59 protein-coding genes (1 of these 59 running past the window's edge) are annotated in these 57,671 nt (G+C 38.9%); 24 read left to right on the forward strand and 35 right to left on the reverse strand.

Features of this window, described 5'->3' with window-relative positions:
- Window positions 1-501, forward strand: a 501-nt coding sequence (locus IQ283_RS09600; protein ID WP_276511824.1) for a glycine betaine ABC transporter substrate-binding protein, incomplete at its 5' end; no start/stop codon positions are given.
- Window positions 502-548: 47 nt separating this feature from the next.
- Here the strand turns inward: IQ283_RS09600 and IQ283_RS09605 are convergent.
- The 10 genes from IQ283_RS09605 to IQ283_RS09650 form a co-directional block, all read right to left on the reverse strand.
- On the reverse strand, window positions 549-1,448 hold the full coding sequence (locus IQ283_RS09605) for a glycine betaine ABC transporter substrate-binding protein (RefSeq protein WP_242057315.1): 900 nt from the start codon (window positions 1,446-1,448) through the stop codon (window positions 549-551).
- 14 nt (window positions 1,449-1,462) lie between these two features.
- The gene (locus IQ283_RS09610) at window positions 1,463-2,125 is read right to left on the reverse strand and encodes an ABC transporter permease (protein ID WP_194219978.1); all 663 of its coding nucleotides are present in this window, start codon (window positions 2,123-2,125) and stop codon (window positions 1,463-1,465) included.
- Window positions 2,118-3,257, reverse strand: a complete 1,140-nt coding sequence (locus IQ283_RS09615; RefSeq protein WP_194219979.1) for an ABC transporter ATP-binding protein — start codon at window positions 3,255-3,257, stop codon at window positions 2,118-2,120. The genes IQ283_RS09610 and IQ283_RS09615 overlap by 8 nt, the downstream gene beginning before the upstream one ends.
- A 187-nt stretch (window positions 3,258-3,444) precedes the next feature.
- The gene (locus IQ283_RS09620) at window positions 3,445-5,772 is read right to left on the reverse strand and encodes a YhgE/Pip domain-containing protein (RefSeq protein WP_194219980.1); all 2,328 of its coding nucleotides are present in this window, start codon (window positions 5,770-5,772) and stop codon (window positions 3,445-3,447) included.
- Window positions 5,773-5,960: 188 nt separating this feature from the next.
- Entirely contained in the window at window positions 5,961-6,536 is a 576-nt protein-coding gene (locus IQ283_RS09625; protein ID WP_194219981.1) for a TetR/AcrR family transcriptional regulator, read from the reverse strand.
- A gap of 10 nt (window positions 6,537-6,546) precedes the next feature.
- Window positions 6,547-7,797, reverse strand: coding sequence for an ATP-binding protein (locus IQ283_RS09630; protein ID WP_194219982.1), 1,251 nt, complete (start codon window positions 7,795-7,797; stop codon window positions 6,547-6,549).
- A 187-nt stretch (window positions 7,798-7,984) separates the two neighbouring features.
- On the reverse strand, window positions 7,985-9,397 hold the full coding sequence (gene hemY / locus IQ283_RS09635; protein WP_194219983.1) for a protoporphyrinogen oxidase: 1,413 nt from the start codon (window positions 9,395-9,397) through the stop codon (window positions 7,985-7,987).
- Window positions 9,390-10,343: a ferrochelatase gene (gene hemH / locus IQ283_RS09640; RefSeq protein ID WP_194219984.1), complete on the reverse strand. Its 954-nt coding sequence runs from the start codon at window positions 10,341-10,343 to the stop codon at window positions 9,390-9,392. The genes hemY and hemH overlap by 8 nt, the downstream gene beginning before the upstream one ends.
- A gap of 21 nt (window positions 10,344-10,364) precedes the next feature.
- A complete protein-coding gene (gene hemE / locus IQ283_RS09645; RefSeq protein ID WP_194219985.1) occupies window positions 10,365-11,408 on the reverse strand; it encodes a uroporphyrinogen decarboxylase in 1,044 nt (347 codons plus the stop codon).
- A gap of 172 nt (window positions 11,409-11,580) precedes the next feature.
- Window positions 11,581-13,779, reverse strand: coding sequence for a transglycosylase domain-containing protein (locus IQ283_RS09650; RefSeq protein ID WP_194219986.1), 2,199 nt, complete (start codon window positions 13,777-13,779; stop codon window positions 11,581-11,583).
- A 159-nt stretch (window positions 13,780-13,938) separates the two neighbouring features.
- Here IQ283_RS09650 and IQ283_RS09655 point away from each other — a divergent pair, with 159 nt between their 5' ends.
- From IQ283_RS09655 to IQ283_RS09665, 3 genes are all read left to right on the forward strand, one after another.
- The gene (locus IQ283_RS09655) at window positions 13,939-14,448 is read left to right on the forward strand and encodes an antibiotic biosynthesis monooxygenase family protein (RefSeq protein WP_194219987.1); all 510 of its coding nucleotides are present in this window, start codon (window positions 13,939-13,941) and stop codon (window positions 14,446-14,448) included.
- 60 nt (window positions 14,449-14,508) lie between these two features.
- On the forward strand, window positions 14,509-15,267 hold the full coding sequence (locus IQ283_RS09660; RefSeq protein WP_194219988.1) for a PRC-barrel domain-containing protein: 759 nt from the start codon (window positions 14,509-14,511) through the stop codon (window positions 15,265-15,267).
- 188 nt (window positions 15,268-15,455) lie between these two features.
- Window positions 15,456-16,319 carry a formate/nitrite transporter family protein gene (locus IQ283_RS09665; protein WP_322098214.1) on the forward strand — a complete coding sequence of 288 codons (864 nt, stop codon included), beginning with the start codon at window positions 15,456-15,458 and terminating at the stop codon, window positions 16,317-16,319.
- Window positions 16,320-16,368: 49 nt separating this feature from the next.
- On the opposite strand, the gene IQ283_RS09670 is transcribed toward IQ283_RS09665, so the two are convergent.
- Window positions 16,369-18,600: a YhgE/Pip domain-containing protein gene (locus IQ283_RS09670; protein WP_194219989.1), complete on the reverse strand. Its 2,232-nt coding sequence runs from the start codon at window positions 18,598-18,600 to the stop codon at window positions 16,369-16,371.
- Between the two features lie 245 nt (window positions 18,601-18,845).
- Here IQ283_RS09670 and IQ283_RS09675 point away from each other — a divergent pair, with 245 nt between their 5' ends.
- Complete coding sequence (locus tag IQ283_RS09675; RefSeq protein ID WP_194219990.1) at window positions 18,846-19,739, forward strand: diacylglycerol/lipid kinase family protein; 894 nt, start codon at window positions 18,846-18,848, stop codon at window positions 19,737-19,739.
- On the opposite strand, the gene IQ283_RS09680 is transcribed toward IQ283_RS09675, so the two are convergent.
- From IQ283_RS09680 to IQ283_RS09690, 3 genes are all read right to left on the reverse strand, one after another.
- Complete coding sequence (locus IQ283_RS09680; RefSeq protein ID WP_194219991.1) at window positions 19,704-20,450, reverse strand: phosphatase PAP2 family protein; 747 nt, start codon at window positions 20,448-20,450, stop codon at window positions 19,704-19,706. The two genes, IQ283_RS09675 and IQ283_RS09680, sit on opposite strands and share 36 nt — an antisense overlap.
- A gap of 103 nt (window positions 20,451-20,553) precedes the next feature.
- Complete coding sequence (locus tag IQ283_RS09685) at window positions 20,554-20,901, reverse strand: DUF3243 domain-containing protein (RefSeq protein WP_194219992.1); 348 nt, start codon at window positions 20,899-20,901, stop codon at window positions 20,554-20,556.
- A gap of 18 nt (window positions 20,902-20,919) precedes the next feature.
- Window positions 20,920-21,435 carry a type 1 glutamine amidotransferase domain-containing protein gene (locus IQ283_RS09690; RefSeq protein ID WP_276511826.1) on the reverse strand — a complete coding sequence of 172 codons (516 nt, stop codon included), beginning with the start codon at window positions 21,433-21,435 and terminating at the stop codon, window positions 20,920-20,922.
- Between the two features lie 182 nt (window positions 21,436-21,617).
- Between IQ283_RS09690 and IQ283_RS09695 the strand changes: the two genes are divergently transcribed.
- Window positions 21,618-22,052: a ferritin-like domain-containing protein gene (locus tag IQ283_RS09695; RefSeq protein ID WP_098446445.1), complete on the forward strand. Its 435-nt coding sequence runs from the start codon at window positions 21,618-21,620 to the stop codon at window positions 22,050-22,052.
- A 52-nt stretch (window positions 22,053-22,104) separates the two neighbouring features.
- On the opposite strand, the gene IQ283_RS09700 is transcribed toward IQ283_RS09695, so the two are convergent.
- From IQ283_RS09700 to IQ283_RS09710, 3 genes are read right to left on the reverse strand one after another with little or no spacing between them, the layout of a single operon-like run.
- Complete coding sequence (locus IQ283_RS09700) at window positions 22,105-22,845, reverse strand: EcsC family protein (protein WP_194219993.1); 741 nt, start codon at window positions 22,843-22,845, stop codon at window positions 22,105-22,107.
- A 47-nt stretch (window positions 22,846-22,892) separates the two neighbouring features.
- The gene (locus tag IQ283_RS09705; protein WP_206759455.1) at window positions 22,893-24,107 is read right to left on the reverse strand and encodes an ABC transporter permease; all 1,215 of its coding nucleotides are present in this window, start codon (window positions 24,105-24,107) and stop codon (window positions 22,893-22,895) included.
- Window positions 24,104-24,844, reverse strand: a complete 741-nt coding sequence (locus tag IQ283_RS09710) for an ABC transporter ATP-binding protein (protein ID WP_194219995.1) — start codon at window positions 24,842-24,844, stop codon at window positions 24,104-24,106. Before IQ283_RS09710 ends, IQ283_RS09705 begins: the two co-directional genes overlap by 4 nt.
- A gap of 531 nt (window positions 24,845-25,375) precedes the next feature.
- Here IQ283_RS09710 and IQ283_RS09715 point away from each other — a divergent pair.
- Window positions 25,376-25,813: an HIT family protein gene (locus tag IQ283_RS09715; RefSeq protein ID WP_194219996.1), complete on the forward strand. Its 438-nt coding sequence runs from the start codon at window positions 25,376-25,378 to the stop codon at window positions 25,811-25,813.
- A gap of 29 nt (window positions 25,814-25,842) precedes the next feature.
- Here IQ283_RS09715 and IQ283_RS09720 read toward each other — a convergent pair whose 3' ends face one another.
- Window positions 25,843-26,742 (reverse strand): hypothetical protein, encoded by a 900-nt coding sequence (locus IQ283_RS09720; RefSeq protein ID WP_194219997.1) that lies wholly within the window; start codon window positions 26,740-26,742, stop codon window positions 25,843-25,845.
- A 197-nt stretch (window positions 26,743-26,939) separates the two neighbouring features.
- Between IQ283_RS09720 and serC the strand changes: the two genes are divergently transcribed.
- Both serC and IQ283_RS09730 read left to right on the forward strand, forming a co-directional pair.
- Window positions 26,940-28,028, forward strand: coding sequence for a 3-phosphoserine/phosphohydroxythreonine transaminase (gene serC, locus IQ283_RS09725; protein WP_194219998.1), 1,089 nt, complete (start codon window positions 26,940-26,942; stop codon window positions 28,026-28,028).
- 130 nt (window positions 28,029-28,158) lie between these two features.
- Window positions 28,159-28,677, forward strand: coding sequence for a tryptophan transporter (locus IQ283_RS09730; RefSeq protein WP_194219999.1), 519 nt, complete (start codon window positions 28,159-28,161; stop codon window positions 28,675-28,677).
- A gap of 35 nt (window positions 28,678-28,712) precedes the next feature.
- Here the strand turns inward: IQ283_RS09730 and IQ283_RS09735 are convergent, their stop codons facing one another.
- Together IQ283_RS09735 and IQ283_RS09740 are read right to left on the reverse strand one after the other, a co-directional pair.
- Window positions 28,713-29,111, reverse strand: coding sequence for a YkvA family protein (locus IQ283_RS09735; RefSeq protein WP_194220000.1), 399 nt, complete (start codon window positions 29,109-29,111; stop codon window positions 28,713-28,715).
- A 120-nt stretch (window positions 29,112-29,231) separates the two neighbouring features.
- The gene (locus IQ283_RS09740) at window positions 29,232-29,429 is read right to left on the reverse strand and encodes a hypothetical protein (protein WP_194220001.1); all 198 of its coding nucleotides are present in this window, start codon (window positions 29,427-29,429) and stop codon (window positions 29,232-29,234) included.
- 169 nt (window positions 29,430-29,598) lie between these two features.
- Here IQ283_RS09740 and IQ283_RS09745 point away from each other — a divergent pair, with 169 nt between their 5' ends.
- Both IQ283_RS09745 and IQ283_RS09750 read left to right on the forward strand, forming a co-directional pair.
- Complete coding sequence (locus IQ283_RS09745) at window positions 29,599-29,967, forward strand: YtxH domain-containing protein (RefSeq protein WP_194220002.1); 369 nt, start codon at window positions 29,599-29,601, stop codon at window positions 29,965-29,967.
- Window positions 29,968-30,038: 71 nt separating this feature from the next.
- Window positions 30,039-30,611, forward strand: a complete 573-nt coding sequence (locus IQ283_RS09750; protein WP_194220003.1) for an HTH-type transcriptional regulator Hpr — start codon at window positions 30,039-30,041, stop codon at window positions 30,609-30,611.
- On the opposite strand, the gene IQ283_RS09755 is transcribed toward IQ283_RS09750, so the two are convergent.
- The gene (locus IQ283_RS09755) at window positions 30,608-30,949 is read right to left on the reverse strand and encodes a DUF1878 family protein (protein WP_194220004.1); all 342 of its coding nucleotides are present in this window, start codon (window positions 30,947-30,949) and stop codon (window positions 30,608-30,610) included. The two genes, IQ283_RS09750 and IQ283_RS09755, sit on opposite strands and share 4 nt — an antisense overlap.
- Window positions 30,950-31,184: 235 nt before the next feature.
- Between IQ283_RS09755 and IQ283_RS09760 the strand changes: the two genes are divergently transcribed.
- Window positions 31,185-31,730: a DUF3267 domain-containing protein gene (locus tag IQ283_RS09760; protein WP_194220005.1), complete on the forward strand. Its 546-nt coding sequence runs from the start codon at window positions 31,185-31,187 to the stop codon at window positions 31,728-31,730.
- A gap of 233 nt (window positions 31,731-31,963) precedes the next feature.
- Here IQ283_RS09760 and IQ283_RS09765 read toward each other — a convergent pair whose 3' ends face one another.
- Window positions 31,964-32,560, reverse strand: coding sequence for a YpmS family protein (locus tag IQ283_RS09765; protein ID WP_194220006.1), 597 nt, complete (start codon window positions 32,558-32,560; stop codon window positions 31,964-31,966).
- A 123-nt stretch (window positions 32,561-32,683) separates the two neighbouring features.
- On the opposite strand from IQ283_RS09765, the gene IQ283_RS09770 reads away from it, so the two are divergent.
- Both IQ283_RS09770 and IQ283_RS09780 read left to right on the forward strand, forming a co-directional pair.
- Window positions 32,684-32,866 (forward strand): hypothetical protein, encoded by a 183-nt coding sequence (locus tag IQ283_RS09770; RefSeq protein ID WP_194220063.1) that lies wholly within the window; start codon window positions 32,684-32,686, stop codon window positions 32,864-32,866.
- A 262-nt stretch (window positions 32,867-33,128) separates the two neighbouring features.
- Window positions 33,129-34,055, forward strand: a complete 927-nt coding sequence (locus IQ283_RS09780) for a peptidylprolyl isomerase (protein ID WP_194220008.1) — start codon at window positions 33,129-33,131, stop codon at window positions 34,053-34,055.
- A 43-nt stretch (window positions 34,056-34,098) separates the two neighbouring features.
- Here IQ283_RS09780 and IQ283_RS09785 read toward each other — a convergent pair whose 3' ends face one another.
- The 9 genes from IQ283_RS09785 to IQ283_RS09825 all read right to left on the reverse strand — a co-directional run bounded on the left by IQ283_RS09785 (window position 34,099) and on the right by IQ283_RS09825 (window position 45,302).
- On the reverse strand, window positions 34,099-34,377 hold the full coding sequence (locus IQ283_RS09785) for a sporulation YhaL family protein (protein WP_322098223.1): 279 nt from the start codon (window positions 34,375-34,377) through the stop codon (window positions 34,099-34,101).
- Between the two features lie 89 nt (window positions 34,378-34,466).
- Window positions 34,467-35,744: an MDR family MFS transporter gene (locus IQ283_RS09790; RefSeq protein WP_194220009.1), complete on the reverse strand. Its 1,278-nt coding sequence runs from the start codon at window positions 35,742-35,744 to the stop codon at window positions 34,467-34,469.
- 146 nt (window positions 35,745-35,890) lie between these two features.
- Window positions 35,891-36,859, reverse strand: a complete 969-nt coding sequence (gene yhaM / locus IQ283_RS09795; protein WP_194220010.1) for a 3'-5' exoribonuclease YhaM — start codon at window positions 36,857-36,859, stop codon at window positions 35,891-35,893.
- A 57-nt stretch (window positions 36,860-36,916) separates the two neighbouring features.
- Complete coding sequence (locus tag IQ283_RS09800) at window positions 36,917-38,284, reverse strand: sensor histidine kinase (RefSeq protein WP_194220011.1); 1,368 nt, start codon at window positions 38,282-38,284, stop codon at window positions 36,917-36,919.
- Window positions 38,281-38,946, reverse strand: a complete 666-nt coding sequence (locus tag IQ283_RS09805; RefSeq protein ID WP_194220012.1) for a response regulator transcription factor — start codon at window positions 38,944-38,946, stop codon at window positions 38,281-38,283. Before IQ283_RS09805 ends, IQ283_RS09800 begins: the two co-directional genes overlap by 4 nt.
- A gap of 12 nt (window positions 38,947-38,958) precedes the next feature.
- A complete protein-coding gene (locus tag IQ283_RS09810) occupies window positions 38,959-41,742 on the reverse strand; it encodes an ATP-binding protein (protein WP_194220013.1) in 2,784 nt (927 codons plus the stop codon).
- Complete coding sequence (locus IQ283_RS09815) at window positions 41,742-42,983, reverse strand: metallophosphoesterase family protein (protein WP_194220014.1); 1,242 nt, start codon at window positions 42,981-42,983, stop codon at window positions 41,742-41,744. The genes IQ283_RS09810 and IQ283_RS09815 overlap by 1 nt, the downstream gene beginning before the upstream one ends.
- A gap of 179 nt (window positions 42,984-43,162) precedes the next feature.
- Window positions 43,163-44,413 (reverse strand): ABC transporter permease, encoded by a 1,251-nt coding sequence (locus IQ283_RS09820; RefSeq protein ID WP_194220015.1) that lies wholly within the window; start codon window positions 44,411-44,413, stop codon window positions 43,163-43,165.
- Window positions 44,406-45,302 carry an ABC transporter ATP-binding protein gene (locus IQ283_RS09825; RefSeq protein ID WP_194220016.1) on the reverse strand — a complete coding sequence of 299 codons (897 nt, stop codon included), beginning with the start codon at window positions 45,300-45,302 and terminating at the stop codon, window positions 44,406-44,408. The genes IQ283_RS09820 and IQ283_RS09825 overlap by 8 nt, the downstream gene beginning before the upstream one ends.
- 146 nt (window positions 45,303-45,448) lie before the next feature.
- Here IQ283_RS09825 and IQ283_RS09830 point away from each other — a divergent pair, with 146 nt between their 5' ends.
- Entirely contained in the window at window positions 45,449-45,634 is a 186-nt protein-coding gene (locus IQ283_RS09830; RefSeq protein ID WP_194220017.1) for a YhzD family protein, read from the forward strand.
- Window positions 45,635-45,756: 122 nt separating this feature from the next.
- Here IQ283_RS09830 and IQ283_RS09835 read toward each other — a convergent pair whose 3' ends face one another.
- Both IQ283_RS09835 and IQ283_RS09840 read right to left on the reverse strand, forming a co-directional pair.
- Window positions 45,757-47,238: an aldehyde dehydrogenase family protein gene (locus tag IQ283_RS09835; protein ID WP_194220018.1), complete on the reverse strand. Its 1,482-nt coding sequence runs from the start codon at window positions 47,236-47,238 to the stop codon at window positions 45,757-45,759.
- Between the two features lie 164 nt (window positions 47,239-47,402).
- Window positions 47,403-48,254, reverse strand: a complete 852-nt coding sequence (locus tag IQ283_RS09840) for a Cof-type HAD-IIB family hydrolase (protein WP_194220019.1) — start codon at window positions 48,252-48,254, stop codon at window positions 47,403-47,405.
- 196 nt (window positions 48,255-48,450) lie between these two features.
- On the opposite strand from IQ283_RS09840, the gene IQ283_RS09845 reads away from it, so the two are divergent.
- Window positions 48,451-48,672 (forward strand): hypothetical protein, encoded by a 222-nt coding sequence (locus tag IQ283_RS09845; RefSeq protein ID WP_194220020.1) that lies wholly within the window; start codon window positions 48,451-48,453, stop codon window positions 48,670-48,672.
- Between the two features lie 189 nt (window positions 48,673-48,861).
- Here IQ283_RS09845 and IQ283_RS09850 read toward each other — a convergent pair whose 3' ends face one another.
- A complete protein-coding gene (locus tag IQ283_RS09850) occupies window positions 48,862-49,230 on the reverse strand; it encodes a YlbF family regulator (protein ID WP_194220021.1) in 369 nt (122 codons plus the stop codon).
- An 83-nt stretch (window positions 49,231-49,313) separates the two neighbouring features.
- On the reverse strand, window positions 49,314-50,456 hold the full coding sequence (locus IQ283_RS09855) for a DUF445 domain-containing protein (RefSeq protein WP_194220022.1): 1,143 nt from the start codon (window positions 50,454-50,456) through the stop codon (window positions 49,314-49,316).
- 127 nt (window positions 50,457-50,583) lie between these two features.
- Between IQ283_RS09855 and IQ283_RS09860 the strand changes: the two genes are divergently transcribed.
- From IQ283_RS09860 to IQ283_RS09895, 8 genes are all read left to right on the forward strand, one after another.
- Window positions 50,584-51,942: a YheC/YheD family protein gene (locus tag IQ283_RS09860; RefSeq protein ID WP_194220023.1), complete on the forward strand. Its 1,359-nt coding sequence runs from the start codon at window positions 50,584-50,586 to the stop codon at window positions 51,940-51,942.
- Window positions 51,943-51,954: 12 nt separating this feature from the next.
- A complete protein-coding gene (locus IQ283_RS09865; RefSeq protein WP_194220024.1) occupies window positions 51,955-53,016 on the forward strand; it encodes a YheC/YheD family protein in 1,062 nt (353 codons plus the stop codon).
- Window positions 53,013-54,386 carry a YheC/YheD family protein gene (locus IQ283_RS09870; protein ID WP_194220025.1) on the forward strand — a complete coding sequence of 458 codons (1,374 nt, stop codon included), beginning with the start codon at window positions 53,013-53,015 and terminating at the stop codon, window positions 54,384-54,386. The genes IQ283_RS09865 and IQ283_RS09870 overlap by 4 nt, the downstream gene beginning before the upstream one ends.
- On the forward strand, window positions 54,383-55,546 hold the full coding sequence (locus IQ283_RS09875) for a YheC/YheD family protein (RefSeq protein WP_194220026.1): 1,164 nt from the start codon (window positions 54,383-54,385) through the stop codon (window positions 55,544-55,546). The genes IQ283_RS09870 and IQ283_RS09875 overlap by 4 nt, the downstream gene beginning before the upstream one ends.
- Before the next feature lie 44 nt (window positions 55,547-55,590).
- Window positions 55,591-55,812, forward strand: coding sequence for a DUF5342 family protein (locus tag IQ283_RS09880; RefSeq protein ID WP_194220027.1), 222 nt, complete (start codon window positions 55,591-55,593; stop codon window positions 55,810-55,812).
- A 57-nt stretch (window positions 55,813-55,869) separates the two neighbouring features.
- The gene (locus IQ283_RS09885; RefSeq protein ID WP_194220028.1) at window positions 55,870-56,085 is read left to right on the forward strand and encodes a hypothetical protein; all 216 of its coding nucleotides are present in this window, start codon (window positions 55,870-55,872) and stop codon (window positions 56,083-56,085) included.
- A 172-nt stretch (window positions 56,086-56,257) separates the two neighbouring features.
- Window positions 56,258-57,148 carry a PucR family transcriptional regulator gene (locus tag IQ283_RS09890; protein ID WP_194220029.1) on the forward strand — a complete coding sequence of 297 codons (891 nt, stop codon included), beginning with the start codon at window positions 56,258-56,260 and terminating at the stop codon, window positions 57,146-57,148.
- 170 nt (window positions 57,149-57,318) lie between these two features.
- Window positions 57,319-57,671, forward strand: the beginning of a protein-coding gene (locus IQ283_RS09895; protein ID WP_194220030.1) for an ABC transporter ATP-binding protein. Its footprint extends 745 nt past the window's final position; the window shows 353 of its 1,098 coding nt (coding positions 1-353); its start codon is at window positions 57,319-57,321; its stop codon lies off the right edge, out of view.

Consider the following 57,671-nt stretch of genomic DNA (forward strand, 5'->3'; position numbering starts at 1 on the left):
AAAGAAGATCAGCCTTCTGCTCATACAATTCTTGATCAGTTCAACTGGACTCCAGAAGACATGGGCGATGTTATGGTCGAAGTACAGGAAGGTGCTAAGCCTGAAGAAGCAGCACAAAACTGGGTAGACGAACATTCCGACATGGTAAAAGAATGGACTAAAGGTGCTGATGAAGTAGACGGTGAAGAAATCTCACTTGCATATGTAGCATGGGATTCTGAAATCGCAAGTACGAACGTAGTAGCTAAAGTTCTTGAGAGCGTAGGCTATGAGGTTAAATTAACTCAACTTGATGCAGCTTCTATGTTCATCGCTGTTTCTGAAGGTGATGCTGACGCAATGGTAGCTGGATGGCTTCCAATTACACACGCTGACCTTCTAGATGAATATGGTGACAACATGGACCGTCTTGGAGTAAACCTTGAAGGTGCGAAAACAGGACTTGTTGTTCCATCATACGTTAAAGCTGATTCTATTGAAGATTTAAAACCAGCTGAATAACATAAATGAAAAAGCGAGATGAGGAATTCCTCATCTCGCTTTTTTTATTAATCAATCAATCCTTTTTCTTTCAAGAATTCCATTGCAACATCCTCAGGCTCTTCTCCATCCATATCCACTTTTGCATTCATTTCAGACATTTCTTCTTCTGAAATACTTCCAGCAAATTCGTTCACAACCTTCTCAAGATCAGGATGTGAATCAAGAACTTCCTGTCGAACAATTGGCGCAGCATAATATGGTGGGAAGAATTGCTTATCGTCTTCAGTTGTTGCAAGATCAAAACGAGCAATTCGTCCATCAGTTGTAAAGGCAGGAATCACATCGACTTCACCTTCATTTAAAGCATCGTACATGATATTCGGATCAAGACTCACTTCGTCTTTGAAATTAAAACCATAAGCTTCTACTAGGGCATCGTAACCATCTTCTCTTTCGTAGAACGTGTGTGGTCCACCAAATACCATATCATCTGAAGCTGGGATAATGTCCGAGAACGTTTTTGCATTTACCTCTTTATTTGTGTCTTGAGTCATAGCAAGCGTGTAGCCATTCTCAAATCCAAGTGGTTCAAGCCAAACAAGATTATATTCATCTTTGTATCCTTTTTTCACGCGTTTAAAAATCTCATCAGCTGACTCATCTGATTCAGCACTTTCCTTAAGTACCGCTTCAAGACCTGTACCTGTATATTCCACGTACATGTCAATATCACCATCGATAAGCGCCTGTTGTAGAATATTTACTTCACCAACACCTGCATCAACCTCTACTTCATAATCACTGTTAGCCTTTATGTACTCCGCAAGAAGGTGTGGTAAGATATATTGCTCAGTCCAGGGCTTACCGGAAATAACGATCGGATCACTTTCTTCACTTCCGCTATCTCCTCCACATGCAGCAAGAACCATTACAACTCCTAGTAAAAGTAAGGTAATTCTCTTCAAACGAATCTCTCCCTTTATTTTTTTGCTTTAACTCCTTTAGGAGTTGCCGCATTTTCTAATAATTTTAGAATTAAATCAAATCCAAGAGCCAGAATAGTTGCAGGAAGTGCACCAGCTAATACGAGCTCATCTTTATTCGAGGTAAGACCACGATATATAATATCGCCAAGTCCTCCTGCACCTACAAAAGTAGCGAGAGTTGCAACTCCGATTGTTAGGACAGTAGCTGTTCTGACACCAGCCATAATAACCGGTAGAGAAAGAGGCACTTCAATCTTCATCAAAATTTGCATATTCGTCATACCCATCCCTCTTCCAGCTTCAATAGAAGATTGATCTACGGAAGTGATGCCAGTGTACGTATTTCTGAGGATTGGAAGAAGCGCGTAAACCGTTAAAGCAATAATAGCAGTTATGTTTCCAATCCCTAGAAATGGAATAAGAAACCCGAACAGGGCTAAACTTGGTACTGTTTGAAAGATAGCTGCAACCGCAATGAATGGCTCCGCTAGCTTCTTTCTCCGTGAAATAAAAATACCAAGTGGAACAGATATTAATATGGCAATCACAATAGAGATGAACGAAAGGAATAGGTGCTCCTGAAGTGCTACTAGTATATCATCCCAACGATTCTGCATCGTCTCAATAAATAGAATGAAAAAATTCTCGTCATTCATTCAGGCTTCCCTCCTCTCTTTGATCATATTGTTCAAGTCCTGCTAACCCTCGCATCATACTACTTCTTGTAACTAATCCTGTAAGCTTATTATCTTCAACTACAGGGATACTGATCGGCTGATTTTTAGCAAATCGTTTCGCTATTTCAGGGTAGAGCGTGCTCTCATTAATGGACTCGATCACTTCAATCACATCCACAATTCGTTTCCCATCATCACCATAATGGTTTTGAACCTGTTCTAGCGTAACGACACCGATATATTCCTGCTCTGGCCCTGTTACAACCAGGCTATCGACTCGCTCTGATTTCATTAGACGGAACGCTTCTGCAAGACCTCTACTTTCTTTCACAGTTGCTACTTTTCTAATCATTAAATCGACAGCTGTTGGAGCTTGCCCTTTAGCCATTCGTTCATCACCTATGAAATTGCGGACAAATTCATTCTTAGGGTGGCGTAGCAAGCGATCCGGCGTATCTAGCTGAAGTATTTCGCCATCTTTCATAATGGCAATGCGATCGGCGATTTTCATAGCTTCATCCATGTCGTGCGTAACGAAAACAATTGTTTTCTGAATTTCTTTCTGTAGCTTTACAAGCTCGTCCTGAAGCTGTTCTCGACTAATAGGATCTAATGCGCTAAATGGCTCGTCCATCAAAATAATTGGTGGTTCTGCTGCAAGTGCACGAATGACACCAACTCTTTGCTGTTGACCGCCACTCAATTCTAGTGGATAGCGAGACCGAAAAATAGAAGGTTCTAACCCTACAAGATTAAGCATTTCATCGACGCGCTTATCTATTTTATCTTTGTCCCATTTTTTCAGTTTGGGAATTAAGGCAATATTTTCAGCAATTGTCATATGTGGCAAAAGTCCAATTTGTTGAATGACATATCCAATGCTTCTTCTTAGTTCAACCGGGTCCTGATCCGATATTGGTTTTCCATCAATATAAATTTGTCCACCACTTGGCTCTATTAATCGATTAATCATCTTCATTGTAGTCGTTTTTCCACAGCCGCTTGGACCAATGAGCGTTAATAACTCGCCCTTTTCAATATGTAAATTAATATCCTTTAGTGCTTCAGTACCATCAGCAAATTTCTTACTAATATGCTCGAAAGTAATCATTCTATCGCCTCTCCTGCCTCCCGAAAAATCCATAACTTCATAATACTTACCCTTCCATAACCTAATATGAAACCCTCAATGGCGCTTCATCACAACTTTCTTACTATTACTGTATCGTTTTTCCATTCATTTATCAAAAGAAAAGAGGCCGTCTCTATCAAATGATAGAGACAGCCTCCTTGTTTCATTATTCATTCATAGCTGGTTCCAAGCCATGCTTTTTACGCTTTTTCAATTCTACAAAGAAGAAGGTAATGGTTCCAATAGCAAAGATCGCAATAAATCCTAAGAGAACATATACATTTTGCCACATGAAATCAAAATCACCACTTGAAATGACGGCTTTCAAACCAGAAACTGTATACGTCATTGGCAACCATGTGTTAAAGATTTGTAGTCCTTCTGGAATTAACTCAAGCGGGAATGTACCTGCACTTGTTGTTAATTGTAAGATCAAAACAATGATCGCTACAAATCGCCCTGGATCTCCTAACGTTGTAACAAAGAACTGAATCAACGCCATATAAGCGAGACTGGATACAATAGAGAAGAGTAGGAATAATGGAATACTCTGTACTTCTATTTGCAATCCGTATAATAGAAGCGCATCCGACACAAGCGCCTGAATCACTCCAACAGATAGTAGAATGCCATATTTGCTCATAAACCATCCAATTGCTGTACGTGGGCTTCCAGCCGGATCACGAAGTGGGAACACAATGGACATAAGTAGCGCTCCTACAAATAGACCAAGTGAAAGGAAGTATGGCGCAAAACCTGTTCCATAGTTTGGTACAGATGAGACGGCTTCTGTATCTACATTTACTGGATCAGCAAACATATTGTACGTTTCATCATCAGCATTTGTATTAGAAGTTTCCTCAGCCGCTTCGCCAAGTTTATCACGAAGCTCTGTTGTACCATCTGTGAGTTTCTGTGCCCCGCTGTCAAGATCTTTAGATCCATCCGCTAATTGACCTGCACCGGATGATAAATCAGACGAACCACCTTCTAGTTCTGATAGCCCACTCACAAGCTCTTGTGAACCACTAGATAGTCCATTCATTCCTGAGTTAATTGTGCCAACATTATCAATCATGCTGTTCCAACCAGTCGCTACAGTATCGTTACCATCTGCAACCCGCATTGCTCCATCTTGAAGCTGAGCAATTCCAGACTCTGCTTGATTAATGCCATCACCAAGATCACTGAGTCCATCTTCTAGTTTTCCTTGTCCTTCATAAAGACCACTAGCACCTTGAGCAAGTTTCCTTTGTCCTTCTAATAGAGCATTCATCTTAGAAGATACACCTGAAAGTTTATCTGAAGCGTTAGCAAATGTCGTTGCTACTTCTCCAACTGACTTCGCCGCTGAACCAGATTTCTCAGCAATCGGTTGAAGCTGGCTAATTAGCGCCTGCTTCTGCTCATCCGTATATTGATCACTTGCTTGAATTGATTCAATTACGCCTTGCAGTTCTTTAGGTACCGCAGTTGCATTCGTTACTCCACTCGTTAGTGACTGTTTTAATCCTTCTGTATCAACTTCTGGTAATGAACTATTTTCTAATTCTGCAACAGATTGATCTAATCCAGCCATTAACTGCTTCGTTCCAGCGCGGCTTTCTTTAACACCAGATAGAAGTTCTTCTTGGCCAACTTTAAATTCACCCATTTTAGTACTAAGTTCTCCAAGCCCATTACTTACTCTTGAAGCTCCATCAGCTAGCTCACTAACTTCTGGTTGTTTTTCTTTTAAACCGTTTAATAAATCGGTTGTACCTTTATTTACCTTACTAATGCCATTTGCAAGATCAATGGACCCGCTTTCTGCACTACTAATGCCGTTGGTTAACTCAATTGACCCTTCATTGAGAGAGGCTAAGTTGTCTTTCAACTGCTGTGTACCGTCTTTTAATTCGGAAGAGCCATCAGCAAGCTCACCTGCACCATCTGTTGCTTCCGATAAACCATCAGCTATTTCACTGAACTTATCAAAGACAAGCTCACTGTAATTTTCAGTGATGTTCTCAGCAATTTGAGATTTAATTTCACTAACAGCCGTTCCACCGATCTGTCCAGCTAGAAAGTTAAAGCTTTCATTGGGAACATATTCAAGGTTTAGTTTATCCGGGTGTTCATCAAGAACAGTTGTCGATTTCTGAGAGAAGTTCTCGGGAATTTGAATTTTCATATAATAAGTTTGATCTTCAAGCCCTTTGTTCGCTTCTTCTTCATCTACGAAATCCCACTTGAATTCCGGTTCATCTTTCAGTTTATCTACTAATTCATTACCGATTTCAAGATGTTCCCCTTCGAAATCTGCCCCACTGTCACTATTAACAACAGCTACGGGAATTTGATCTAAATTTTCATAAGGATCCCAGAATGCCCACAAAAACATTCCACTATACATTACTGGAATAAACAACACCGCAATAACGGGAATTAAGATTTTTTTATTTTTTAACAATGACGACCATTCTGACCGAAATAGCCGAGATGATTTTTTCATTTTTGTCCTCCTGTCTGTTTGACCAAATTTCTCAATTGGTCATTTTAAACCAAAAAAAAGCAATGTTCTTTTTATAAAAACGCCTCGATTGACCATTTTTTAATTATGGTCATTTTTTGCTACAAAAAGTAATATAACACCGTTTCGTTAGAATAGCAATAGCAGTATTCCACTTTCTTTGGATACTGCTACTTCAATTTAATCCCGCTCATCATATAAAATTCCAGGTGATTTGCAATTTCTTCTTTCGTAAATGAAGAATGAGTTTTTTCCCAGTCAAAAATGAGTGCAATATACATTTTAAACATAAGAAATGCTGTAAGAGAAGGATCACACTTCTTCACTTCACCATCAGAAATACCTCTCTCGATTTCTTGTTCTAGAAAAGAAAGAATGGCTTTCTCAACAAGATCAAGGGCGTCCATTGCTGCAGGCGTTCCAATCTCACGCACTTCTTGAGATAGCTTTATAGCTAATTTATGCTCCTTCCGATGTTCCAGCACACTATAAAGAGCACGATGAAGATTGACAAAAAAGGACTCCTCTCTATGAATGGAATCTTGAGCAAGCCCCTTCAACTCCAACACCATACCTCTTACAATTTCATTGAATAGCTCTTCTTTATTTTTAAAAAAGGTATATATGGTTCCTTTTCCTACATTCGCAATTTTAGCGACTTGATCCATTGTCGTTGCTTTATAACCAAACATGGAAAAAGATTTTTCTGCTGCTTCTAAAATGCTTTTTCTTCGATCGAACGTCATCATTATCCCCCTATTGCTTTGTGGTTGGTAGTGTTATTGTAACCGTCGTTCCTTCGCCTAGTAAACTTGTGTAATTCACTCTTCCACCAATATTTCGAATTAGCCGGTTCGTGATCATTGTACCTAAGCCAGTTCCTTTCGATTTTGTTGTATAAAATGGAAGTCCGATCTTTTCAAGCTCTTCCTTGCTCATCCCGGCTCCATTATCACGAATAACGATATCTACCGTACCTCTTTTTGTTCCGTATTGCAAAGCAACATGAATCAATCCTTCTCCTTCAATTGATTCAATTGCATTTTTTATAACGTTTATTAAACATTGTTTTAATTCTTGGGAATTACCCCATATATGAAATTCGCCCTTTTCATCATATTGAATCTTAACCGCGTAATACGAGGCTAATACTTCCGTTAATGCAACTGTATCTCTGACAATTTTATTCAAATCTACTTGTTCACAGTCACTTTTTGAAGGTTTGATAAGCATCAAATAATCTGTAATGATTTTATTCGTCCGCTCGATTTCTTCCAGCATCAATGGGGCATAATTTTGAACTTTGGTGTCCGCTGTATCAGCCGAAATAAACTGCAGAAGACCTTTAACAGTCGTAAGCGGATTCCGTATTTCATGAGCGATAGCAGCAGCCATTTTTCCCGCAACTGATAGTTTCTCAAGATAAACCGTTTCTTGAAGTTGAATATTTATTAATACAAGTCGTTCAGTTAAATAGAAAATAATGAAATAGGCGATTGCAAATGACGTGAAATAGATCGGATAAAAATAGGTTTTTAACGGTTCTAAGAAAATAAGAATGATGGCAATATACGAAATGATAAATAGAATTCCTGTGAAAATAATCCCTTTCCACTTTCGGATTGATCTTTGAAAGTAGTTCATAAATCCAATTGCAATGAGAAACCCAACAATCGCAATAAGAACTCCAACCCAAGCATTTTCTCCACCCATCCAAGTTCGTGTTACAGAAATCGTGATCATACAAATGAGACCAGGCAGTTTGCCACCGTATAATGTTACAAGAATAAGAGGAACAACTCTTAAATCAAATACTGTATCTCCGAATTTTTCTAACGGAAAGAGCATACAAAGCAGAGCCATCAAGGAACTGATCACTCCATAAATTATTTTCTCTTTCAGGTTAATCGAGCTTGCTCTTGTAAATGGCATGACCATATTCCAGAGAAATAAGACTGAAAAGAGCATTGAAATATTAATAAGTAAGGGCCTTGCCATTTCCGACATGATTCGTACTCCTTTATTACTAATTGTTGCCATTTACATTCTACCATTAGAGTTTCTTCTACACTAACAAAAATAGATAATAGTTCCAGTATAACATTTGTTAATCTCTACAAAATCCACTCCTTTAAGTAAATTATAGCGAATAGAAATATAAAAAAGGTTCACCGCATTCGGTGAACCTTCCTTATTATTTGAAGAAATTTTGAACTGAGGCTACAGCTGCCTCCCCCTGATCAATACAGTCCGGGAGACCTACTCCATTGTATGAAGCTCCAGCTAGAAAAACGCCCGGCATTTTCTTTTCAATTCCTGAAATGACGGTTTCAATTCTATTACGGTGGCCAACCTCATATTGCGGCATAGATTGTCTCCATCTCGTAATTCGGTAAAACTCAGGGTGGCCTTCAATTTCCATAATTTGATTCAGATCGTTTAATACTGTCTGAACGATTTCTTCATCACTTTTCTCAACAATTCCATCATTACCTGCTCGACCTACATAACAACGAAGAAGTACTTTTCCTTTTGGTGCAGAATGTTGCCACTTACGATGTGTCCAGGTACAGGCGGTAATCGTATAATCAGCGTTTCTAGATACAACAAATCCTGTTCCGTCCATTGCCTTTTTTATGGCTTCTTCAGGGAAAGCCATTGCAACTGTTGCAACCGTTGTGGAAGGCATTTCCTTTAGTGGAGCTACTTCCTGATGGTCTCGTAACATATGATGTACCTGCTGATGCGGGGTCGTGATGATAACAGAATCAGCCGATAACTCCTCGCCGTTTGTTGTCTTAAGCGTGTAAGATCCATCGGCCTCATTTTGCTTTAATCGATCCACGTTAACATTTTTTCTAATGTTAACGTCTGTTAAACATCTTTCAATCCCCATAACAAATGACTGTAAACCTGATTTGACCGTAAGAAAAGCCGGCTTTTTCTTACCAGTGCTTCGGCGAGAAGGTGGTGTCGTCTTCTTCATCCCTAGAATTAAACTACGGTACTTTCTTTCCACTTCTGAGAATTGAGGGAAAGTTGACATAAGGCTGAGTTTATCGATATCTCCTGCATAAATACCTGACAGTAAAGGTTCGATTAAATTCTCAACAACCTCATTCCCAAGTCTTCTTCGAAAGAATAGTCCAAGTGACTGATCTCCCTCTCCCTGTTCTCTCCTCGGAAGAACTAAATCTCCTGCTGCTCTAGCTTTCCCTTTTAAGCTAAATAGCTTTGTCGAGATAAATGGAGAAAGCTCCGTTGGGATTCCCATTACTGCTCCACCTGGAATCGGATAGAGCTGGTCATTATTTAATACGAAGGCCTGTCCAGTGGAATTCGGAACAAGTTGATCTCCCATTCCCACTTCATTCACAAGACGTGCTGCGCTTTCCTTTCTAGCAAGAAAGGAGTCAGGACCACGTTCAATCACAAAGCCATTTGTCGTATCCGTTTGAATCTTTCCACCTAAACGATCTTTGCCTTCAAGTAACGTGATTTCATAGGATCGATTTTCGTTCCTCATCTCTTTTTGAAGGTAATAGGCGGCGGTTAATCCAGTAATCCCGCCTCCGATAATCACGATTTTTTTTGTTTGTTTACTCATACTGTATCATCTTCTTTTTTATTAGTTCATGCTTTACAACTGTGGCTAATATCTCTATAAATTCATCCGTTGCATTGGGCATTTCCGGACGATGATAGGCTGCACCAAGTTCATTGGTCATTTGTTGACATTCGTAATCATTGTCATATAGCACCTCGAGATGATCAGCGACAAATCCTACAGGACAGTAAATAAATCCTGTGTAACCTTCTTGCTCAAATAAGTCTCGAGTTAAATCTTGAATATCTGGCCCAATCCACGGATCTGGCGTATTGCCCTCGCTCTGCCAGCCAATGGCATAATGTTCTATCCCAGCTCTTTCAGCAATATGCTTTGCCGTTTCTTCTAGCTGGCCAGGATAAGGATCCCCGTTCTGCAAGATTCTCTCAGGCAAACTGTGAGCAGAGAATATAACAATGGTTTTCTTTTTTTCCTTAGCATCAATCTGACTTAAACACGATTGTAATTGATTCACCCAATATTGGATGAACTTAGGCTCGTTGTACCACTGGTCGATCGCATAGATATTGGGGAAGCCCCGTTTATCTGCTTCAGCTCTCGCTCGTTCATTATAGGTCTTTACACTTAATGTAGAGTAATGCGGAGCAAGAACAAGACTAACGGCTTCCTCAATCCCATCTTTCTGCATATTCCGAACGGCATCTTCTACAAAAGGTTCAATATGCTTCAAGCCAAGATAGCTCTTAAACTCTACCTCTTCGCCAAATTCTTCATTCATACGATCCTCTAGCTTTTGAGCCTGTTTTGTTGTTATATCCGATAAGGGAGATATACCACCAATCGCTTCATACCGTTCAATCAAATCCTCCAACATTTCTTCTGTAGGTCGCTTCCCCCGACGTATATGTGTGTAGTATGGTTCAATTTCTGCTTCACTTCGCGGTGTACCGTAAGCCATAACTAAAAGGCCAATGGTTCGCTTCATGCCATACCTCCCCCATTTCCATTAACTGTTCTTACGCGTATATTCGTGTACAAAATTCGTTAAACGCTGCAATGTCTCAACTTGAACTTGTGGGAACACCCCATGACCTAGATTAAAGATAAATCCTGGCGTCTCCATCCCCTGATCAAGAATTTCTTTTGTTCTTTGTTCAATGACTTCCCACGGTGCAAGTAGAAGTGCAGGCTCGAGATTCCCCATGAGCGGCTTTTTAATCCCCTCAACTTCTCTCGCCTTCTTAATTGAAATTCTCCAGTCTATTCCAATTACATCAACAGGGAGCTTGTTCCATTCCTGAATAAGATGACTCGCTCCAACGCCAAACATTAACAGTGGGACATTCAGTTCTTTTAAAGCAGAGAAAATGCGATTCATAACAGGAGCAATATACGTCCGATAATCCATATCATTTAACGCACCAACCCATGAATCAAATAACTGGATAGCTTGAGCACCCGCTTTTACTTGAGCTGTAAGATAAGCAATTGTCATATCCCCAAGCTTATTCATTAGCTGAAACCATCCTTCTGGATCAGAATACATGAATGCTTTAGTTTTATGATAATTCTTAGAGGGTCCACCTTCAATCATATAGCTTGCAACAGTAAACGGCGCTCCGCTAAATCCAATTAAAGGAACAGACAATTGCTCCCGTAGCATCTTAATAGTTTCCATTACATAAGGAATATCTTTCAGTGGATCAAGTTCACCTAGTCGATCAATATCAGATCTACTCTTAATGGGATTATCGATAACAGGGCCTACACCTGATTTAATTTCTACATCCACACCGATAGATGGAAGTGGCGTCATAATATCTGCAAATAGTATAGCTGAATCAACACCAAGCTGTTCAACGGCAAATCGCGTCACTTCAGCCGCTACTTCTGGGTTTAGGTTCATTTCATGAAATGAATATTTTTCTCTAATTTTTCTATATTCAGCCTGGTATCGACCTGCTTGTCTCATATACCAGACAGGTGTATGATCTGTCGCTTCTCCTCGGCATGCCCGAAGAAATTGATCATTAAATGATGCTTTATTCATGCTTGTCCACCTTTCTAATTGCAAAACGTACTTTTTTACATCCTTACATACTATAGCGATCGTAAGCTTCAGTGTACAGATATTGAAGAAAAAAGTCATAAAATCGTCCAACTTTGAAGCCGTTTACATCGTCTACTTTACCATAAGTAACCGATCGTTTAAGTGAAAATCCTCACTCATTTACCTGTTTTTCCTCTATCTTTTTATCTTCTTTCTCTTCTTCATTACCTTTAAACCTATCAAACAAACTGACGGAAGCTTCATTAGATGCCTCTCCTTCTTGCTCTGTTAACGGATTATAAGGAACTACTTGATAAGATACAGATCCAAAGAATGAGATCGAGTTTCTTGTATATTCCCCTTTTCCTTCAACTTCAGCTATCTTTTTTCTCTCCCCATCTTTTATTTCATAGATGTGATAAACAATACGATCATCAGAGGATGCTGTCCAATTCAATTTGACGGCGGGAAGACCATAAAGGAAATCAAAATCTGCCTTCAAATCATTCACTTTTGGCAGGGTAATAGGTTTTTCCATATCTTTCAATCCTGAAGGCTTACTAAATTCCTTAGTACTATTCTCATCGATTGAAGTATTTACCACCTTTTTAAAAAGTTGAACCGGATATTCACTTCCACCCGTCAGATACTGTGATTCCGTTGTCCGGTCATACCCCATCCATACTGCACCCACCAAATCTGGTGTGAAACCGACAAACCAGGCATCACGCGAACCACCCGATACTCCCTCATACGAAGTTGTTCCAGTCTTACCAGCGATAGCAACATCTGCTTCTCCACTTGTGGCGGTACCATTCTTAACGACACCTTCGAGTATTCTTGTCATATACCATGCCGTTTGTTTGGAGTATACTTTCTCTTCCTCTTGTTTTGCTTCACCTACTACCTTGCCGTCATTATTGTATAACTTACTAATAAAATAGGGATCGACATGCTTTCCTTCTTGAGCAAACGGACGATAGGCTTCCATCATTTCAAAGGGAGAAACGCCTTTATCAATCCCTCCAAGAGCGATTTTTAAATCATTATCTTCAATTGAAAGGCCACTTTTTTCAAGAAAAGATTTTGAATATGAAATTCCAATCTCATTTAATAACCAAACTGCAGGTGCGTTAGCAGATACTCTGACAGCATCATAAAGAGAGAGTTGACCAGCGTATTGGTTATTATAGTTAGATGGAGAGTACCCATCGTAGTCAGTCTTTTCGTCCTTTAATAATGTGTAAGGACTGTATTCCTTTTTCTCAATTGCTGGCCCATATACGGCTATAGGCTTGAATGCAGATCCAGGCTGCCTCTTTGAGGTCACGTGGTTAAGACCCTTCTGAACATAATCACGACCTCCCTGAACCGCTACTACTCCACCACTCTTTGCATCCATCATCGAGAGAGCCCCTTGAGGCGGATTGTTAGGATCACTTCCTGGGAAAAGCTTTCCGTTTTGAAATTGTTCATAAGCTGCTTTCTGCAAATCTTTATCCATTGGAACTACGATCTTATATCCACCACGTAATACTTCTTCATTCGAAAGATTAAATCGAGTCTTCGCTTCTTGAAGCGTCATATCAATGTACGTAAGGAAAGCTGCTTCCTTTGTTACTTCTGCCACATCAAGAGATAGCGTCTTTCCTTGAAGTCGAACCGCTTCTTTTGGTGTTAAATAATCCTGTTTCTCCATTAAAGATAGCACTAAATCTCTACGCTCTTTACTCTCTTCAGGATGATTAATTGGTGAATAATTTGAAGGTGCTTTCGGAAGCCCAGCTAACATGGCACCTTCTTCAACACTTAACTCTGAGACTGGTTTATTAAAAAACAACATCGAAGCTGACTGTATGCCATAAGCACCATGTCCAAAATAAATCTGGTTTAAATACATTTCTAATATCTTCTTTTTACTGTAATTACGTTCTAAATTAATTGCGATAACAGCTTCCTTCGTTTTCCTCAACCAAGATTTGTCATTAGTTAGAAAAACATTCTTCGCTAATTGCTGTGTAATCGTACTTCCGCCTTCTACTTTTTTTCCAGCAAGAATATCACGATAAAGCGCTCGGCCAATTGCTTTTACATCAAGACCATGATGATCGTAGAATCGGCTATCTTCTGTTGCAACGAAAGCTTCCTGAACATGGTCTGGAATATCATCTATTGAGACCGGCTCACGGTTTTCAAAATAGAGTTTCGTAATAATTTCCCCATCTTCATCTACAAGTTGGGTAGCTGAATTCATCACAAGCTTTTTTTCGTCGATGACATAGTTTCCAGCAAGTAATATCCCCAAATACCCTAATAACCCAATGAGGAATACAGCTAATGTTGCGATTAAGCCTATGCCGAGTTTTTTCATTCTATGAGGCACTCCCTTATTAACTTAATTACAGCTAAGCTTACATGAAATAATGTTATATTTGTACTATATACAATGACGATTCTGTTTAGTTTTTGCCAAATAAGGGTAAAGTATCAGGCAATTCTCCCTGATCACTTCATTGAAAGGATGAATAAGATGAACGTTTACGTTACATATGGAACTTACGACTATTTATCAAAGGTAAAAGAAGATCATGACGGAGAAAATGTAAAGCTTTTTTCTAATTCTGATGGTGCTGCACTTTATCACGAAACGTCTTCCGAAACTTTTTTCAAAAACGCTAAGAAATACGAATTAATGGACGAAAAAGGCGAGGTAACTGATCCTGGTTTTGTTGTTTTAAACCATATTCCTGTTGAGGAAAGTGAACGGGCGATATTTGAAGATAGGTTTAAAAACCGCGCTGGGAAAGTGGAAAATGAACCCGGGTGTCAAGGAATTCGAATTTTACGTCCAGTTCATAACGATCCATATATCGTCGCCACATTCTGGAATACTGAGAAGGACTTCAAGAATTGGCAAACTTCTGAAGCTTATCAAACAGCGCACAAAAATCGTAACACAAGTAAAGGACTTCCAAAAACGATCTTTTCAGGAAAGCCATATCTTAAAACTTATCAAGTCGAAAAAACAGATTCGGTTTAATTCTTAACGTGGTCGGGTAGTTTTTAGCTTAAGTGAATTATTCATATAGGAGTGAGCCTCATGTTAGTAAGCGAGAGTGAAGTGAATAAATACACGATCGATACAAAAGATGGCCAAAAAGGCGTCTTAAAAGAGCTCTATTTCGATGATGAACATTGGACTATAAGGTATCTTGTTGTCGATACACACAAATGGTTACCTGGTCGAAAGGTATTGATTTCTCCGATTTCAATCGAGCAATTGAATCATGAGAATGAAGCTATTTCAGTTTCGCTTACATCTGAAGAAGTAAGTGAAAGCCCTGATATTGATACCGATCAACCTATTTCTAGAAAACACGAAATGGAACTGAACCGCCATTTTAGCTGGCCTTATTATTGGGTAGGAACTAACGCCTGGGGTAACGGGATGTATCCAAGACCGTTTATGGCTGATGATTTACCTGATGCTGATTCAACTTTGCATCATTCTAAACAAGACGAAGAAAATCACTTGCGAAGTACTAATGAAGTAGCTGGATACCACATTCAGGCGACTGACGGTGAAATTGGTCATGTTAAAGATTTCATTTTTGATGAAGAATCATGGCAGCTTCGATATATCATTGTCGATACTAAAAACTGGTTTTCCGGAAAAGAAGTACTGCTTTCTACAAAATGGATTCATGACATTCATTGGCAAGATCGATCGGTAGTTGTAAATATAAAAAAAGAAGAAGTTCGTCAATCACCAGAATTCCGTCTAAACGAACCCATTACTCGCCGTTTCGAAGAAGACCTTCATACGCACTATGGGAAAACGGGATACTGGAAATTTTAATGAAAGCGAGGTGACCATTCACCTCGCTTATTTCAGACAAACTTTGAGTTGATTTCCCAGGAAATCTAACTTGTTGACAGCAAATCTGGATTTTTTTATATTAATGGCAAAGTAAAAGCACATTCGTCAGTTTAGTCCAAAAAACAAGAACGAAAATAATAGGACAAGAAATAGATAGGAGATTTATTGTGGCGAATTCTAACAAAAAAGACAAACAAGTAAAATATCCTGAAAGACAATTTTATTTTCCGGCCCAAATTGTTGAAACATTTATCGCAAAAGGGGAGTCTCATAGCGCCAGACCACTGAATCGGCAGTTTATTTTATCGATCCTAGCTGGGGCATTTGTTACGTTCGGAGCTATTTTCTCTGTTCTAATTGCTATGGGAGTTGAAACGGAAGGTGTTAGTAATCTTCTTTCAGGAATAGGATTTGTAACAGGATACGCGATTGTTTTTATTTCGGGAGCCATTCTTTTTACTGAAGTTAACGTACTCCTTCCTACGTACATCCTCCAAAGAAGATTTTGGGTTCCTAAGAATATTATGAAGTTTTGGATAGTTTGTTATTTTGGTAACTTACTAGGTGCCCTGCTGGTAGGTGCTCTTGTCGTTGCATCAGGATCATTATCCCCTGAATTCTATAGCGAATTAGCTACATATACAGAGCACAAAATGAAATTCCTATCTCATGGAACGGTAGGGTGGTTTCAAATTCTTCTCTCAGGTATTATTGCGAACTGGCTTATTGGAATGGCTGCGTTTCTTGCTACCGCAGCTCGTGATTTAACAGGTAAAGTTCTTGCTACTACACTTCCTGTCATTATATTTGTGGCAGGAAATTTCCAGCATAGTGTAGCCAACATGGGTTATTTCAGCACATCCTTTATTCATGGCTCGGAATACTCTTGGATGGAATTCCTGTTCTTTAATCTTGTTCCAGCAAGTATCGGTAACCTGATTGGCGGTGGGGTACTCGTTGCTCTAACATTTACGTATGCGTTTAAAGAAGAAATTAACGAAGAAAGCCTTCCAAAAGAAGAAGCAGAGTGAGAAAAAGCAGCCTGTCAGTTGACAGGCTGCTTTTTCTTCAAAGAGGATATTAATGAAATAACCCTGATTCTCTGGACTTTTTCATTAAATACTTCGTCTTTTTAATGATAACTTCCTTAAGTACCGCTCCTATGAGAAGGAACACAACAGAAAAAATTCCCAAAAAGAATAAATCTTCTTTTGCTCGTGCCCATACAATTCCTCCTACTGCTTCTCTCATTAAATCTACTGCGTACGAAAATGGTAAATAAGGATGGATTGCTTGAAAGAACTCTGGTAGCAAAGCAACTGGATACGTTCCACCTGACCCAGCAATTTGAAGAACAAGAAAGACAATAGCCATCGCTTTACCTACATCCCCAAATACAGCAACTAGAGTATAAACCATTAACATGAACACAAAGCTAATCACGAGTCCAAATAGTACAAAAAGAACAGGATTTACGATATCTACATTTAGAATAAAGAGATCTCCTGACGTTACAACAAGTGTTTGAAGGAAACCAATGCTAATAAACGTCAATAATTTTCCGAAATACACTTGGCGATTCGACGCTTCTTCAAAACCAGTGGCTTCAGTGGTAAGTAATGAAACAAGAAGAAGTGCCCCTACCCATAATGATAGAACAGTATAGAACGGTGTCATACCTGTACCGTAATTTTGAATCGGGAAGAGTGAATTTTTACTTAACACAATAGGTTCTGCGAAAAAGCTTTGCTCTGCCATAGGATCATTCTTCAGTAAATCAATGATCTCGTTAATATCTGTTTCTCCTTGAATCTCTCTGATTCGATCCGCAAGCTGGTTCACTTTATCATTTACGTAAGGATATTCATTTAACATGTATGCTAAAATATCTTGACCTTCCCCTATATTCTCTTCAGTACTTGAAAGAATTCGTTCCACTTCAGGGATGGTGGTTTGCGCCTCTTTTAACGTCGATCGAGCATTCGATAACGTCTTTTTCGCACTTGCCACTTCAGCAAGAACACGAGGCTCAATGTCTTCCTTGTACTCTTTTAAGAATGAATCGATTCGATCAGCTGTTTCTCCGGATTTTTCCTGAAGAGTTGTTAAAATATCATCTATTTCTTCTTGCTTATCAGCTAAAGTAGATCCAATTTCACCACTATCTGCTTTAATGGTCTGTAACTGTTCTTTAACTTGATCAAGATCAGCAATTGCCTCATCGATAACCTCTTGCTGCTGCGAGTTAGCGGAAGGCTCCTGTGCTCTCTGTTGACGAGATTCTTCTCCTTCTTCCTGCGACTCCACATTCTCGTTATTATCGCTAGCTTCCTGTACTTGCTTCAATACGCCCTGAACATCATCAATACGCTGAACAGAGTCATCTACTTGTTGATTTATCTGATTTCTTATTTCTTCTACTGAGGATAAATCAATATCTGGCGATTTTAAATCCGATAAGAACTTATTTACGTCCTCAGCTGTTTGTTGAGCTTTAGTTAAATCTTCCTCTACTTGGGGTGCAAGCTTATTCAATCGATCTTCTGACTCATTTAAAAATTGTGTGGTTTCATCAATCGTGCTAATGCCTTCACTCGTAATTTGCTGAGCTTCCGGAAGAAGTCCTTGAACTTTATTTATCACATTTTCAGCATCTCTCGAGTCAGATAGAGCATCGGAAATCAAACGATTGATCTCTGGAAGGTTCTCTTCTAGTTTGAAGACATATTCCTCAAATTGTTTTATGTCTGATAAGTCCTTTTCAAATTCTACTCCTAAATCATTAAATACATCAAAGATCGTCCCATTTACAACCGATACAAAGTTACTTGTAATTTGATCTACAATGACGCTCGCACCTTTTTCAGTGATCTTTGGTGCGATCGCATTTACTTTTTCGTTTACATAGTACTCTACTTCCGCTTTCTCAGGTTCATCATTAATAACTGTCCCAAGCTTCTCTGAAAAGTCTTCTGGAATGACGATCACTGCAAAATAGTCCCCATACTCAAGCTTATCCATCGCAGCTTCTCGATTTGAGAAATGCCACTCAAGACTGTCATTATCTTTCAATTCCTTCGTTAACTCTCCACCTGCATCAATCTCCTTATCCCGAATGGTTGCCCCCTTGTCTTCATTGACAATGCCAACCGGAAGCTGATCCGTTTGACTATAAGGATCCCATGATGCTCCAATATTAAACCAAGCATAAAGAGAAGGTAGAATAATGAGACCGCCTAATAGAATTGCAGCTACCCAATTCGATCCAATTCCCTTCCAATCTTTCTTGAAAATTCTTAAAATATTCTTCATTTGCAAGCTCCTACTCGTCAAAATATGTATCCTCCAACTAGTATAATTCCCTAAGAAGTGAATTGTCATGAGAAATGAGTCCAATGTCAATCAGTCCAGTCTCTCAACCAATTGCGATAGGTACTATGTGGAGGTGTTCAGCCAATTGAATTCGAAATCAACTTTTTTCGAATTCTACTATCCGTGTGTACTTCACTGAATATAAGGGAATAAGAAAGGGAGATTATACGAAAGGAGTCATTATCTTGACACGTGTAGCCATTATCTTAAATCCCAAAGCTGGAAATGTTAAAATGGTCAATCAAATTGATACGATCCAAGAAAGGTTACGAGAAAACTATGATCAGGTTTCCCTTTATAAAACTGAATACAAAGGACATGGTGCTGAATTAGTCGCAGAGCTAGGCGACGAAGTAGACATTCTCGTTGGGGCTGGTGGGGATGGGACCATAAATGAATTAGCAAATGCGATTTGCCAAAGAGAGAAGCGTCCTGTTTTCGGTATTATTCCTGGAGGAACTTGCAATGACTTCTCTAGAGCAATCGGAATCAACCAGAATCCACTCCTAGCTGTTGATCAGCTTTTAGAAAATAACCGTTCCCTTATTGATGTAGGTCGATCAAATGATGAGTATTTCTTGAATTTCTGGGGAATCGGCTTAATCACTCAGGCTTCTGAGAACATTAATCCTGATACAAAAGAAGTTTTCGGAAGGCTTTCTTACTACATTAGTACTGCACAAACGATCAACAATCCACAGCCTTTTCATCTTAAAGTAGATGCCGATGGGCAGAATTTTGAAGGGGAAGCTGTCATGATGATCGTAGGGAACGGTCCATTTACTGGCGGGATCCAAGCTTTCTTCCCTGAAAATAACCTGCAAGATGGTGAATTTGATGTCTTAATCATTAAAGAAACGTCTCTTCCAACTTTTTGGTCCATTTTTCAATCAAAGGTTTTCAAGCAGTCGCGATTTAACGAAGATATCATTCATTTCCAAACAAAAAGTTTAAAAATAGAAGCTGATCCAGAGCAAAATATCGACTGTGACGGAGAACGTCATTATACGACTCCGTCAACGCTCGAAGTATTGCCTGCATACTTAACTGTTCTTACTGGAGAAAATTTTTCTGAATGAACCCAATGTTAACGAGGATCTCTTAATCCAAAGAACCCATTCAAGAGAGAAAATACAAACAAATAGCCAGAGTGTACCAGCTGCATAACCTGCTAGAACGTCACTTGGATAATGAACACCTAAATAGATTCGACTAAATCCGATCAGTGCGATGAAGAAGAATACAAGTGTTCCACTTAACCACTTTGTCGTTCTACTCCTCTGGCTTCTTACAATAAGGTAACCAATAAATCCATATAGTAGAAAAGATCCCATCGCATGTCCACTAGGGAAACTATACCCCACTGCATCATAAGCAGCATCGATAGAAGGTCTTGACCTAGCAAAGAAATGTTTGAGTTCTGTCGTTAAAAGTCCGCCTGCCGCCTGTGCTATGACGAAAAAGAGAATGCTCCAACCATCACGTAGTTTAAACCATAGAAAAGCTACAGTCGCAACAGAAACCACTGAAATCCACCAAACAGAGCCAAGTTCTGTTACAAATTCCATCACATTTAATAATCCATCGGAACGAATGCCATCTACGCCAGAAATAATCGCTTGATCAAATTGTATCGTTTCTTTTTCTAATATTTCTTCTGCTAACTCTGAAAACAACATGATGGCCAAAACGGCAATGAATAGTCCAAATGCATTGAGTACAAGTGGAAACCACACTTTTTTTTGCTTTAATGCTCCTGGCAAGGAGCTAAAAAAATTATTTTTATTCATAATATCGCGCCTTTCACCGTTTTCAATTCTCCAAACTCTGTGAAGTTCTTCACCTCATAAAATTCTTTTTAAAAAAGCCGCTGTATCAGCAGCGGCTTTGCCTTTACTTATCTTTAGTTAGAACCATTCGTACAAGAAGATGGGCCAATTCATGACGTTGCTCTTTACTTCCCACGAGCCATAACTCTTGTAATAGCTTTTCTTCTCTATTCTTAGGCTCCTCCTTCTTCGCGAGATAACCCGCTACTTTCTCTGCAGCTTGAGCTAGCGCTTCTTCACTAAGTCCTAATTTTTCTCCGATTTCGACTCTAGTGGCAAGGTATTTCTTAAAGTCCTCAAAGTTGGAGAGAATATCATCCATTTTGTCATCGCTCATGCGATCTAATGTATCATCAACTTTATTTACATCGAGCTGACTATCTTTATCAACTAAATGATTTTTTTCACTCATTACTTCCACTCCTTTTTATCAGTTGTCCATAACAGCCAGAGATTTTTCAATGAATGCCGGAATATCGTCTGGATTTCTACTACTAACTAAATTTCCACCACAGACAACCACTTCTTCATCAAACACATTGGCACCCGCATATTTTAGATCTGTTTGAATGGATTTAAATCCTGTAATGTTTCTTCCATTTAATACTTCAGCAGAAATGAGCAGCTGTGGACCATGACAGATCACAAGAGTTTTCTTATTTAGAAACATCATTTTTTTCGTAAATGCAACAAATCGTTCATCTGCGCGCAGTTCATCAGGTGAAACGCCACCTGGAATAAAAAGAACGTCAAAATCTTCCGCATTTACCTCATCGATTCCTTTATCGGATATTACTTTAGCCTCGCCTTGCTTTCCCGTTAATTCTTGACCAGCTTCTGTACTAATTACTGTCAGCGAATGGTTTGCATTCTTAAACTGCTCAGCAGGTTTTGTATATTCTACATCCTCAAACATGCTTGTCATAAGTACTGCTATTTTACTCAATTTAAGCCCTCCTATAAATTAACTAGTTGTGATTTACATAGTTGAATATTACCCCTCCTACTATCAGTCAAACATCCATCCTATTGTTCCTATCTTTTTCAATGTTTATGTTTTATTAACGGAGTGGAAGGGTAAAATTAATATGGAACCAAAACAGAACAGATTTAGAAAGGATGTTTAGAATGGCCGACAAAAAACAAGAACTAATTGATGGACTTAATGTGGATCTAGCAAATGAATACGCTGCTAGCATCATGTACACTTACAATGCAGCTGTTGTATCTGGTTTATATCGTCAAACACTAAAACCATTCTTTGAAAGTGAAATTGCAGATGAACAGGGCCACGCTCTTTACCTTGCAGAGAAAATTAAAGTACTTGGCGGTACACCAACAACTGCTCCTGCAGAAGTAAAACAACTTACTGATGTAAAAGAAATGCTTATTGAAGCTAGAACGGCTGAAAAAGATACCATCGATCGTTATGAAAAACGTAAAAAGCAAGCAGAGGAACTAGGATTTACTGAACTAGTTGTGAAGCTTGATGATATGATCGCTGATGAAACACACCATATGGAAGAAATGGATCGCATTCTTAGCGACGCACGCTTCGAATAAGATAATTGATACAAAGAGGCCAGCCGGAACATCCGGCTGGCCTTTTCATTGTCTATTGTTCTTCATCTTTTACCTCAATGATGCGCTTCCTGTAAGCATTCATAGCATTTTCACCTAGCCAGTCGAGAAAATGGTAATTCACATAAGCTCCGACAATCGCTCCAATGCCAGGAATCATCTGAAGTAATTTAGGAAGGTCGATATAATCTCTATACTCGAGTTGAAACGACTTCCAATCATGTTCATCATTGAATTTATTTCTTATTTCCAGCTGGTTAAGCGTATCATCCCAGTTAGCGATGCGCTCATAACTGCTTCTTCTCGCCTCATCTGCTGAAAAAGCAAGTTGAAAAATCGTAAGAATAAACACTCTTTCTTCGAATTTCTTAGCATCATATCCATAAACACTGGCAAGATCAAAAAGGAATTTCATCTTTATGGATAAAAGCAAAGGAAAATCAGCTAAACCAAGAAGGATCCCACCTGCGCCTGTACCTGCTCCTTCTGTAGCAGCAATACGTTTATACTTAAGAATTAACCGTCTTGCTTTTTCATCTCTCACTTGAAGAGGTTGATTGATATCTGGTTCTTTAACAGTATACGTATTTCCAACCAGAACACCTTGGACCATTGTTTTAATACCATTTGTGACGATCGAATGGATACGTTCAGGTATTCTATCGTTAATCCGATTTTGTATTTTTTTTGCTGAGCGCGAAACCATAGAAGATTTTTTCTTTATTTTTCGTTCCCAGGATTCAAGCTCTTCTTCTACCTCACTTAAATAACTCATGCCGCAAAACATCCTTTGACTCTGACTTTTAACACCAAACCGGTCAACTAAATCTTCTGTTTCCCGGTACTGTTTCGAGATGTGGCTACGGCAACTGCGGCTGCCCCACCAATAAGGATTAAACCAGCCGACACAATGTCAAAAGAAATAATAAAAGAAAGAACAGCAAAAGTAACTGCTTGTGCACCTAGTAAACGAATTAGCAGGGCGCGAAACGCTATTACTTGTTCTTTATCTGACAGTGGATAAAGTTTTACCATCACATGTGCCTGGTAGTGAGGGAACAATGTTCGAAGTTGAACAGCTGTTAAATAAATAATGAGCGCAGTCCCAATCACTTTACCTGTAACTCCAGGAACAAAAGCGATCACTACGAGTCCTAAAAGCCATAGCCTAAAATAGATACCTAAATATTCATTACTCCTAATGAATGCTTTTTGATAGAGCGTCTCATAAACAGTATTTGTTGGGAGAAGTTTCTCAGCAATTGAACTTAATGTACGCCTTTGTTTCACAGACTGTTTTAATTTAGGGACATCCGTAAATAAATTAGCTGTTCGATAGAACTTCATACTTTGTTGTTCATCTAGCACAAGTAGCTTCTCCCATTTGATTGCATATTTACGTTGAAGCGGAAGAAAGAATAGAAAAAGAATCGCTACAAGTATGAGGCATGTAAGCGTTACGAAAATCCATGATGCCTGCGCCAGTAGTAAGTATGTTAATAGCATTGTAATAAAAAGACGCACCATTGTATAAAGCCAGGAAGATTGGTGAGCCGGTAAGTGGAGTTCCATCCACTTCATGATGACGTTAACTCCCTTTAATGCAATCAGCACAATAATCACAAACACGTAGTAAGGCGTTCCAGCAGACATCTCGTGCTGATAAAGAGGTGCAAGAATCGTCATAACGACAACGGTTATAAATACTTGAAGGCCGAAACTATACAATAGAGATTTACGAAAGTAGCCGTGTAAACGGTTTTCCGCTGGTAGCATAAATACTAGATCGGCTTCTGACAAAAAGAACCTTAATGGCGTTCGAACCACAGTCACTGCAGCAATGACTGTGATGACCGCTAATCCAGGAAATGTTTCAGGAAGTACTTTCAATAATTCACTGTAATAATACGCCCCGAATATGAGGGTAAGAACAAGCGTGAACAAAAAGCTGCTATTACCAATTAATCTGAAGTAACGCAGGGCAATTTTCCAAAAGGCTCCTGCCCTTTCTTTCCATAACGTCTCAAGCTGCATCATTTGCCACTCCTGGTCGCTTCAATATAGATATCATCGAGCGTAGCAGCTTTGTTGCCGATTTGATGCCGTAATTCTGTCATAGTACCTGACATCACTATTCGGCCATCGTGCAGAATAATAAATCGATCGCAATACCTTTCAGCTGTTGAAAGAATATGTGTCGACATTAATACCCCTGCCCCTTCCTCTTTCATCTCCAGCATCATATCAAGAAAGGACTGAATCCCAATAGGATCTAAACCAACAAAGGGCTCATCTACGATATAAAGAGATGGTTTTACGAGAAAGGCACACATAATCATAACCTTCTGTCTCATCCCTTTAGAGAAATGACCCGGAAACCACTTCTTCATATTAGTCATCCGAAACTCTTTAAGAAGTGCTTCAGCTCTTTCTTTCCATTCTTCACTTAATTCATAAGCTAGAGCTGTCAGCTGTAAGTGCTCCCAAAGCGTTAACTCATCATACAACAACGGTGTTTCAGGTATATATGAAAACTGTTTACGGTAACCATCTTTATTTTCAGAGAAGCTCGTACCACCCACGCGGATACGACCATTCATTGGGTCAAGTAAGCCAAGAATATGTTTGATTGTTGTACTTTTGCCAGCCCCATTAAGGCCAATGAGACCAACAATTTCATTTGAATTTACATTAAGAGAAAGATCATGGAGTACAGGCTTATTCGCCTGGTATCCACCAGTAAGATTGCTAACTTCCAGAATTGAATTCGTCATAGCGTTCCTCTCATTTCGCGTCATTTGTTTACATTTTAACAAACTTTCAATTGGAGCGTGAAACAATGAGTTGAATGATTCGTACAGCACCCTTCTCACTTACCCCTATCCACATCTTACCTTTTTCACAGAAGACTTTCCATAAAGGACATTTTTCATTTTATAGTCTCGTTGATATTATTTAACTTTTGTTATTGACTCAGTTAAGTATAGATTTAGTTTCCAGCCTAAGTAGTCAATCATCGAGATAATAAAACTCACAATACATGAATAGATCGTTGATATTAAGAACATCCTTATAGTGAGTGTGGCGTCTTCCCTTAAAACAAGTTGCACTCAGGGCTCTGCACCCCCGGCAGAGCCTTTTCTTGTTCCAATCCAATTGTTCTTAAAAATAAATATTTCTTAGATCATATAGAAAATTCGTTTGATCATTGGATTTTGTTTGCAAGATATGTAAGTACATTAGAAAGAAGCGGTCTTAATGAAAATTATGGTACGATATATGAAAAGATTGAAAGGATGATGAACATGAGCCATTCACCCGATTGCATATTCTGTAAGATTATTAACGGAGATATTCCATCTGCGAAAGTTTACGAAAATGAAGACGTTCTAGCCTTTCTAGACCTTACACAAGTAACAGAAGGACATACCCTCGTCATTCCAAAAAAACATCAGCAAAACATCTACGAGCTTGATCCCGAGACAGCTTCAAAGCTCTTTGCTGCAGTTCCTGAAATAGCAAATGCTTTAAAAGCGAACTTTACTCCTGAAGGCATGAATCTTCTAAACAATAATGAAGCGATTGCTGGACAATCTGTTTTTCATTATCATCTACACCTTATTCCACGCTACGGTAAAGGGGACGGATTCGGAGCGGTATGGAAAACACACGAAAATGACTATGATGCGGAGAAGTTACAGCGCCTTGCTGAAGGGATTCGTTCGCACATTAATTCTTATTGAAACTGTCTTGATACATAAAAGGAGACCATTTATGGTCTCCTTTTCATTTGGGTTCGTTTCATTTCTTTTAATGTATAAAAGCCATTCGGAACAACCCAATCTGGATGATCAAACGTTTGATCTAATCCATTTAACATCGTTGACATCTTTGTTCGTAAGTCTGGATTCCACCTTAATTCATGAATAAACTCTTCTCTATGACCTCCATACCCGACCATAGCCTTCAGCTCATTTAATAAATCTGCTTGCCACATAGATGGGAGATTTGATTCCCCCGGTATATCTTTAAATCGTACATAAGAACCTTCTCTTATGTAACCGTGTGGGTAATAGTATGCGTAAACTCGTTCGAAATTCTCCCCTGTTTTAAGGGTAAGCTTGCCATGAAGGTGCTCTCTTAGTACATAACCGCCTTCCGTACGATTTAACAGTTCTAGCTGTTCACGATCAACAAATGTAACCCACACTTCTGTCTTCGCTCCCTGAACTGGGGCAATGACAGCAGGAAGTGCTCCATATGGTGCTAGAAAGGAACCTGCTATGACGTCTGTATCCTTTATTTCTGCACGATAATAGAGAATGAAATCACTAACATCAGGATTGAGACTAAACTTATATTTGAGCTGTGCTAGACAGACATTCGATCCATATGCGAGAAGCGGGATTCGCTCTTCAATAGGAGATAAACCTTCTGATAACAGCAATTCTTCCACTGTAAACTGTTCTGTCGTTGCAAATGCAAGAGAACCCGACACGTCTTCCCCTCTTGCATAATGAACAATTTGCTTCTCTACTGGAATATTTTGAACTTCATCAATTCGATGTGCTTTCCCGTTATGGTATAGGAAAGATGAAGCTGGTCGTGGACCAGGATAAATATCTGGATGATCGTATGGTCCGATATGAGTTGGTTTGTTTTCTCGATACATTAGTTCACACCACTTTCTTATCATTCACTTCTATATAGAATAGCAAAATGATGAAGCAGAACAAATGCTTCTGCTTCAATAGAACGAAATATTCGAAAAGATTAGAAAAAAATATAGCACCGTCGAATCCTTTAATGATAGGATGAGTACAAGTTAAATCGAGGCATCGCATTACATTACTAAAGGAGTGTCTATTAGTGGAACGTCGTTATAATTTTAATGCTGGCCCGTCCGCCTTACCTCAAGATGTACTTAATCATGCTCAAGCAGAACTTCTCAATTATCAACAGCAAGGTATGTCCATTATGGAATTTAGTCATCGTAGCAAAGAATATCAGAAAATCCATGATGGAGCCAATGAGCTTTTAAGAGAACTTCTTCACATCCCTGATGACTATGAAGTTCTTTTTCTTCAAGGCGGAGCAAGTTTACAATTCTCAATGATTCCAATGAATTTTCTTCAAACTGGTCAGCAAGGTAATTATTTCCTTACAGGAAGCTGGTCCCAAAAAGCATTAAAAGAAGCTCAGAAAATAGGAGATACGTATGTTGGTGGGAGTAGTGAACAAGATGATTTCAAACGTATACCAGAGCTCGACACGTTACAATACAGTAACAAAGATGCATACGTTCACTTGACTTCAAACAACACAATACATGGCACCCAGTGGAAGGAATTCCCCAAGCATACCCATTCTCCTATCGTTGCCGATATGTCGAGCGATATATTAAGTCGATCCCTTCCAATTGACCAATTTGGTCTTATTTATGCAGGTGCTCAGAAAAACCTTGGTCCAGCAGGAGTAACTGTAGTCATCTTAAAGAAAGATATGCTCAAAAACATCCCAGATCAACTTCCAACAATGTTAGACTATCGTACTCACGTTGATAAGAAGTCGCTCTATAATACCCCTCCTTCGTTTGCGATCTATATGCTATCCCTTGTTCTTGAATGGACAAAGACTAAGGGAGGTATCAAGGAAATCGAAAAGATGAATGCTGAGAAAACAAAGCTACTCTATGACACGATTGATAGTAGTAAAGGTTTTTATAGTGGAACAGCTGAAACAGCAAGTCGCTCATCAATGAATGTAACTTTCAATTTACCAGGAAAAGAGCTTGAAGAACTGTTCCTACATGAGGCGGCAGAAGAAGGTTTTGTTGGGTTAAAGGGCCATCGCTCTGTTGGAGGATGTCGTGCTTCCATCTATAACGCTGTTCCCCTTGAATCTGTTCGTGCATTAAGTGACTTTATGCAGACATTCCATCACAAACACAATATTTAACACTTTTCAATAGGACATTCGTTTGTTATGATATAAAAAATTAGTTCTTTCGCAGCAGGCACATAGCGCACTGATGGAGAGAACACCGTCTTTTGACGGAGAATGAGATGAGAAGAGGAGAGATTTCTTTATGAAAACAAAAAATTTAGTACTCATGGCTTTACTACTCGGCATTGGAACGATTCTACACGCAATTATACCTGGGTTAATTTCAGGAATGAAGAACGATATGCTTCTTACGATGATGTTTCTAGGAATATTGCTATTTCCTGAGCGCAAAAGCGTTCTTGTACTCGGACTTGCGACAGGAGTTATCTCTGCTGCAACGACAACATTCCCTGGTGGACAACTTGCTAACATGATTGATAAACCTGTGACAGCTTTTGCTTTCTTTGGTCTTTATTTACTCGTTCAGCGGTTTGGCCAATCATTAGTAACAGTTGGAATTTTAACAGCAATCGGCACGATGATCAGTGGAGCTATATTCCTTGGAGCTGCTCTTATCTTTGCAGGACTTCCTGGTGGCGCCGCATTCACTGGACTGTTTGTTACCGTTGTTCTTCCAACGGCCGTAGTAAATACCATTGCAATGGTACTAATCTTTCCAGTTGTACAATCAATCCTTAAACGTACTAGCTTCGCTTTCTAAATAAACACAAAAAAACGGCCAATTTGGCCGTTTTTTTATATTTTCACTCCTGTTTCCCACTCTCGGAACTTTTCTAACTCATGCTTTAATTGACTTGCAACAAATCCTATTACTGCTACATCATCAAGAAGCCCGACTCCCGCTAATAAATCAGGAACCGCATCAATAGGACTAACAAAATAAAGTAATGCTCCTACAATCATAACGACTGATTTTTTTGAAATATCGCGATAACTTCCTTTACGAAATTCCTGGACAAGTCTCGAGAATGTCTTCACATCTACCCACATCTCATCCATACCCTTACGCCCATTGTATAAGGCTCCCTTTTTCAAGGATTCGATTGAAACATCCTTCATTTTGTCTTTATCCTTCATAACCGTTACTGCCTTCTTTGTCATTCTCTTAAAAACACTTTTAATCATGCGATTCATTATTTCACGCTCCTTAAATACCCTTCTCTCTATAAGATACCTCAAATGAGCGTGATTCTAACCTTTTATATCGTTTTTATGTTTGCAAGTTGAAAGCCGTGGGGAAAATAAAGGACATCATTAGAAAATAAGCATGGCCATCGATACCCCAAGCACAAGGAAAACAATCGCAAACGTACCAAATAAGTAGGCGCTTTTTTGCTTTCGGATCATTCGTTCATTGTGAAATGAATATTTTCTAATTAATAACAGCCTGCTTACTGTTGCGGTTAATAGTAGACTGCCAGCTGCAATAAGGAAAAAGATAAATCCAGCCATACCCGTCCCCTCCATTTACCTTAGCGTATACTAAAAGGTATATGTGATGCCCACTGCTTTCATAACCACAACGAATTAATGAAAGGAGAAAGCAGGATTCTTGACTGGGATGGCGAACTAATGTCTTTAAGTAGAAGTATAAGGATTTGGATAGGAAAGGATGAACATCATGGGAAAAGCAAAAACATTATTAACAGGATTTTTAGTAGGCGGGGTAGTTTCCGCTGCTTCTGTACTTTTAACCACTCCGAAATCCGGAAAAGAATTAATGACTGACGCTAAAGAGAAGAGTGATGATATAAAGGAAGGATTTACTAAGCTTAAAAGTGATCTTAACGAACTGACCGCTCAAGTAAAACAGCTTTCTTCAGAAGGCAAAGAAATTATTCAGGAAGTAGCCGCTGACCTTAAACGATCCATCTCTTCATTTCAACAGGATATTGAACCGAATTTAACTAGGTTAAAGGCAGATGTCGAGGAAATGCAGAAGACGATTGAAACAGTCAAAGAAGAAGTAAACAGTCCGGCTTCAAAATAGCCGGTTTTTTTACCGAAGATCAACAATATTCTAATATAGCTTGAATCATCTAGTTGTAAAGGAGGGCATTTATGAAAGAAGAACAGGAAATTTCTATTCAAGAAGCAATGATTTTTAGCCATCGAATTGGCCAATTAAGCAAAGCACTTTGGAAATCTGTTGAGCGAGATTGGCAAGATTGGCTCAAGCCATTCGATCTCAATATTAATGAGCACCATATTCTTTCAATTGCTTATCATCTTGACGGCTCTTCAATATCAGATATTGCGAAGTTTGGCGTTATGCACGTCTCAACAGCGTTTAACTTTTCAAAAAAACTTGAATCTAGGTCTCTCCTCACATTCTCAAAAAAAGAGAATGATAAGCGAAATACATATGTACAGCTTACCGAAAAGGGAGAGAAGCTGCTTCAGGAAACATGGAAACATTATTCACCAAGTAGAGATAGTGTTTTGAAAGCTTCCATGCCGATTAGAGAACTATACGGTAAATTCCCTGAATTTACTGAGATGATGTGTGTCATTAAAGGACTATATGGTGAGGACTTCATGGAAATCTTCCAAAAATCTTTCACCAAGCTTGAAAGTGAATTCTCTAGAGAACTCACTGAACAAGATGATGAAGAGCGCTCCAAACTTTTCTAACGATAAGGCGACACTTTTAATAGCGTCTCCATAAGTTCTCTATAAGCCTCTTCTTGAGATTGCAGTGCTTTAATGGTTGCGAGAGGCTCCAATTTAATATTTAACATTCCTACAAAATGCGTGAGCAACGTGGAACGGTTCAAGAGACCCTCCTCGATCTGCTCATGCATTTTTTGGTTCACCTCTACGCATAATTGATATACTTCTGACACTTCTGACTCTGTCAGCCCTCTGTCAATCACAAGGCGATAAAAGGGATAGTCTCCTTCCTCTTCCATCTTTGCAAGTAGGCGCATATGAAATTCAATTTTATCTAATCTTTTGTGGATAGCTTCCATCGGACTTAACTCCTTACTGTGCAATCAATAGTACTTATAGTTTAACGGAACGGGTTTTAAATTGAAATGTATTTTCCAGACTAATCCAGCGCGAAAAAGCGCTGATTTTGTCAAAATAATTTTGACTAATTTCTTTCTAAAAAAACGTGTTGATTTCTTCCGAGAATCGCTGTACAGTATACGAGTATTCAATAAACATCAACTAAATTGAAAGCTACGGAAGCAGGTGATTCTTATGAATTGTTGGAAATCGATTTATCTACATCGCGAATTCGGTACACATCGATTAACGATTTTCTCGATGCTGTTAACCTTATTATACTTTATTGCGTTTTATCTTGTGTTCAGTATGTTATACCCGACAACAAAACATGCGATCGTACCAATTTTACCGTTTCTCGGTTCCTTAGCTGTCCTTTTCCCTATTCATAAGCTAATACACTGGCTTCCTTTAACAATAGCCGGATTAAAAGCAACAATGAAATTAGAAAAAGGATTTGTGATCGTACCGATGATGCGCTGTGAAACGTGCAGCCCAATTTCACGTAACCTCTTTTTAATTGCGGCACTTGCACCTGCGGTTTTGATTACGACCGCAGCTATAATTGCGTCAGTTTATATGCCAGCTTATGTATCGTTTTTCTCGATCTTAGCAGCTATAAATCTTGGGTTTAGCTTTAGTGACTTCCTTTACGCTTCTCAGGTGCTCCGTGCACCGAAGAATGCTTATGTTGAGGATCGAAGTGAAGGTTTCCATATTCTTATTAAACGGGCTTCTTAATAACTAATCTGACACTCTATTAAACAATCGACTTCAGAGAGAAAGAATAAAATATGATGCCCCTAATAGATTAGCTATACAACAGTGATTACTCGATTTTGAGCTCATTAACATGGCTAATAGAATAAAAACAGAGCGCTGAAATTCAGCGCTCTGTTCTTTTGGATTGGCCACTAGGTCAGCAGTATTGAATTCTTATGAGACTTCCTTCATAATAATATTAGGACAAGGAACTAATTAATAGGATAGTAAGCATCGAAAACAATTTCATCATTAGGAAGATCGAATGATTTAGCCCTTAGTTTCATATCATTCTTCAATTCTAATTCGCTTACAGCCATGTAGATTGTCCCTTCATCAGAATCAATTGTTATTTCAGGCGGCAATGATGCCTGCTTTTTTATAAAAGAAAGAACTTTATCACTTGGGAGTTCAAGCAAACCAATTTGAAAAGATTTTTCTTTTAATAAAAGGTCACCATTTGGCTGTACCTGTGGCTCAAACTTAAGAAAAAAATCAACTTTACGATCAAAAATCGTCACATATCCCTGGAAAGTTGCAAGTTCATCAAGGTTTACATTATAACCGATGTTCTTCTGTTTCTCGCTATACTTTTCAAGTTCTCGATTGATGATCTCGTTCAATTCATCTTTTTTCATCTGGATGGAAAAAGTTGTTTCAAAAGGTTCTTCTGTGTTTTTCTCATTTGAGAGTTTGGCAATTTCACTTTCAGGAAAATAGTATTGATAGAATCCTACTATTCCTGCGAAGATGAGAATGACAGCAGCAAAGAGAATGATAAAGGCCGCCTTCCATCGGTTTTTAAACATTTGAACAGCTCCTTATGGGACGAATATTTTCCATGATACTACGGATTGAAAGATAAGTTAAAGTAAACCGTTATATATTTCTTCGAATTATCGAATTGGACTCTGGGAGGTACTGAAATGACCATGATTGGAATATTCTTCATCCTATTTGCGACTTTCATTCTAGTCACATTTAATTCAATGACAAATGCACTATGCTTGAAGAAAAACATTCCTGAAGAAAAACAGCCTAATGTATTTAGAACCATTAACGTTCTTATTACCATTTTGCTCATTTCTTCATATGTAGAAGTTTTATTCACTTAGAATCATAGGTAGCATATTACCTAACGAACGATTGAAAAAGATGAGGCCAAATGCCTCATCTTTTTTTAGTGGTTTTAACCCGGTTAGGGAATCACACTGATTTCTCGCTTTTATTATATCAATTCCCCATAAAATTCGCCTGTTTTGTGTAATTTTTCTCATATTTCCAATTGAATTTAACTTCACTTATCTTTCTATGCTATAGTATTAACTGTATCACAATTTTGTTAAATTTAACTAACCCTTTAGGAGTGTATGTTTGATGAAAAAAATGTTCATAATGCTTTCTGCATTGATCGCCCTACTCGCGATATCTGCTTGTAGCAATGATTCTGCGGATAATTCAGAAGCCGTAGTCGAAACAAGTGCTGGAGATGTTACAAAGGAAGAGTTCTATCAAGCGTTAAAAGATCAATCTGGTGAAGCAGTTTTAAGTGACCTTGTCCAAACTAAAATTCTTGAAGATAAATATGATGTATCCGATAAAGAAGTCGATGCAGAACTTGATAAAATCAAAGAAAACTTTGAAACCGATGAACAACTTGAACAAGCCCTTCAATCAAATGGTTACAAAGACATTGAACAATTCAAAGTTGATGTACGTAAGCAGCTATTAGCTCAAAAAGCTGCAACTGAGGGAGTAGAAGTTTCAGATGAGAAGCTAAAAGAATTCTACGATGAAAACAAAAACCTTTTCACTGAACTAGAAGCGAGCCATATTCTAGTTGACGATGAAGACACTGCTAAAGAAGTTCAAAAGAAATTGGAAGATGGCGGCGATTTCGCTGAGCTTGCCAAAGAGTACTCTAAAGATGGATCTGCTGAAAACGGTGGCGATCTTGGCGTCTTCAAAAAAGGCGACATGGTTGCTGAGTTTGAAGAAGCAGCCTTTGCATTGAAAGAAGGCGAAGTAAGTGATATCGTTCAATCACAATTTGGGTATCACATTATTAAGCTAAAGAAGAAAACGGTGATGCCGTTTGAAGATGCTAAAGAACAAGTTGAAGAACAATATATGCTACAAAACGCAAAAGATGTTCCAACTGTAATCGATGAGCTTATTAAGGAATCTGATATTAAAGTAAAAGACGATCAGTTTGAAGATCTCTTTAAAGTCGAAGAAGCTGCTGACGAATCAGCTGATGACAGTGCTAACACTGAAGAAGAGTCCAAAGAATCAAATGAATAAATAAAAAAACGAAAGAGCTAAATTAGCTCTTTCGTTTTTTTATTTAGTGTTCTGTTATACGCTGCTTCCTCCGCTCCCGCTCCTCTTCCATTCTCTCCACATATACTCTTCCTTCTTCTTCAATATGGATCTGATCAATTTTTCTTTCTTCAGCCGTTAATTGCATCGTTTTATAGCCGCTGTAAACAATCCCTGCTAGTACAAAATAGAGCCACCAGGGAAATGAAGAGAATACTCCCGATAACGTTGAAGACACTTCTGTAAGCTGAAATAGACTAAGAATCAATAGAAATCCAAGAAGTATAAGAACACTCTTTCTCACCTAAAGCACTTCCTTTCCTTCTTTCGTACAAGCTCCATTAATTACTACAATTTATGAGCAAAGATCGTGATTTATTCCTCCTAGAAAAATTATGATTGCCCGTACGCTACCTGTTTACTTCGCATATCAAACATTACATAATAGATAACTCCCGCAATGATCGCAAGGAAACTAATGAGATAGAAAGTCCATTGAAACCCTAGGAGAGCTGTGAGCGGGATGGCAGCTGGTGCAAGAGTTCTTCCAATTGTAAAGCGAAGACTTGCAGCCGCAAAATACTGCCCGCGCATATTTTCCGGTGCCAGGCGTGATACAAAACCCTCTTGAATACCAACAACCATCAGTTCTCCCATCGTAAATACAAGCATCGCAATGGCAAGTAGCCAAACAGATGTTACATGACCAAATAAAATCATGCTGACAGCATAAATCATGCAGGAGAAAATAAAGACGTTACGTTCTTTGAATTTACTCATTTTAGTCGTCATAAACACTGTTAATAGAGCAACTAATAACCCATTTTCCGAAATAAGCCAACTAAAAATGCGATTTCCGTCGGCCGTAATTACTGTATTAAAGAAGGTTAACACTGGTTGGTCAGGTACTTTTTCGCTCAAATAAACGGCAATTAATAAGTCCATCTGCATAAACGTTTGTGCTACTAGTATTCCAGCAAGTATAAATAAAAGAAAGACTTTATCTTTAACAATGATTCGATAATCTTGAAGCTGATCCCAAATAAACCTTGTCCATTTTACAGATGAATCTGAAACAAGACTCTTTTCCCTTTTCTCTGGTGCTGTTTCACGGACGTAGATTGCAATCAATGCCGCGACGGCGAAACTGACAATAGAAGCGATAAGAAGTAAAGAAAATCGATGTTGAAAGAAAAAAAGACCGCCTAATATTGGCCCTACAACAACAGAAATATTTAAAGCTGTATAGAAAACGGCAAAAACCGTATTACGATCTTTTTCCGCCACAACATCTGCCACCATTGCGTGACTAGCCGGCCAATACAATGACCCAAATACCCCAAGAATGGAGAAGCTAATGAACGTTAGCATTGGTGAAACAAGCCATGGGGAGTTTGCAAAAGCAAATACGACAAATGTGAGTCCTTGACCCACTGCAGAGATAAACATCATTTTCTTTCGTCCATACTGATCTGCACAATATCCTCCTACTAAGTTAGCTACAACAGCAACAACCTGTGATAAAACAAGTAAGAGTCCGGCCATTCCTTTGCCAAAGGACTCCGAAAAGTAAATAGCCATAAACGGGAAGAACATCCAAAAAAGAATGTTCATCATCCCTTCACCCAAAAGCCGTATCTTTAAATTCCGATCCCAATCTTTTATTCTCATGTACTTCCTCCACTATGCATGCATCCTAAGGCTAAGTTAATAAACTGAATGGATACTTGGCTTGTTTATACGCTTACAATTAACTTAACAGGGCCATAAAAAAGAGAAACGGCTCATAGAGCACATTTCTCTTGGATTTGCCTGTTTTATTTTTTCGAGCTATCAAAAGTACTCATTTTAGGCTTGTAGAATGAACGATTATCAAGTGCAAACACTCGATCAGTAAATTCGCCAGGTTCTACCTTATCAAGAGCTCTATCAAGCATATTCATTTTTGCATCAATATTATCAATCATATGCAGCATTTCTGCTTCACGAATCATCGGAGGTTTTGGACTCCCCCAATCCGCTTTTCCATGATGACTTAAGATAAGATGTTGAAGAAGCATCACTTCTTCACCATCAATTTCTAATTCTTTTGCAGCCTGCCCGATTTCATTAACCATGATAGAAATATGGCCAAGTAATTTCCCTTCGTTCGTATAGCTTGCTGCAATGGATCCGGATAGTTCGACTACTTTCCCAAGATCATGGAGGATTATCCCACCATATAGCAGGTCCGTATCTAGAGAAGGATAAAGATTCGCTAACGACTTGGCAATATCAAGCATCGAAACAACATGATAGGATAATCCTGACACAAATTCATGGTGATTTTTCGTTGCTGCAGGAAAAGTCAGAAAGTCATTTTGGTGTTTTTTCACAAGGTGACGTGTAATCCGTTGAATGTTTGGATTACGCATTTCAAATACATATTGCGTCACTTTCTCCATGATTTCGTTCACCTCAAGAGGTGCCGTTTCAACGAAATCACCCACCTTGACTTGATCCATGTCTGTTGCAAGACGTATCGCTTTGATTCTAAGCTGATTGCGTCCACGGTAGCTTGTCACGTCTCCTTTTACCTTTATGATCTGCTGAGCATCAAAGCTTTCTTCATCGTCTGGAGAAGCATCCCAGAGCTTTGCTTCAATATCTCCAGATTTATCTTGAAGAATTAAAGTAAGGAAAGGTTTTCCGTTACTTGCTACACCTTTTACTGATGATTTAATTAATAAGTAGTGATCAACTTGATCTCCTACGCGATAATGTCCAATTCCTTTGAATTCCTTCATCTTTCCACCTCCGGGGCAAAATGTATTTACCTAGTATAGCATAGCCCTAATACATCATTAGGACCTTTCGCTTCGTTTTTTTGGCAATATAATTGAGAAAACGACACCATGGTCCAAGTTCGCCACTTCAGCTTTACCTGAGTGACGTTCAGCAATTTTCTTTACAATAGCTAGACCAATCCCAAATTGACCTTTATCCCCTTTTTGGAAAGGTTCAAACAACTGCTCTTTTTCTACCTTTTGAAACGAAATTTCTTCTCCATCATTAAACACTTCTAGTATGATGGTTTCATCCCTCTGGATTGCATTTAAGTGAATTTCGCTTTTCGCATACCTCAATGCATTTTGAACAAGATTGTCCATAGCAGTTAACATCTGTTCGTGAACAGCCATCAACTCAACATTTTCACCGGATATTGTAAACGTCACATCTTCACGCTGGTACATGAATCGTTCACGAATCTCTTCAGCAAGAACCCCAAATCGAAATGGTTCCCAGTTTCCCTCAGGTTCATCAATGGAATCTAGTTTAATATAAGTAAGCATCCCTTTTACCCTTTGATCCATCCGATCAGACTCATTTAGGATAATTGTCATTGTATTATCAAGAGAATCTGGCATCACGCCATCTTTAATGGATTGGGCATAACTTTTAATGATCATAATTGGTGTTTTCAATTCATGAGAGGCATGCTGTATAAACGTCTTCTGAGCCTTATCATACCTCATTAAGTTCTGTCTCATTGATTCAAATTGATTGGAAAGCTTCTGGAACTCTTCATCACCTTCCCACTTGAAAGGTTCTTTCCAATTGCGGTTAGCGATTTGATCGAAGCGTTCTCCGAGAACGGTTAGTGGTCTCCGTAAATACCTTGCAATCCACGCTGCAGGCAAAAGACTAAGCAATAATGCAAAAAGCAAAATAATGATAAGTCTAAACCAGAGGCGATCAATCATTTGATTACGATACGTGTCCCACATATAAGAGATAAAGTACGCTTCTTGTCCGTTAACATCTACTTTAGATATCACATAAAACAAGGATGCCTGATTATTATACGTTAACTCATAGCGCCCCTTCTCTTCTTTCTGATCAAGTGCGTTTTTACGCATTTCGATAATTACTTCATCAGGTATGGGGTCTCCCTGCAATGGTCCACTATAAAGTCTTGTAATCAACGTATGGCCAACCGAACGCTCCGCGTCTCTTCGTTCAATAAAATCTTGATCCGTTTGAGGAGGAAGTGGCCCGTCTTGATCCGGAAACGTATATCGCTGCTGCTCACTTTCAATAATCTGATATGTCTCTTCAGTTAGCGTGCCTTTAATGGAGAGAGGGTAGATCACCGCAATCACTACCCCAACAAGCAGAACAAGAATCATAAAGGAGAGCCAGATTCGTTTCGTTAAATTTAAGCGAATCATGTAATCAACCGATAACCAAGGCCGTATGACGTTTCAAGGTTCATGCGTGGCATTTTCTTTCTTACTCGTCTAATCACATCGTCAACAGCACGATCTGATCCCACATAATCATCCCCCCATACCTGAACGAGAATTTGTTCACGGGTTAAGGTTTGATTCACATGCTCGACTAGGAAAAGAATTAAATCCATTTCCTTCGTCGTTAATTCAACTGGTTCTCCTCGATCAAGTACTTTTCTCGATACCGGATCTATTTCATACTCCACAATCTCAAACCTTTTCTGGGAAGATTGTTGGTACACTCTCTTTAATAATTTTTTGGCGCGAATAATAAGTTCTCTCGGCATAAATGGTTTAGCAATATAGTCATCGCTTCCTAATTCCAATCCTACAATACGATCTAGATCCTCATCTCTCGCAGAAATGAAAATAACCGGTACGTCGTCTTCAGCTTTTATTTTCTTTAATAACTCATACCCATCTATCCCAGGTAGCATGATATCTAGAATCCACAGGTGGCAGGATTCGTGAATACTCTCGAGTGCTTCCTCGCCACTCATAAACGTTTTAACTTGAAACCCTTCTTTTTCCATATACGTTTTTAAGATTTGCACAAGATTTTCTTCATCTTCAACTAAATGTATTTTATAAACTTCTTCCATAAGATCACCTCATTAGATTGTCCCTTTTTTTGTGGAAGCTGGCGACTGATCAAGTATGTGAATCCTGTCATCTATCCCAACTGTTGTAGCTGTATGACACGTTAATAAAATAACCTGATGGTCTTTTGAAAATCTTTTAATAAATGCTTTCGCAACTTCTGTTCTTTTTTCATCAAAGTTCACAAAGATGTCATCGAGAAAAATAGGCATCTGAACTGTCGAAATAGACGCAAGCGAAAGTCTTATGCAAAGGTATAACTGCTCTGCCGTGCCTCTACTTAACTCAGACGGCTTGTATGCTCGGCCGTCCACGTTCAGCACTCGGAATTTATTACCTTCTACAGGAGGATAAATGGCTGTATAACGACCTTCTGTGATTAAGTTGAAATAGCTCTCTGCTTTCTTTATGACTGCGGGTAGACGTTCTTCCTGATACCTTGCCTTCGCCCTCGTTAGAAAATCAGATGCTACCTTCAGTACAGACCATTTCCACGCAAGAGAATTAATCTCATCTTCCTTCTGCTGACGCTGTAAGAGAAGTTCTTCGTAAGTTCCATCTTCTGTTAAGAGACGAATTTGTTCGTTTTCACTCGCAATCTGTTGATAAAGTCCTTGCTGCTTCTTCATAATAGCAGTTTCTTCGTGCTCCAGCTGTTCACGATGATAATCGATTTCTTCCACCGTAGTATGCTCCACGAACGATTCATCACTTAATTGGGAAGTAATCGTTGCGAGCTGTCGTTTAAGCTCTTGGGCTTCTTTATGAGCCTTTCCCTTCACACGAAACGCTTCCTCATTATCTTCACCTGCTAAGCGCATCAGCTCGTTCATTTCATCCTTACAGCTTTGCCACTTCTTGGTTCCCCCACCAAGCTGCTCTTCAAGTTCTTGAAGCTTGTTTGTTGCGAGGTCTATGTCTCTCATTAACTCTCTTTGTTCCTCTGCCTTCTGTAGCAATAGCTGTATCGCTTTATCAGGCTCCTGGTAGGAAACATTTGCACGCTCGCATAGTTTCTTTATTCTATCTTCAACTACCGTTAAACTGTAGTCAAGATCTTCTATTTGCTGCTGCTTTTGATTTCGTTCCTTCTGAACCTTCTTAATTGACCCAATCCTATCAAAAGCATCAAGCAACGAATCTGTAGGAATGTACTCAGGAAAAGCATGGACCGTTCTCCACTCTTTTAACTTATCATCAAGTTGATACCTTTCTGCTTCCCACAAGTCTACTTTTTCAGCTGCTTTTAAATAGGTTCGATTAAGGCGATCGACCTGGTCTTTTAATGACTCAGCTTGTCTCCTCAACTCTCTATCGCGAATAAGCACCTCATCTTCACTCTTCGTCTCAGTACTTTTAGAAGTCAATCTCATTAAAATGGCACCACCTACCACTATAGCCGCGCCTACAAAACCAAGCAGCCAACTTTCATAAATGCCAAGCACAATAACGACTAATATCGCGACAGCTATCATCCCAAACGACCACTTCTGATTAGTAGAAGACGATTGTTCTTTTTCTAATCCTTCCCGATCTTTCGGTGAAAGAAGGCGTGTTTTCAGACGATCATACTCATTCTCTTCTTTCTCCAGTTCATCTCGTGCAGAAAGAAAAGCTTCCTGAATATACTGGTATTTCTGATCAGAAAGCTGATAGGACGCCACCAATTGTTTTAGACTCTCACGTCCAGTAAAGGTCGGATAAATGGACTTAAGAACTTCTTCAGTCTGACCAAATTCCATTAGCTCTGATTCTAACGTTGTATTAAGTGAGCGTATCTCACTCTGCAGTCTCCTTCTTTCTTCTGCTCTCCCACGATAAAGTATCATTTCTTCATTCCAATAAGATACCTCTTGTAAGAACGCATTCGAATCAGGAAGCAACTGAGCGTGCTTAATATCATCTTCTAGTCGTTCTTTTCGTTTCTTTAACCCTTCTAATTCCCCAGAAAGAAGAACAGCTTGTTCTTTCCATTTATCCATTCTTATAAGTCCTTCTTCAGGAAAAGGATGAAACTCAGGAAGATTTTCGATCTCTTCTTCAAGCCTTTTTTTCTCATTCAATAAAGGAATGATATGCTTCTCACGATCAAGCTTTCGCTGCTCATTTTGGATAAATTGCAACCGCTCAGCATTTTCTTGAACTTTTATCTCTAATTCCTTTGTTTTTTTGATAAGTTCATTGTAGTTCTCATTTTTCTTTTCCCATTCGTTTGTTTTTCTCTTTAAAGACTCATAGGATTCCAGATCTTGATTAAGTTGCGGTTTTCTTCCTCCAGGCTTAAAAATTTCACCCTGCCACTTGTCAAAATTCTTTTCAATTTCAAGTAATGAAGCTCCACCGCTCATTCCTGCTTCATATAGGACTTGGTTCCACGCTTCTTCATCATAATGATGATCATTATTTAAAGTAGTAAGGTTACAAAAGAAAATTTGTCTAAAACTAGCTCGATTCATTCCTTTTAAGAGCTTCTTTAAATCATCACTATTTCCTGAAGTACCATCTCGAAAATAGATATAAAGATTATCAGAATTCCTATCCCTCGTCCGTTCAATTCTAAATGCTTCCCCACTTTCTTCTACAAAGAGACTACCTCCAAAACGCGAGAGATGATTCATTTCATAATAGTTCTCCTGCCTGCTAGGAAAACCAAATAAAACATATTCAATAAAAGAGATAAGTGTAGATTTCCCTGCCTCATTCTCTCCAAAGATAAGCTGAAGTTCAGTTGAAACGTCTTCGATTTCATAATTCTCAAATTTACCAAACCCGTAAATTGTTAGACCGAGTAACCTCATTAACTCTCACCACCTTTTGACTCAATGAGATATGTAAGTAATAGTTCTTCAGCTTCTTTTATTAATTGTTGCTCGTCTTCAATGGGATGGAGAGCTTTTCTAGCTCGTCTATGTTCAAATAGCGGAGCTAACGCTTCTTTCATTTGGGAATGCTCGTACTGATCAGAGGTAAATAAAATATCCTGTAAAAATCCATTCTGCTGTTTTAAATTCTCGCGATCCCAGAGCGGCATTGATTTTAGAGTGAATTTATATGGCCAAACAAATCCTTCGTCTTCCATTTCTCTATTTAGTTGTAGCGTCTGCAATATATCCTCTAAATGATCCCCATGTATTAACTCTGCATGTATCGGGCTACTGCCAACTAATTCAAAATTAATGAAATGGCCTCCTGTAGAGAAAGTTTCCTGATCCAAAATTTCTTCACAGTTATTTAAAAGATTTTGGATCGTATCACACTGTCCAATATCTATAATCGACTTGTGCCAGGTTACATCAGCGGTTTGATGAAAAACAAGCGATGGCTCAGAATCGCTTAACTTTACAACATAACACCCTTTTTCACCACGTTCTTTCGAATGTGCTCCTTGTATATTACCGGGATAAACAATAAGGGGCTCTTCTGATAGTATTGCTCTCTGATGAATATGCCCAAGAGCCCAGTAATCAAATTTCTTATTCATTAGTTCAGTTATTGTGAATGGAGCATAGGAAGAATGTTCTGTTTGTCCTTCTAAATTCCCATGAAGCATTCCGATCTGGAAACTCTCTTCATCTACCCTTTCGTATGAACTAACCATCTTCTCATTCACATGACGCGTCGGATAGCTAAAGCCATGAATATAAGCGATTGGCGTCTGATCTCTGTTATACGAAATCGATTCGACTTCCCCACCAAAAAAATAACTTTTATCAGGCCAAGTTAAATCAACCCATTCTCCATCTAGCGCATCGTGATTTCCGTGAGAAAGATAGCTATAAATGCCTGCCTCATCCAATCTTTTCAATTGTTGTAATAAAATCATCTGTGCTTTCAAGCTACGATAGCTACTATCAAATAAATCTCCTGCAAACAGAACAAAATCTACCCGTTGATTAATAGCAATATCAACGATTGCTCGTAATGAACGATAGGCACTTTCTCGAACAAACTCATGGATGGATTTAGGTAACTGATTTGCACCAGAAAATGGCCTGTCTAAATGAAGATCCGCGCAGTGCAGAAAGGTTACTTCTTTCATCACTCATCTCCCTTTCTAATGCTCTCTATCTCTTATTTTACCATAATCAAACGAGCGCACGTTCGCATGATTCCGCTTTTTCTCATTCAATCATTTTATACTCATCATGCGACAAGAACAAAAAGAAAAGTCCCGGAAACTCAAGTTCCGGAACTTTCTAGATTGTTAGTTGAAAGCTATTACTCACGTCGTGATAGCTTTAACGCTTTGCCTATATCTTTTAAAGAAGATGATTTCCCATACATGAGAACACCACCTCTGTAAACTTTCGCCCCGATAATTGCAAAAAACACAATCGATCCAATTAGGAGTGCAAGACTAATGGCTACTTCCCAGAATGGAATGGAGAGCATACCTACCCGTAAGAACATCACTACTGGTGTAAAGAAAGGAATGAAGGACGAGATGGTGACAAATGTAGAAGACGGCGTACTTAGTCCAAACATCGCAATAAAGAAAGCGATGATAATGAGAAACTGGACTGGCATTATCATTTGCTGAACTTCTTCTGCTCTACTAACGAGTGATCCTACCATTGCAAGAATGGTCGCATAAAGTAAATAGCCAAGAATAAAGAATACGATCGCATAAATAATGAGTGAAGCTGAAAGATTACTAAAATTAAGGAAGGATAGGAAACCTGCTTCTGCGAGCTCATCTTCCTGCATTTGCATAAAGAGGTACCCACTTGCAATAATGATCGCATATTGCGTTAAACCGAGTAAGGCAATTCCAAGTATTTTCCCAAACATTTGCTTTACTGGCGAAACGCTTGAAATTAAGATTTCCATTACTCTCGATGATTTCTCTGTCGCCACTTCCACAGCAACCATATTTCCATAGAAAATCACTGAAAAATAGATGACGAATAGAAGTACATAAACGAACACTCTTGCTTGATTTAATTCATCTTCTGTCTTTGCTCCTTTTTCGAGCGCAACTTTTTGAAACTGGACAGGTTGGTCGATTTCACTAAGCTGCTCCTGAGTAACCCCTGCTTTCTCAGCAGCAATTGTACTCTTCAATTGCTGAAGTGCTGATTCAAGAACTTGTGGAGTGACTTGTTCTGCTACTGTCTCCGCTTTATAAAGGGCCGTCGGTTCGGAATTTTCGTTTTCTTTAAGAATCAAATAGCTATCGAGATCACCCTCTTCAATAGCCTGTTCGGCTTTTTCTTCAGAGCCATCGAATTTTTCTAATACAATGTCAGATTCCATCATCTTCATTTGGTTTTCAAGTTGTGTATAATACGAACCTGTATCGATGACTCCCACTCGATCCGCTTCACTCGAATCGAAATTATCTATAATGGTCGAAAGATTTGTAATGAGAAAGATCATAAGTAGCGTAATAACCGTTGTAATAATAAATGCCTTGGACTTCAGTCGATTTAAATATGTTTGGGAGAGGACAATAAGAAATTTATTCATATGCCGCACCCACTTTCTCAATAAAGATATCGTTTAATGACGGCTCTTCTAGTTCAAACTTTCTAACAAATCCTCTGTTCATCAACTCATGTAGAACCTTCTGAGAAACTTGCTCATTTGCTATTTGAACAGTGCTATGATTCATTCCTTGCTTTATGTGATGAACCCCTTCAATATTTTCTAGAAATGTTAGATCAAAATCAACGTCAATGATAATGTTTTTCTTACCATAAGAACGCTTGATTTCTTTTAAGTTCCCAGAAACAACTGCTTTTCCTTTATGTAGTATACAAAGATGCTCACAAAGTTCTTCCACATGCTCCATTCGGTGACTAGAAAACAAGATCGTTGTTCCTGCATTCTTTAAATCAAGAACAGCTTCTTTCAACACTTCCACATTTACTGGATCCAGCCCGCTAAATGGCTCATCAAGAATGAGAAGCTCTGGCTTATGAATAACTGCTGCTATAAATTGTATTTTTTGCTGATTTCCTTTTGATAATTCTTCTACCTTTTTATCAAGATATTCTGGCACATTGAAACGATCAAGCCATATAACAATTTCTTTCTCAATATCAGCTTTCTTCATCCCACGTAACTTGCCAAGATAAATTAATTGATCTTTCACTTTCATCTTAGGATAAAGACCGCGTTCTTCAGGTAAATAGCCAATTAAATGGCTTGAATCATAAGATATTTCTTCTTTCTTCCAGCTAATCGTTCCATTTGTTTGATCAATGAGGCGTAATAACATTCGAAATGTTGTTGTCTTACCCGCTCCGTTACCTCCAAGTAACCCAAAAATCTCATTCTCAGGAATTGATAAATTAAGTCCTTCTACTGCTGTAAAAGGTCCGAATCTTTTTGATACATTCTGAAATTCGAGCATAGCTTCCCCCTTTATATTGACATTCATTACATGAAAAATAGCTTCCCAACTAGTATAACGTTTCGTTTTCTCAAAAGATTCGTTTTTTCCAAAAATAAGTGACAAGAAATTATTACATCGGTAAACTAAAAGGAGGAGGCGATAATATGGAAAAGTACATTATCACGGCATTCGAAAAAAGCGGAGAGACTGTTCTAGATGAAAGCTTTGATGCACAGGATGACAAAGAAGCAAAAAAAGTTGGCGAAGAACTCTTAAAGCAAAAAGGTTTTGAAAACCATACGGCACGAGTTGTATCCTCTGCTGGTAAATTAATCGTATTAAAAAGATAGCGCTATCATGTGTTGAATTTCTGATGATTAGCTGATCGAATCGAAACTTTGGAAGTACTTCACCTAAGAATAGAACATTAAAAAGAACCGCCCGTCCGTAAAGGACGAGCGGTTTTCTTCTGTTATTTTAAGTTAATCCAAACGCTCTTCACTTCTGTGTAATTATTTAGTGCATAGGAGCCCATTTCTCTTCCCATACCCGATTGCTTATAGCCACCGAATGGAGAAGCCGCATCAAATGCATTATAGCAATTCACCCATACAGTACCAGCTTTAATTTTGTTTGCAACATAGTGTGCGGACTTGAGGTTCTCTGTCCATAGTCCAGCAGCTAGTCCATAATTCGAAGCATTCGCTCGCTCGATTACTTCATCAAGGTCTTCAAACGGCATTGCGGCTACTACTGGTCCAAAGATTTCCTCTTTTGCAATGGTCATTTTATCATCCACATCAGAGAAAATCGTAGGTTGGACATAATATCCCTTATCGTAAGGAACCTGTCCTCCAGTAAGTAACTCTGCACCTTCATCCTGCCCTTTTGAAATATAGCTCATTACGCGTTCATGCTGCTCAGCGGATACGAGTGGCCCCATTTGAGTTTCAGGATCCAACCCTGCTCCCTGCTTGATCTTTTGACTATGACTCACTAAATCAGCCATCACATTATCATAGGCTTTCTTTTGTACGAATAGTCTTGATCCAGCACAGCAAACCTGTCCTTGATTAAACATAATACCGCTTAACGCGCCTGGTATCGCTTTTGTCATATCGGCATCTGGTAAAATAATATTTGGTGATTTACCTCCCAGCTCAAGCGTCACTCGCTTCAAATCATTCGAAGCCTGGTTCATAATATACTTACCTACATCAGTTGATCCGGTAAATGCAATTTTATCTACGTTTGGATGTTTAACTAGTGCATCACCTGCTGTTTCACCGTATCCTGGTACAACGTTCACAACGCCTTCAGGGAATCCAGCTTCCTCCATCAGCTGCGCTAGATATAGAGCTGAAAGTGGTGTTTGCTCCGCAGGTTTAAGAACAACGGTACACCCCGTCGCTAAAGCTGCTCCAAGCTTCCATGCCGCCATAAGTAGAGGGAAATTCCATGGAATGATTTGTCCAACAACCCCTAAGGCCTCATGACGTGTGTAATTAAAATATGGTCCATTAACGGGAATGGTTTGTCCCATAATTTTTGTTGACCAGCCAGCGTAGTATCTAAAGTGCTCAATCGCTAGTGGTACATCGGCATTCTGCGTTTCACGAATCGGCTTACCATTATCAAGCGTATCAAGCATGGCAAGTTCTTCTTTATTTTCTTCCATTAAATCTGCAAGCTTATAAATTAATCGGCTTCTAGCTGACGCAGACATGCGCGACCACGGACCACTGTCGAAAGCTTTACGAGCTGCCATAACGGCTTCATCAATATCTTCTTTCACGGCTTCACTAACTGTTGCAAGCACTTCACCAGTTGAGGGGTTTAGGGTATCAAATGTTCTTCCTGATAACGAATCCTTCCATTGACCATTAATATAAAGTTTTTTCGTTCCTTTCAGAAATTCAGTCACCTTTGGATTCAAGTCGAGTAATTTTTGCATACTATCCCTCCAGAATTCAAAATTATCAAACATTATACATATTAGCGGTTTTTTCGTGAAAGCCTTTTCATTTCGTTAAAATGATTCAAAAGTAACATAAAAAACGCCTTCATTCCCCATAAATCGTCAGGGTTCGATGAAGGCGTCTTTATTCTCTTTAACCATTACCTTTTTAATTGAACTCGCATTTGTCTTCTAAAAACTTCTTTAACCATGTAGGATACGCCCTGTTGATCATTTGACCGGGTTACCCAATCCGCAAGTCGTTTTAGCTCATAAGAAGCATTTCCCATCGCGACACCAAGGCCTGCTTGACGAATCATTTCAGCATCACAATCCGCATCGCCAATTACCACCATTTGATCGACAGATACTCCTAATTTCTCTCCTAAAATGCGCAATCCTTTTGCTTTTGAGACGCCTTTTGGAATGATCCCAAAATTACATTTTGTCGATCGAACAACCGATATAGAAGGAATCCGCTCTTCTAACAGGAGACGGGCTTCCTCTCTTTCTTCTTCATTAAAGAAATGAGCGTCAATTTTCGGAGGGGATAAATCTTTCTTTTCGAGATACTCACTTAAGGTTTCAACAAAGTTCACGGGGTAGAATAATGGATCTCCTATTCCGAGCGTCATTTTAGCAGATAAGTAATGATTATGCTTTACGCGATTACCAACGGCTAATCGTTCATGAATAATGCGAATATGGCAGTCAAATCCTTCAAGGATCTTAACAATGTCCCGAACATCTTGATTGGGTATTCTCTCTTCATAAACCGGTTCTTCAACCTCTTCAGCAATAAACGCGCCGCTATGAGTAACGAGCATTACATCATCTAACTTCACCGCCTTTGCAATTTTCTTAGCAGATGCAAAGTTGCGACTAGTCGTTAGCGTAACGTATACTCCCTTTTCTCTCACATAGCTAATAGCGTCCTTTGTTTCCTTATCAATTTTATGATTGGATCTAAGCAAAGTCCCATCAATATCTAAGGCAAGAAGTTGATAGACCATTCGGATCCCTCCTGTGTAAAAAGTAGTCCTTATAACACTTATCTCTATGACTCGTAATTCTTGTCTTATCACTTAAATTTATGATAATGACATGTTTGGATGAATTTGGCGTTTAGAATACGGACACCGTGGGAAGTTTTAATATGAAACTAGTTTATTACAAATAGATTACAAATAACGAAAGGGGTTTTTACTTATGACCAAAGGAAAAGAGAGAATCAGGTTTGACTGCACAGGAGAATTCAATGAACCACACATTTACAAATGCTCTGAATGTGATCATGAATTTCGAGGTACTATTGGAGGAAATGAGAAAAGAGAACTTCAATTAAATTGTCCTGAGTGCGCCATTGAAGAAACGATCATTTCGCAACCAACTCAATTTGAAGTTGTTGGCGTGATAGAGAACGCTTCATAGTCCTTATTTTTTATATTTTAATACCAGCTCTCTCATTTTGTGCTTATTCGATTGAAGCATTTGTTTCACTCGAATAAACCCAAAATCGCACAGCAACTAAGGTTATACGCTAACTTACTTCTTATGAACAATTAATCGGTACTATGAATACAAAAAACGGTTCACCCAATTGGGTGAACCGTTTTTGCATTATTGCTGAACGTCTTCTTCAGGGCTACCGTAAAGGTCCTCTAGAGGCTTCGTTACGATTTTGTTGATGTCCTGAATAACCTGGCTCATGCGCTGCTCTTGTTGCATCAACTGAGAAATCACTTCATGCTGCTGAACAAGTTCAACTTGTTGTTGAGCCGTTTGAGCTTCTTCCTCTGTGATCTGTTGACCACTCATTTGCTTTTGTTGAAGCTCCATTTGCATGTTACGGAAGTTATCAAAAAGTTTCTTTGCTACTTCATCCTGGTTTACCTGATCATATAATTCTTTAAGCTTTGTGTAGTCCTCGTGCTCACGCATTGCGCTTTCTAATTCGTATGCTACGTCGTAAAGATTTTTCTCTGCCATTGTATATACCTCCTTAGTAAATGAGGATTATTTCGCTCTCATAACCCTGTACTTCCCCACTATAACAAAGACTGACACGAAATTCATCCAATAAGGGTAATGATTACTCCTTGAATTAAACCAATCATTCCTCCGAGCACAGCTCCAAGGTACGTGATCATCTTAAATTCACGACGTGAAATCGAAAGAACCATCTCTTCAAGACGCCCTACAGAGAACGTCTCCACCTGACTTTTCACTACGTCTGCCAGGTGTAGTTGTTCCATGAGTGGCTGGAGATTCTGACTGAGATACTGACCAGCAGCATCTACTAGTCGTGGAACTATGTCTTCAACAATGCGCTCCTTATATGGATCAACTGCTTCCGATAGACTAAGATTCAGAACGTGATTAATTGGGAGTTCATTCACAATGAGATCTGTTACCTCTTTGACAAGTTCTTCTGAATTAAATTTATCTTCAAACGCTGCAAATTTCGTTTCTTTAAGCGAATTCCACTCTTTCTCAAGCATCGTTATGATAACATTTTGAATATCGTCTTGCTTAAGAAGACGAAGTAACTCAGGCTGTACTTTATCTACTAGTCTTGTGTTTGTAAAAAACATGTTAATCATGCTTCCAAGCGTTCCTCGATCTGCAAGATAACGGTCGATCATAACAGAAAGCTTATGTTTGCCCTCAGCAGAAGCAATGTAATCACTAATTTTTGTTAAAACGAGATCAGCAATTGGTTCGATTGAGCTATCAATTCTCGTTTGCATTTTTTCCAGAAGAATCTCAGCTAGTTCTTTATTTTTCAAATCCAATAGTTTCTTTTCAATTTTCCCATTGATGTAGGAGCTTGCATTCGCTCTAATATCTTTGGCTGGATCCTCTAGATGAAGTCCTTTCTTTAAAAGTGTCTCAATTTTCTCATCAGACTCTAAAAGTTTAAGAACTTCTTTTTGCGCATATTCAATCATCGTACGCTTGAATACTGGATCGTTCATTTTTTGCTGTATTCCCTCAGCCGTTAGAAGATGTTCAACGACCATTTTACCTAGCTGCACTGCCAGCTCATCTCTACGCTTTGGAATTAATCCTGGGGTAAATGGAACTTTCCACTTCCCTATATAACGAGCTTCATATGGCCTAAATAGCATTTTAATAGCTAACGAATTTGTAAACCCACCTATAACAGCGCCAATGGCGATCATAAATAGGATCGTTATGATAATGGACGACATCGTACCTCAACCTTTCTATTTCTCACGTTCACATAGTAAACTCCATCTTCATAGTATACGATATCCGCTATTGCCTATCCAGTTAAAGGAAGGTAAAAAAAGAAAAAACGTTGAACGAGGGTCTTGAATGAAACATACTGAAAAGATTATTTTACAACCAGAGAATTCAACCTCAGCTCAATCTAATCATACCCTTTCCATTCCAGAAAACATCGCCTCAAAATGGAAGCTTTCAGATACATCACTTAGACTTCGATGTGGCGTGCTTGAGGAATTTGTAACAGTCAAGGTCTATCGCACTTCATCAAGTCATACCGTATATTGTTCACCCGAACTACTAGCTTCTCTGTCTCTTCCAAATCAATCTCTTCCGATTACACTTACCTATAGTCATCAGCAACAAATGCTCTCAATCGGTCCTATTTTCTGTCTTGCGATTAACATTTCTGGACTAAAAGAAACACCATTCGGATCCTATACAGAATTCTGTAAGGAAGTGGCAGAATACTGCGAAGAGCATCATATTCTGTTCTATGTTTACACACTAAAACCGTGGAGTGACACTAAAGTCTCGGGTATGATTTGGAACCAACGTGACTGGGTAGAAGCCACGCTACCCATCCCTTCTGTCATCTATAATCGCATTCATTCGAGAAAGCTTGAGAAATCCGTTTACATTCAACAATTAAAAACCTATTGGCGTGATCAACAGATCCCCTATTTTAATGAATCCTTTCTTGATAAATGGGATGTTCATCAGAAGTTACTTGCTTACGATGAAGTCGCCCCCTATCTTCCTGAAACGGTTTTGTTAGAGACAATCGACGATATTCATTTCATGATCGATAAATACCCTATCCTTTATTTGAAACCTTTAAATGGAAGTCAGGGAAAACATATTTTTCGAATCACTCAGAAAGATGATCTCTATTACCTTGATTACTCAAGCTTTAATGGCAATCAGACGCTCACGTCACATTCGCTTCAAAACATTTATACGACCATTCGCTCACGATCTAAAACGATTCCTTATCTTATTCAACAAGGCATTCCCCTAATTGAGGTCAATGGATGCCCCGTTGATTTCCGCATTTTATGCTTGAAAGGTATTGGAGACAAGTGGTCAGTTGTCTCAGCCGTTTCGCGCGTTTCTAGAACAAATGACCAGTTCGTATCCAATATTGCACGCGGCGCGTTATTAAAAAAGTTTGATGAGGGGCTCACCCCCTTAGAGGATTCAATGAAAAGACAAATGAAGCGAATCCTTCCCGAATTGGCCTGTGAGATTTCACAGATCATTGATCGCGAAAGTGAAGGAGTGTTTGCGGAGCTTGGAATCGACATGTCTTCTGATAAAAATGGTCACCCCTGGATCATTGAAGTGAACACAAAACCTTCCAAGACTTCTGAAGGAATCACACCAAGTACCTATCGCCCATCGGTTAAAGCACTTATCCGCTTAATTAACTGGTACACGTCATCTTAAAAGGAGCAAGGTATGACATCACTTGGTATTTTACAACGTTCGCTCCAACATGAAGGAGATTACCTTTCTAAATTAGGTGAAGCAGGATCCACTTATGGATTTAACGTCTATCGTTTTTCTCCAGATCAGCACTTTAGAAATAGTCTTCTAGGAATGAAATACGATCCAAAGAAAAAAAACTGGCTGGAAACAAATTTTCCGATTCCTGATTTTATTTATGATCGCTGCTTCCATAATGGTCTCATAACAGAAATGGAAGCCTCCTTTATTAAGTGGTTAAAAAACGAGTCTAACGCTACATTTCTAGGACACGGGTTACCAGGAAAATGGGCGATATACAAACAATTAAAGCAAAAGCCATTTATAAATCGGCACCTTCCACAAACAGTTAAGCTTCAGCCTGCTACTAGCGCTAGCGTTATATCCGATTTATTAACGAAGCACGAGAAGGTCGTTCTAAAACCAGTGGTAGGTTCTCATGGAAATGGGTTAATGCTCCTTACCCGAAATCAAAATCAAGTTGATGTTCAAATCAATCATAATGGGAGCGTCCTTCATCATACTTATGATACAACCAGTTCTTTCCTCAAAATGATGAGAAAAATCCAAAACCAGCGTGACTATATAGCCCAAGAATGGCTTTCTTTACTTGACCATAACAACCGGCCTTTTGATCGAAGAGTGGTAATGAAGAAAACGTCGATTGAAAGTTGGAAGGAGATTGGCCGTGCTACGCGCGTAGGGAGTTCTGACTCTTTTGTATCTAATTTGCATAGTGGTGGCACTATTCAATGTGATCACAAGCTCTCTATTCCCGAAACTGTTCTCCAAGCCGCAGATCAAAAGATTAATCTCCTCTCCCGTTGTATTGCTACTAACCTCGAGAGTACGTTTCCTCCGTTGTTTGAACTTGGTCTTGATTTCGGAATTGACCGAAGTGGTAAGGTCTGGTTACTTGAAGCCAACTCTAAACCTGGACACAAAGCCATTCAACCATATGATTATTTACATTTTATACCATTTCAATATTGCCGGTCTCTCATGAATGAGAAGAAAGGGGTTATCGAATCATGAATACGATTCTTCCATTAAAAAAGGACGTTAATTCTCAAGGGAATTTCTATGTTCCTCCAACAAAGTTTAAGGAATGGGTTGACCAAGTTTCTTTTCCGAATCAACTTTGCTTTGGGTCAAGACGCTCATTCTGCACGGTTTCTCCTCACCCTAGTAACAAAGAAGAATACCTTATTTCAGAAGACTTATGGAAAATATTAGGTGTTCCTGAAGAAATGTCTGTTCACCTTTTTGAAAAAGGAAATTCTCTTCATATTGGACCTTTGGTAGGTATTTTCACTGCTGGATTTACTAAGGATAGTATGAGACCTATCGGAGAGCGCAGTATGTATTTTGCCAAGTTACTATCCGCTACCTCTAAGTGCGGTGCTTTTGGCTTTGCATTTGGCGCTCATCATATTGATTGGAAAACGGGAAGCATCAAAGGATTGATGTATAACAAGCGAGGATGGTACAGAGTAACTGTTCCCATTCCTGATGTTGTATACGATCGCCTACCGAATCGAAGCTCAGCAAGCATCGAACAAGTAAGCATTACAATGGAAAAACTTCAATCTCAATACTTCACCCCCTGGTTTAACCCAGGATTTTTCGATAAATGGACGATGTTCGAAAAGCTACGTGAAGACTCAATCGTTAAGCCGTATTTACCTGAAACTGTGTTAAGTCCTAAGAGCGCCATAATCTCACGTATGTTAAAGGATTACGAACAGATCTTTATTAAGCCTGCCAACGGTAGTCTAGGGCTTGGGATTCAACAAATTCTAAAGCCAGCCGATGAGAAGTATTATTATTGCAGGTTCAGAACGGACAAAGAAAATCGTCTAAGAAGATATACTTCTCTTGCACGCCTTCTTAAAACCCAATATCCAAACGGCATGAACGGTTTAATTGCTCAACAAGGAATTGACTTACATCGGATTAATCAGCGTTCCATGGATTATCGTGTTCATACAAACAAAAACAAAGAGGGGAAATGGGAAGTTAGTGCGATCGCTGCAAAGATTGCAGGAGCTGGAAGTTTAACCACTCACATGGCTTCTAATGGAACAGTTAAGACAATTGGAGAGCTCACTTCTGAATTTGGTATTAAAAAACAAGTTGAAACAGATTTAATGGAAGCTTCCCTTCAACTAAGTCGTGCCATAGATAAAAGAGTTTCAGGCTTTATTGGCGAAATTGGTTTTGACCTCGGGATTACAAAAGAAGGGGACATTTATTTGTTTGAAGCAAATTCAAAACCTGGAAGAGGCATTTTTGCTCATCCGAGATTGAAAGCAGAAGAAGCCAAAACGAGAACATTACCAATGGAATACGCGATATTTTTGGCAAGATCCGCCATTGAAAAACAGCTGGTTATACCAGTATGATCGAATTATTTTACAGTAGAGAAAATAATCGGTGGCATCAAAAAAGTAGCTATCAATATGTATATTGGGGGAAAGAGCCATCCAGGCTCTCTCCCTCTCCTGCTTTCTCTTCTTCTATCATAAAGCTTCAAACTCCTCATGATGCCATTCGACCTCTTGTTGGCATTCTGGCAGGGTCTAACTTACACCACCATTTCAGTGGCAATGGAGCGATCTTCAAATCCATTCAAAATGAATTGACTGATTCCGGAGGGCTTTCGTATGTTTTTACACCTGATGACATATATCCGTCATATATCAATGGCTATCTCTATGATGCTACATCTCAAAAATGGACAGGTTTTCGCTTCCCATATCCTAATATTGTGTACAATCGAATTCCTGACAGGGCAGAAGAACGCACTCCAAAAGTGAGATCTTTTTTCAACTTGTTAAAGTTAAAAGGCATTCCATTTTTCAACCGATCTTTTTTCCTCAAAAATGAAATACTCGATCACTTAGTTGAGAATGAAGCTTTAAGGCAACACATCCCACCAACAGCTTGCTTTACAGATGCGAACCTTAATACATTTCTAAAAACATATTCATCTATTTTCTGCAAACCTGCATCTGGAAGCAAAGGTAGAGGAATATTTAAAATTAAAACTGTTAAGTCCGGGTTTCAATTCACCAATCACGAAAACACTCGTTTCTTTCCAAATCTCGCCTTAGTTAAAGAACACGTGACTCCCTTACTTCATGAGCAATATTTGATCCAACGTGAAATTGATCTCGCAACTCATAATGAATATCCTTATGATTTTAGAATTCTTTTGCAAAAACCATTTAAAAGTTGGCAGGTCACAGGTATCGGCATTAGAGCTGCACAGAATAACAGCCTGACGACTCATGTCCCAAGAGGAGGAAAAATCCTCCTTTTTCATAAGGTGGCAACCAATGACGATGAAAGTCGGGTAAGAGAGCTCGCTATTCGCACTGCAGAATCACTTGAAGAAAAAGAAAAGATGCTTGAATGCTCCTTGGACATTGGAAAAGATAGCGAAGGACATTTTTGGATTTTTGAAGCGAATTCGAAACCAATGCGTTTTGATGAACCACTTATTCATCAAGCATTTATACGTTCTCTCCTCACTTCTTTTCGAACGTATTCTGCGTATTAGCTTCCTATGTTATGATGATAAAAAAGGTGATTTGGGGGAATACCATGATTTCGCACTTTCAATATAAATCAGTTGGATCAAAAATAAGAAAACCTAAATGGGAAGTATCTTTCTTCTATCAGGGAACGTATTATCGTACTCTTTATCTCCATACTGGCCAATTCGAATGGTATCAACCTGCTCCACCTGAATCGGAGCAAAACAAGCTTCAGTCTCAAATTCATGAGCTCATGCTTTTTCACGTCTATGAACAGCAGGACTCATAATTCTCCTGATATCTTCACATAATAACCCTATTCAACGAAATAGGGAGATGAAAAAGGATGCCGAACAAAAGAACAGAAGACTCTCAGTACGAAGGTCGCGATAAATACGATATGGATATTGACCGTATGGTTAATGAAGGAATGGCCGGTGGTGCCGTTCATCAAAGTTACAAACAGGCTCAAATCGAGGAAGCTATTCCACTCATGGAACAGGAACCTCCCCATCGTTCAGGTAAACAAAGAAAAAATGATGATCAACAAAACTATTCATAATCACATAAAAGTAAATGCTTTTCATTCGTTCACTAAAACTGAACGAAGACAATCACTGCTAATTTAGAAAAGAGCCTCTTACACATATAGAGGTTCTTTTCTTTGATCCATTATTAATTTGTTTCATCATTGCGTTATACTATATGTTAACTGTTACTTAGGAGGGGCACTTATGAATGCAAAACTAGCTGAACTATATGGAAATGATTTCGTCGTTACCTCCGATCAACCTGATCTCTTCCACTGGTATAGAACAACCGATGGTGAACGATTTGGCATACGTAAAACGCGACTAACAAATGAGGAAAATGAGTTATTAAATGTCTTTTTCCCTACTGTCAGACTGGAAAATGAGTTCATGACTCTTACTCAAAAAAAGTGGACATCTCTTCTTTTCGAGGACGATCTCAGCGTTGACCTTACAATAGATCTCCCAATTCGATACATACATTTCAACCTCAAAAATGCTCCATCAGATCTATCCGATTTCACAGAAGCCATGACTGGCTTATTCTCAGAAGAAACTGTTCTCCTATTTGAAAATGACAAAGAAGGTCTGCTCGTTCAAACAAATGAAATTGACGATCAGATGGTAGATGAACTTAAACAAACAGCTGCTGCACTTACTGCCGACTTTTTCACAGGCATGTCTCTTTTTGTCGGACAAACGATTCATCATTATGATAACAGCCATTTAAAACGAATTTATAAAGCCGAAAAAAAATGGTTCTCAACAGGACGAAATCTTATGCCGTTACAAATGGTATTTACGCACCAGGATATAGTCCCGTCCGTCCTCTTTCACGAGGCAAGTGACGAATCGATTGATTACTTAATTAAAGCTATCGAACCCGTACAACATGACACAGAGCTTTTGAAGAGTATTCGCATCTACTTAGAATCTAACTTAAATATTACTCTTGCAGCCAAACAACTTTATGTACATCGAAATAGTCTTCAATATCGTGTGGATAAATTTATAGAGAAAACAGGAATTGATGTAAAAAGTTTTCAAGGAGCTGTGATGGTTTACCTTTCTCTTCTTGCGATGGAACTGCGTTAATAAACGCAGTTTTTTTACCTTTTTCAACAATATTACGTATAAATTATGGCATTTCGTACAGAATGCACAAAACCTAATGGTATTTTTGTGCACGCTTCCAATTTACGATAGCGTTTTCATAGAGTAGACTTAGAACTAGCAAAAGAGTTCATTTCTTAGGAGGCATTAACATGGCAGAGATCGCTCTCAATCACATTTACAAAAGATATGATAACAAATTTGAGGCAGTAAAAGACTTTAACCTGGATATTAAAGATAAGGAATTTATTGTGTTCGTAGGTCCATCTGGTTGCGGTAAATCAACGACGCTTCGTATGATTGCCGGCCTTGAAGATATCTCAGATGGTGACCTCGTTATTGGTGATCGTCGCGTCAACGACGTTGCACCAAAAGATCGTGATATCGCAATGGTATTCCAAAACTATGCCCTGTATCCTCACATGAACGTGTACGATAACATGGCATTTGGATTGAAACTACGTAAGTTCGACAAAAAAGAAATTGAGCGCCGCGTAACGGACGC

The sequence above is a fragment of the Pseudalkalibacillus hwajinpoensis genome (assembly GCF_015234585.1).
GTDB classification, from domain to species: Bacteria; Bacillota; Bacilli; order Bacillales; family Guptibacillaceae; genus Guptibacillus; species Guptibacillus hwajinpoensis_B.

Excerpts from the sequence above, each read along its gene's own strand:
- IQ283_RS09610 (WP_194219978.1), bottom strand. The coding sequence starts at position 2,125 with ATGAATGACGAGAATTTTTTCATTCTATTTATTGAGACGATGCAGAAT.
- IQ283_RS09615 (WP_194219979.1), bottom strand. The coding sequence starts at position 3,257 with ATGATTACTTTCGAGCATATTAGTAAGAAATTTGCTGATGGTACTGAA.
- IQ283_RS09620 (WP_194219980.1), bottom strand. The coding sequence starts at position 5,772 with ATGAAAAAATCATCTCGGCTATTTCGGTCAGAATGGTCGTCATTGTTA.
- IQ283_RS09625 (WP_194219981.1), bottom strand. The coding sequence starts at position 6,536 with ATGACGTTCGATCGAAGAAAAAGCATTTTAGAAGCAGCAGAAAAATCT.
- IQ283_RS09630 (WP_194219982.1), bottom strand. The coding sequence starts at position 7,797 with ATGTCGGAAATGGCAAGGCCCTTACTTATTAATATTTCAATGCTCTTT.
- hemY (WP_194219983.1), bottom strand. The coding sequence starts at position 9,397 with ATGAGTAAACAAACAAAAAAAATCGTGATTATCGGAGGCGGGATTACT.
- hemH (WP_194219984.1), bottom strand. The coding sequence starts at position 10,343 with ATGAAGCGAACCATTGGCCTTTTAGTTATGGCTTACGGTACACCGCGA.
- hemE (WP_194219985.1), bottom strand. The coding sequence starts at position 11,408 with ATGAATAAAGCATCATTTAATGATCAATTTCTTCGGGCATGCCGAGGA.
- IQ283_RS09650 (WP_194219986.1), bottom strand. The coding sequence starts at position 13,779 with ATGAAAAAACTCGGCATAGGCTTAATCGCAACATTAGCTGTATTCCTC.
- IQ283_RS09655 (WP_194219987.1), top strand. The coding sequence starts at position 13,939 with ATGAACGTTTACGTTACATATGGAACTTACGACTATTTATCAAAGGTA.
- IQ283_RS09660 (WP_194219988.1), top strand. The coding sequence starts at position 14,509 with ATGTTAGTAAGCGAGAGTGAAGTGAATAAATACACGATCGATACAAAA.
- IQ283_RS09670 (WP_194219989.1), bottom strand. The coding sequence starts at position 18,600 with ATGAAGAATATTTTAAGAATTTTCAAGAAAGATTGGAAGGGAATTGGA.
- IQ283_RS09680 (WP_194219991.1), bottom strand. The coding sequence starts at position 20,450 with ATGAATAAAAATAATTTTTTTAGCTCCTTGCCAGGAGCATTAAAGCAA.
- IQ283_RS09685 (WP_194219992.1), bottom strand. The coding sequence starts at position 20,901 with ATGAGTGAAAAAAATCATTTAGTTGATAAAGATAGTCAGCTCGATGTA.
- IQ283_RS09695 (WP_098446445.1), top strand. The coding sequence starts at position 21,618 with ATGGCCGACAAAAAACAAGAACTAATTGATGGACTTAATGTGGATCTA.
- IQ283_RS09700 (WP_194219993.1), bottom strand. The coding sequence starts at position 22,845 with ATGAGTTATTTAAGTGAGGTAGAAGAAGAGCTTGAATCCTGGGAACGA.
- IQ283_RS09705 (WP_206759455.1), bottom strand. The coding sequence starts at position 24,107 with ATGATGCAGCTTGAGACGTTATGGAAAGAAAGGGCAGGAGCCTTTTGG.
- IQ283_RS09710 (WP_194219995.1), bottom strand. The coding sequence starts at position 24,844 with ATGACGAATTCAATTCTGGAAGTTAGCAATCTTACTGGTGGATACCAG.
- IQ283_RS09715 (WP_194219996.1), top strand. The coding sequence starts at position 25,376 with ATGAGCCATTCACCCGATTGCATATTCTGTAAGATTATTAACGGAGAT.
- IQ283_RS09720 (WP_194219997.1), bottom strand. The coding sequence starts at position 26,742 with ATGTATCGAGAAAACAAACCAACTCATATCGGACCATACGATCATCCA.
- IQ283_RS09730 (WP_194219999.1), top strand. The coding sequence starts at position 28,159 with ATGAAAACAAAAAATTTAGTACTCATGGCTTTACTACTCGGCATTGGA.
- IQ283_RS09735 (WP_194220000.1), bottom strand. The coding sequence starts at position 29,111 with ATGAATCGCATGATTAAAAGTGTTTTTAAGAGAATGACAAAGAAGGCA.
- IQ283_RS09740 (WP_194220001.1), bottom strand. The coding sequence starts at position 29,429 with ATGGCTGGATTTATCTTTTTCCTTATTGCAGCTGGCAGTCTACTATTA.
- IQ283_RS09745 (WP_194220002.1), top strand. The coding sequence starts at position 29,599 with ATGGGAAAAGCAAAAACATTATTAACAGGATTTTTAGTAGGCGGGGTA.
- IQ283_RS09750 (WP_194220003.1), top strand. The coding sequence starts at position 30,039 with ATGAAAGAAGAACAGGAAATTTCTATTCAAGAAGCAATGATTTTTAGC.
- IQ283_RS09755 (WP_194220004.1), bottom strand. The coding sequence starts at position 30,949 with ATGGAAGCTATCCACAAAAGATTAGATAAAATTGAATTTCATATGCGC.
- IQ283_RS09760 (WP_194220005.1), top strand. The coding sequence starts at position 31,185 with ATGAATTGTTGGAAATCGATTTATCTACATCGCGAATTCGGTACACAT.
- IQ283_RS09765 (WP_194220006.1), bottom strand. The coding sequence starts at position 32,560 with ATGTTTAAAAACCGATGGAAGGCGGCCTTTATCATTCTCTTTGCTGCT.
- IQ283_RS09770 (WP_194220063.1), top strand. The coding sequence starts at position 32,684 with ATGATTGGAATATTCTTCATCCTATTTGCGACTTTCATTCTAGTCACA.
- IQ283_RS09780 (WP_194220008.1), top strand. The coding sequence starts at position 33,129 with ATGAAAAAAATGTTCATAATGCTTTCTGCATTGATCGCCCTACTCGCG.
- IQ283_RS09790 (WP_194220009.1), bottom strand. The coding sequence starts at position 35,744 with ATGAGAATAAAAGATTGGGATCGGAATTTAAAGATACGGCTTTTGGGT.
- yhaM (WP_194220010.1), bottom strand. The coding sequence starts at position 36,859 with ATGAAGGAATTCAAAGGAATTGGACATTATCGCGTAGGAGATCAAGTT.
- IQ283_RS09800 (WP_194220011.1), bottom strand. The coding sequence starts at position 38,284 with ATGATTCGCTTAAATTTAACGAAACGAATCTGGCTCTCCTTTATGATT.
- IQ283_RS09805 (WP_194220012.1), bottom strand. The coding sequence starts at position 38,946 with ATGGAAGAAGTTTATAAAATACATTTAGTTGAAGATGAAGAAAATCTT.
- IQ283_RS09810 (WP_194220013.1), bottom strand. The coding sequence starts at position 41,742 with ATGAGGTTACTCGGTCTAACAATTTACGGGTTTGGTAAATTTGAGAAT.
- IQ283_RS09815 (WP_194220014.1), bottom strand. The coding sequence starts at position 42,983 with ATGAAAGAAGTAACCTTTCTGCACTGCGCGGATCTTCATTTAGACAGG.
- IQ283_RS09820 (WP_194220015.1), bottom strand. The coding sequence starts at position 44,413 with ATGAATAAATTTCTTATTGTCCTCTCCCAAACATATTTAAATCGACTG.
- IQ283_RS09825 (WP_194220016.1), bottom strand. The coding sequence starts at position 45,302 with ATGCTCGAATTTCAGAATGTATCAAAAAGATTCGGACCTTTTACAGCA.
- IQ283_RS09830 (WP_194220017.1), top strand. The coding sequence starts at position 45,449 with ATGGAAAAGTACATTATCACGGCATTCGAAAAAAGCGGAGAGACTGTT.
- IQ283_RS09835 (WP_194220018.1), bottom strand. The coding sequence starts at position 47,238 with ATGCAAAAATTACTCGACTTGAATCCAAAGGTGACTGAATTTCTGAAA.
- IQ283_RS09840 (WP_194220019.1), bottom strand. The coding sequence starts at position 48,254 with ATGGTCTATCAACTTCTTGCCTTAGATATTGATGGGACTTTGCTTAGA.
- IQ283_RS09845 (WP_194220020.1), top strand. The coding sequence starts at position 48,451 with ATGACCAAAGGAAAAGAGAGAATCAGGTTTGACTGCACAGGAGAATTC.
- IQ283_RS09850 (WP_194220021.1), bottom strand. The coding sequence starts at position 49,230 with ATGGCAGAGAAAAATCTTTACGACGTAGCATACGAATTAGAAAGCGCA.
- IQ283_RS09855 (WP_194220022.1), bottom strand. The coding sequence starts at position 50,456 with ATGTCGTCCATTATCATAACGATCCTATTTATGATCGCCATTGGCGCT.
- IQ283_RS09860 (WP_194220023.1), top strand. The coding sequence starts at position 50,584 with ATGAAACATACTGAAAAGATTATTTTACAACCAGAGAATTCAACCTCA.
- IQ283_RS09865 (WP_194220024.1), top strand. The coding sequence starts at position 51,955 with ATGACATCACTTGGTATTTTACAACGTTCGCTCCAACATGAAGGAGAT.
- IQ283_RS09870 (WP_194220025.1), top strand. The coding sequence starts at position 53,013 with ATGAATACGATTCTTCCATTAAAAAAGGACGTTAATTCTCAAGGGAAT.
- IQ283_RS09875 (WP_194220026.1), top strand. The coding sequence starts at position 54,383 with ATGATCGAATTATTTTACAGTAGAGAAAATAATCGGTGGCATCAAAAA.
- IQ283_RS09880 (WP_194220027.1), top strand. The coding sequence starts at position 55,591 with ATGATTTCGCACTTTCAATATAAATCAGTTGGATCAAAAATAAGAAAA.
- IQ283_RS09885 (WP_194220028.1), top strand. The coding sequence starts at position 55,870 with ATGCCGAACAAAAGAACAGAAGACTCTCAGTACGAAGGTCGCGATAAA.
- IQ283_RS09890 (WP_194220029.1), top strand. The coding sequence starts at position 56,258 with ATGAATGCAAAACTAGCTGAACTATATGGAAATGATTTCGTCGTTACC.